This is a genomic window from Afipia broomeae ATCC 49717, from assembly GCF_000314675.2.
GTDB lineage: Bacteria > Pseudomonadota > Alphaproteobacteria > Rhizobiales > Xanthobacteraceae > Afipia > Afipia broomeae.
Genome location: NZ_KB375283.1, coordinates 885,398 through 939,867, shown reverse-complemented (window position 1 = coordinate 939,867; position 54,470 = coordinate 885,398). Strand labels below are relative to the sequence as shown.

Annotated in this window: 57 protein-coding genes (1 of these 57 cut by a window edge); 31 read left to right on the top strand and 26 right to left on the bottom strand. The window is 61.5% G+C overall.

Going from position 1 to position 54,470, the window contains the following annotated elements:
• Positions 1–2,545 carry the 5' portion of a carbamoyl-phosphate synthase large subunit gene (gene carB / locus HMPREF9695_RS16990; protein WP_006022115.1) on the bottom strand. 920 nt of this gene lie to the left of the window's left edge, so the window shows 2,545 of its 3,465 coding nt (coding positions 1–2,545); it begins with the start codon at positions 2,543–2,545; its stop codon lies beyond the left edge, outside the window.
• A 164-nt stretch (positions 2,546–2,709) separates the two neighbouring features.
• Entirely contained in the window at positions 2,710–3,432 is a 723-nt protein-coding gene (locus HMPREF9695_RS16985; protein WP_006022114.1) for a class I SAM-dependent methyltransferase, read from the bottom strand.
• A 171-nt stretch (positions 3,433–3,603) separates the two neighbouring features.
• Here HMPREF9695_RS16985 and HMPREF9695_RS16980 point away from each other — a divergent pair, with 171 nt between their 5' ends.
• Entirely contained in the window at positions 3,604–4,128 is a 525-nt protein-coding gene (locus tag HMPREF9695_RS16980) for a Dps family protein (protein WP_006022113.1), read from the top strand.
• A 125-nt stretch (positions 4,129–4,253) separates the two neighbouring features.
• Positions 4,254–5,801, top strand: a complete 1,548-nt coding sequence (locus HMPREF9695_RS16975; RefSeq protein ID WP_006022112.1) for a cation:proton antiporter — start codon at positions 4,254–4,256, stop codon at positions 5,799–5,801.
• 117 nt (positions 5,802–5,918) lie between these two features.
• On the opposite strand, the gene carA is transcribed toward HMPREF9695_RS16975, so the two are convergent.
• The gene (gene carA, locus HMPREF9695_RS16970) at positions 5,919–7,109 is read right to left on the bottom strand and encodes a glutamine-hydrolyzing carbamoyl-phosphate synthase small subunit (RefSeq protein ID WP_006022111.1); all 1,191 of its coding nucleotides are present in this window, start codon (positions 7,107–7,109) and stop codon (positions 5,919–5,921) included.
• 168 nt (positions 7,110–7,277) lie between these two features.
• On the opposite strand from carA, the gene HMPREF9695_RS16965 reads away from it, so the two are divergent.
• The 4 genes from HMPREF9695_RS16965 (at position 7,278) to HMPREF9695_RS16950 (ending at position 12,039) form a co-directional block, all read left to right on the top strand.
• Positions 7,278–8,870, top strand: a complete 1,593-nt coding sequence (locus HMPREF9695_RS16965) for an AMP-binding protein (RefSeq protein ID WP_006022110.1) — start codon at positions 7,278–7,280, stop codon at positions 8,868–8,870.
• 142 nt (positions 8,871–9,012) lie between these two features.
• A complete protein-coding gene (locus tag HMPREF9695_RS16960) occupies positions 9,013–9,714 on the top strand; it encodes an alpha/beta fold hydrolase (RefSeq protein WP_006022109.1) in 702 nt (233 codons plus the stop codon).
• Between the two features lie 72 nt (positions 9,715–9,786).
• Positions 9,787–10,242 (top strand): GatB/YqeY domain-containing protein, encoded by a 456-nt coding sequence (locus HMPREF9695_RS16955; RefSeq protein WP_006022108.1) that lies wholly within the window; start codon positions 9,787–9,789, stop codon positions 10,240–10,242.
• A gap of 186 nt (positions 10,243–10,428) precedes the next feature.
• Positions 10,429–12,039: an acyl-CoA synthetase gene (locus HMPREF9695_RS16950; RefSeq protein WP_006022107.1), complete on the top strand. Its 1,611-nt coding sequence runs from the start codon at positions 10,429–10,431 to the stop codon at positions 12,037–12,039.
• Positions 12,040–12,174: 135 nt separating this feature from the next.
• On the opposite strand, the gene HMPREF9695_RS16945 is transcribed toward HMPREF9695_RS16950, so the two are convergent.
• Genes HMPREF9695_RS16945 through HMPREF9695_RS16935 form a run of 3 tightly spaced genes read right to left on the bottom strand, consistent with a single transcriptional unit; the run spans position 12,175 to position 13,461 of the window.
• On the bottom strand, positions 12,175–12,693 hold the full coding sequence (locus HMPREF9695_RS16945; RefSeq protein WP_006022106.1) for an SRPBCC family protein: 519 nt from the start codon (positions 12,691–12,693) through the stop codon (positions 12,175–12,177).
• Positions 12,693–13,154, bottom strand: coding sequence for an SRPBCC family protein (locus tag HMPREF9695_RS16940; RefSeq protein WP_006022105.1), 462 nt, complete (start codon positions 13,152–13,154; stop codon positions 12,693–12,695). The genes HMPREF9695_RS16945 and HMPREF9695_RS16940 overlap by 1 nt, the downstream gene beginning before the upstream one ends.
• On the bottom strand, positions 13,147–13,461 hold the full coding sequence (locus HMPREF9695_RS16935; protein WP_006022104.1) for an ArsR/SmtB family transcription factor: 315 nt from the start codon (positions 13,459–13,461) through the stop codon (positions 13,147–13,149). The genes HMPREF9695_RS16940 and HMPREF9695_RS16935 overlap by 8 nt, the downstream gene beginning before the upstream one ends.
• A gap of 129 nt (positions 13,462–13,590) precedes the next feature.
• On the opposite strand from HMPREF9695_RS16935, the gene HMPREF9695_RS16930 reads away from it, so the two are divergent.
• Positions 13,591–14,205 carry a LysE family translocator gene (locus tag HMPREF9695_RS16930; protein WP_006022103.1) on the top strand — a complete coding sequence of 205 codons (615 nt, stop codon included), beginning with the start codon at positions 13,591–13,593 and terminating at the stop codon, positions 14,203–14,205.
• Between the two features lie 3 nt (positions 14,206–14,208).
• The gene (locus HMPREF9695_RS16925) at positions 14,209–15,186 is read left to right on the top strand and encodes a DUF3592 domain-containing protein (protein ID WP_006022102.1); all 978 of its coding nucleotides are present in this window, start codon (positions 14,209–14,211) and stop codon (positions 15,184–15,186) included.
• A 69-nt stretch (positions 15,187–15,255) separates the two neighbouring features.
• On the opposite strand, the gene HMPREF9695_RS16920 is transcribed toward HMPREF9695_RS16925, so the two are convergent.
• Positions 15,256–16,068: an N-formylglutamate amidohydrolase gene (locus HMPREF9695_RS16920; protein WP_006022101.1), complete on the bottom strand. Its 813-nt coding sequence runs from the start codon at positions 16,066–16,068 to the stop codon at positions 15,256–15,258.
• 68 nt (positions 16,069–16,136) lie between these two features.
• On the opposite strand from HMPREF9695_RS16920, the gene HMPREF9695_RS16915 reads away from it, so the two are divergent.
• The 3 genes from HMPREF9695_RS16915 to HMPREF9695_RS16905 are packed head-to-tail and all read left to right on the top strand — an operon-like array spanning position 16,137 to position 18,316.
• Positions 16,137–17,081, top strand: a complete 945-nt coding sequence (locus HMPREF9695_RS16915) for a transglutaminase family protein (protein ID WP_006022100.1) — start codon at positions 16,137–16,139, stop codon at positions 17,079–17,081.
• Positions 17,075–17,896: a transglutaminase-like domain-containing protein gene (locus HMPREF9695_RS16910; protein ID WP_006022099.1), complete on the top strand. Its 822-nt coding sequence runs from the start codon at positions 17,075–17,077 to the stop codon at positions 17,894–17,896. Before HMPREF9695_RS16915 ends, HMPREF9695_RS16910 begins: the two co-directional genes overlap by 7 nt.
• Before the next feature lie 21 nt (positions 17,897–17,917).
• Positions 17,918–18,316 carry a gamma-glutamylcyclotransferase family protein gene (locus tag HMPREF9695_RS16905; protein WP_006022098.1) on the top strand — a complete coding sequence of 133 codons (399 nt, stop codon included), beginning with the start codon at positions 17,918–17,920 and terminating at the stop codon, positions 18,314–18,316.
• 37 nt (positions 18,317–18,353) lie between these two features.
• Here HMPREF9695_RS16905 and HMPREF9695_RS16900 read toward each other — a convergent pair whose 3' ends face one another.
• The 3 genes from HMPREF9695_RS16900 to HMPREF9695_RS16890 all read right to left on the bottom strand — a co-directional run bounded on the left by HMPREF9695_RS16900 (position 18,354) and on the right by HMPREF9695_RS16890 (position 19,675).
• Positions 18,354–18,566: a BrnA antitoxin family protein gene (locus HMPREF9695_RS16900; protein ID WP_245258783.1), complete on the bottom strand. Its 213-nt coding sequence runs from the start codon at positions 18,564–18,566 to the stop codon at positions 18,354–18,356.
• A 46-nt stretch (positions 18,567–18,612) separates the two neighbouring features.
• A complete protein-coding gene (locus HMPREF9695_RS16895; protein WP_006022096.1) occupies positions 18,613–18,915 on the bottom strand; it encodes a BrnT family toxin in 303 nt (100 codons plus the stop codon).
• Between the two features lie 139 nt (positions 18,916–19,054).
• On the bottom strand, positions 19,055–19,675 hold the full coding sequence (locus HMPREF9695_RS16890) for a cysteine hydrolase family protein (protein ID WP_006022094.1): 621 nt from the start codon (positions 19,673–19,675) through the stop codon (positions 19,055–19,057).
• A gap of 139 nt (positions 19,676–19,814) precedes the next feature.
• On the opposite strand from HMPREF9695_RS16890, the gene dnaG reads away from it, so the two are divergent.
• From dnaG to HMPREF9695_RS16870, 4 genes are all read left to right on the top strand, one after another.
• Positions 19,815–21,848, top strand: coding sequence for a DNA primase (gene dnaG / locus HMPREF9695_RS16885; RefSeq protein ID WP_006022093.1), 2,034 nt, complete (start codon positions 19,815–19,817; stop codon positions 21,846–21,848).
• 242 nt (positions 21,849–22,090) lie between these two features.
• Positions 22,091–24,238, top strand: a complete 2,148-nt coding sequence (gene rpoD, locus HMPREF9695_RS16880) for an RNA polymerase sigma factor RpoD (RefSeq protein ID WP_006022092.1) — start codon at positions 22,091–22,093, stop codon at positions 24,236–24,238.
• A 94-nt stretch (positions 24,239–24,332) separates the two neighbouring features.
• Positions 24,333–25,382 carry an SIR2 family protein gene (locus HMPREF9695_RS16875; RefSeq protein WP_006022091.1) on the top strand — a complete coding sequence of 350 codons (1,050 nt, stop codon included), beginning with the start codon at positions 24,333–24,335 and terminating at the stop codon, positions 25,380–25,382.
• Positions 25,383–25,606: 224 nt separating this feature from the next.
• A complete protein-coding gene (locus HMPREF9695_RS16870; RefSeq protein ID WP_006022089.1) occupies positions 25,607–26,170 on the top strand; it encodes a type 1 glutamine amidotransferase domain-containing protein in 564 nt (187 codons plus the stop codon).
• 67 nt (positions 26,171–26,237) lie between these two features.
• On the opposite strand, the gene HMPREF9695_RS16865 is transcribed toward HMPREF9695_RS16870, so the two are convergent.
• Positions 26,238–26,558 carry a DUF6968 family protein gene (locus HMPREF9695_RS16865; RefSeq protein ID WP_006022088.1) on the bottom strand — a complete coding sequence of 107 codons (321 nt, stop codon included), beginning with the start codon at positions 26,556–26,558 and terminating at the stop codon, positions 26,238–26,240.
• Positions 26,559–26,762: 204 nt separating this feature from the next.
• On the opposite strand from HMPREF9695_RS16865, the gene mbfA reads away from it, so the two are divergent.
• Positions 26,763–27,740 (top strand): iron exporter MbfA, encoded by a 978-nt coding sequence (mbfA, locus tag HMPREF9695_RS16860; RefSeq protein ID WP_006022087.1) that lies wholly within the window; start codon positions 26,763–26,765, stop codon positions 27,738–27,740.
• 193 nt (positions 27,741–27,933) lie between these two features.
• Here the strand turns inward: mbfA and HMPREF9695_RS16855 are convergent, their stop codons facing one another.
• Positions 27,934–28,788, bottom strand: coding sequence for an SDR family NAD(P)-dependent oxidoreductase (locus HMPREF9695_RS16855; protein WP_006022086.1), 855 nt, complete (start codon positions 28,786–28,788; stop codon positions 27,934–27,936).
• A 181-nt stretch (positions 28,789–28,969) separates the two neighbouring features.
• On the opposite strand from HMPREF9695_RS16855, the gene HMPREF9695_RS16850 reads away from it, so the two are divergent.
• Both HMPREF9695_RS16850 and HMPREF9695_RS16845 read left to right on the top strand, forming a co-directional pair.
• Positions 28,970–29,881 carry a 5'-methylthioadenosine/S-adenosylhomocysteine nucleosidase gene (locus HMPREF9695_RS16850; protein WP_006022085.1) on the top strand — a complete coding sequence of 304 codons (912 nt, stop codon included), beginning with the start codon at positions 28,970–28,972 and terminating at the stop codon, positions 29,879–29,881.
• 115 nt (positions 29,882–29,996) lie between these two features.
• Positions 29,997–30,803: a lytic murein transglycosylase gene (locus tag HMPREF9695_RS16845; RefSeq protein WP_006022084.1), complete on the top strand. Its 807-nt coding sequence runs from the start codon at positions 29,997–29,999 to the stop codon at positions 30,801–30,803.
• Positions 30,804–30,813: 10 nt separating this feature from the next.
• Here the strand turns inward: HMPREF9695_RS16845 and HMPREF9695_RS16840 are convergent, their stop codons facing one another.
• The 4 genes from HMPREF9695_RS16840 to HMPREF9695_RS16825 all read right to left on the bottom strand — a co-directional run bounded on the left by HMPREF9695_RS16840 (position 30,814) and on the right by HMPREF9695_RS16825 (position 32,682).
• Complete coding sequence (locus HMPREF9695_RS16840) at positions 30,814–31,269, bottom strand: DUF6647 family protein (protein ID WP_006022083.1); 456 nt, start codon at positions 31,267–31,269, stop codon at positions 30,814–30,816.
• Between the two features lie 187 nt (positions 31,270–31,456).
• Positions 31,457–31,930: an SRPBCC family protein gene (locus HMPREF9695_RS16835; RefSeq protein ID WP_006022082.1), complete on the bottom strand. Its 474-nt coding sequence runs from the start codon at positions 31,928–31,930 to the stop codon at positions 31,457–31,459.
• The gene (locus HMPREF9695_RS16830; RefSeq protein WP_006022081.1) at positions 31,927–32,271 is read right to left on the bottom strand and encodes an ArsR/SmtB family transcription factor; all 345 of its coding nucleotides are present in this window, start codon (positions 32,269–32,271) and stop codon (positions 31,927–31,929) included. The genes HMPREF9695_RS16835 and HMPREF9695_RS16830 overlap by 4 nt, the downstream gene beginning before the upstream one ends.
• Before the next feature lie 141 nt (positions 32,272–32,412).
• The gene (locus tag HMPREF9695_RS16825) at positions 32,413–32,682 is read right to left on the bottom strand and encodes a DUF2798 domain-containing protein (protein ID WP_006022080.1); all 270 of its coding nucleotides are present in this window, start codon (positions 32,680–32,682) and stop codon (positions 32,413–32,415) included.
• Between the two features lie 902 nt (positions 32,683–33,584).
• Here HMPREF9695_RS16825 and HMPREF9695_RS16820 point away from each other — a divergent pair.
• Positions 33,585–34,799: a GGDEF domain-containing protein gene (locus HMPREF9695_RS16820; RefSeq protein WP_006022079.1), complete on the top strand. Its 1,215-nt coding sequence runs from the start codon at positions 33,585–33,587 to the stop codon at positions 34,797–34,799.
• 337 nt (positions 34,800–35,136) lie between these two features.
• On the opposite strand, the gene HMPREF9695_RS16815 is transcribed toward HMPREF9695_RS16820, so the two are convergent.
• On the bottom strand, positions 35,137–35,355 hold the full coding sequence (locus tag HMPREF9695_RS16815; RefSeq protein ID WP_006022077.1) for a hypothetical protein: 219 nt from the start codon (positions 35,353–35,355) through the stop codon (positions 35,137–35,139).
• A gap of 199 nt (positions 35,356–35,554) precedes the next feature.
• A complete protein-coding gene (locus HMPREF9695_RS16810; protein WP_006022076.1) occupies positions 35,555–35,893 on the bottom strand; it encodes a hypothetical protein in 339 nt (112 codons plus the stop codon).
• A 253-nt stretch (positions 35,894–36,146) separates the two neighbouring features.
• Between HMPREF9695_RS16810 and HMPREF9695_RS16805 the strand changes: the two genes are divergently transcribed.
• The gene (locus HMPREF9695_RS16805; protein WP_006022075.1) at positions 36,147–36,362 is read left to right on the top strand and encodes a DUF6894 family protein; all 216 of its coding nucleotides are present in this window, start codon (positions 36,147–36,149) and stop codon (positions 36,360–36,362) included.
• 36 nt (positions 36,363–36,398) lie between these two features.
• Here HMPREF9695_RS16805 and HMPREF9695_RS16800 read toward each other — a convergent pair whose 3' ends face one another.
• Positions 36,399–36,710 carry a hypothetical protein gene (locus tag HMPREF9695_RS16800; protein ID WP_006022074.1) on the bottom strand — a complete coding sequence of 104 codons (312 nt, stop codon included), beginning with the start codon at positions 36,708–36,710 and terminating at the stop codon, positions 36,399–36,401.
• Between the two features lie 339 nt (positions 36,711–37,049).
• Here HMPREF9695_RS16800 and HMPREF9695_RS16795 point away from each other — a divergent pair, with 339 nt between their 5' ends.
• The gene (locus tag HMPREF9695_RS16795; protein ID WP_006022073.1) at positions 37,050–37,307 is read left to right on the top strand and encodes a hypothetical protein; all 258 of its coding nucleotides are present in this window, start codon (positions 37,050–37,052) and stop codon (positions 37,305–37,307) included.
• 120 nt (positions 37,308–37,427) lie between these two features.
• Positions 37,428–38,111 carry a hypothetical protein gene (locus HMPREF9695_RS16790; protein WP_006022072.1) on the top strand — a complete coding sequence of 228 codons (684 nt, stop codon included), beginning with the start codon at positions 37,428–37,430 and terminating at the stop codon, positions 38,109–38,111.
• Between the two features lie 18 nt (positions 38,112–38,129).
• On the opposite strand, the gene HMPREF9695_RS25870 is transcribed toward HMPREF9695_RS16790, so the two are convergent.
• Together HMPREF9695_RS25870 and HMPREF9695_RS16785 are read right to left on the bottom strand one after the other, a co-directional pair.
• Positions 38,130–38,780 (bottom strand): DarT1-associated NADAR antitoxin family protein, encoded by a 651-nt coding sequence (locus HMPREF9695_RS25870; protein ID WP_006022071.1) that lies wholly within the window; start codon positions 38,778–38,780, stop codon positions 38,130–38,132.
• An 18-nt stretch (positions 38,781–38,798) separates the two neighbouring features.
• The gene (locus tag HMPREF9695_RS16785) at positions 38,799–39,329 is read right to left on the bottom strand and encodes a DarT ssDNA thymidine ADP-ribosyltransferase family protein (protein ID WP_006022070.1); all 531 of its coding nucleotides are present in this window, start codon (positions 39,327–39,329) and stop codon (positions 38,799–38,801) included.
• 577 nt (positions 39,330–39,906) lie between these two features.
• On the opposite strand from HMPREF9695_RS16785, the gene HMPREF9695_RS16775 reads away from it, so the two are divergent.
• From HMPREF9695_RS16775 to HMPREF9695_RS16760, 4 genes are all read left to right on the top strand, one after another.
• Positions 39,907–40,236 carry a hypothetical protein gene (locus tag HMPREF9695_RS16775; RefSeq protein WP_006022069.1) on the top strand — a complete coding sequence of 110 codons (330 nt, stop codon included), beginning with the start codon at positions 39,907–39,909 and terminating at the stop codon, positions 40,234–40,236.
• Between the two features lie 189 nt (positions 40,237–40,425).
• The gene (gene mddA / locus HMPREF9695_RS16770; RefSeq protein WP_006022068.1) at positions 40,426–41,205 is read left to right on the top strand and encodes a methanethiol S-methyltransferase; all 780 of its coding nucleotides are present in this window, start codon (positions 40,426–40,428) and stop codon (positions 41,203–41,205) included.
• Positions 41,206–41,298: 93 nt separating this feature from the next.
• Positions 41,299–41,502, top strand: a complete 204-nt coding sequence (locus HMPREF9695_RS16765; RefSeq protein ID WP_006022067.1) for a hypothetical protein — start codon at positions 41,299–41,301, stop codon at positions 41,500–41,502.
• A gap of 155 nt (positions 41,503–41,657) precedes the next feature.
• Entirely contained in the window at positions 41,658–42,191 is a 534-nt protein-coding gene (locus HMPREF9695_RS16760; RefSeq protein WP_006022066.1) for a DUF4112 domain-containing protein, read from the top strand.
• A gap of 111 nt (positions 42,192–42,302) precedes the next feature.
• Here the strand turns inward: HMPREF9695_RS16760 and HMPREF9695_RS16755 are convergent, their stop codons facing one another.
• From HMPREF9695_RS16755 to msrA, 4 genes are all read right to left on the bottom strand, one after another.
• The gene (locus HMPREF9695_RS16755) at positions 42,303–42,596 is read right to left on the bottom strand and encodes a hypothetical protein (RefSeq protein WP_006022065.1); all 294 of its coding nucleotides are present in this window, start codon (positions 42,594–42,596) and stop codon (positions 42,303–42,305) included.
• A 333-nt stretch (positions 42,597–42,929) separates the two neighbouring features.
• Positions 42,930–43,322 carry a hypothetical protein gene (locus HMPREF9695_RS16750; RefSeq protein WP_006022064.1) on the bottom strand — a complete coding sequence of 131 codons (393 nt, stop codon included), beginning with the start codon at positions 43,320–43,322 and terminating at the stop codon, positions 42,930–42,932.
• Between the two features lie 157 nt (positions 43,323–43,479).
• Entirely contained in the window at positions 43,480–43,899 is a 420-nt protein-coding gene (msrB, locus tag HMPREF9695_RS16745; RefSeq protein ID WP_006022063.1) for a peptide-methionine (R)-S-oxide reductase MsrB, read from the bottom strand.
• Between the two features lie 128 nt (positions 43,900–44,027).
• Positions 44,028–44,744, bottom strand: coding sequence for a peptide-methionine (S)-S-oxide reductase MsrA (gene msrA / locus HMPREF9695_RS16740; RefSeq protein WP_006022062.1), 717 nt, complete (start codon positions 44,742–44,744; stop codon positions 44,028–44,030).
• Positions 44,745–45,812: 1,068 nt separating this feature from the next.
• On the opposite strand from msrA, the gene HMPREF9695_RS16730 reads away from it, so the two are divergent.
• A complete protein-coding gene (locus HMPREF9695_RS16730; RefSeq protein WP_006022061.1) occupies positions 45,813–47,126 on the top strand; it encodes an AAA family ATPase in 1,314 nt (437 codons plus the stop codon).
• 7 nt (positions 47,127–47,133) lie between these two features.
• Entirely contained in the window at positions 47,134–47,589 is a 456-nt protein-coding gene (locus tag HMPREF9695_RS26435; protein ID WP_157223974.1) for a PIN domain-containing protein, read from the top strand.
• On the opposite strand, the gene galU is transcribed toward HMPREF9695_RS26435, so the two are convergent.
• On the bottom strand, positions 47,586–48,458 hold the full coding sequence (gene galU / locus HMPREF9695_RS16725; protein ID WP_041712580.1) for a UTP--glucose-1-phosphate uridylyltransferase GalU: 873 nt from the start codon (positions 48,456–48,458) through the stop codon (positions 47,586–47,588). The two genes, HMPREF9695_RS26435 and galU, sit on opposite strands and share 4 nt — an antisense overlap.
• Before the next feature lie 402 nt (positions 48,459–48,860).
• Between galU and HMPREF9695_RS16720 the strand changes: the two genes are divergently transcribed.
• From HMPREF9695_RS16720 to HMPREF9695_RS16710, 3 genes are all read left to right on the top strand, one after another.
• Positions 48,861–50,300 carry a lytic murein transglycosylase gene (locus HMPREF9695_RS16720; protein ID WP_006022059.1) on the top strand — a complete coding sequence of 480 codons (1,440 nt, stop codon included), beginning with the start codon at positions 48,861–48,863 and terminating at the stop codon, positions 50,298–50,300.
• 183 nt (positions 50,301–50,483) lie between these two features.
• The gene (locus tag HMPREF9695_RS16715; protein ID WP_006022058.1) at positions 50,484–52,217 is read left to right on the top strand and encodes an SGNH/GDSL hydrolase family protein; all 1,734 of its coding nucleotides are present in this window, start codon (positions 50,484–50,486) and stop codon (positions 52,215–52,217) included.
• An 86-nt stretch (positions 52,218–52,303) separates the two neighbouring features.
• Positions 52,304–54,355 carry a class I SAM-dependent methyltransferase gene (locus tag HMPREF9695_RS16710; protein ID WP_006022057.1) on the top strand — a complete coding sequence of 684 codons (2,052 nt, stop codon included), beginning with the start codon at positions 52,304–52,306 and terminating at the stop codon, positions 54,353–54,355.
• Positions 54,356–54,470: the final 115 nt, after the last annotated feature.

Sequence of the window (54,470 nt, the reverse complement as noted above, 5' to 3'; positions counted from 1 at the left end):
ACAGGCAGTCGACATCGACTTCGGTCGCGTCGGACAGATAGCGGTCGAACAGCAGCGGGTTCTTGCCGAGCACCGTGTTGATCTGGCCGGTCTTGTCGTTGGGATACCGTGCCTTGACGTCGGCGGGCACCAGCTCGGGGAGTGTGCCGAGCAGGTAATCGCCGAGCTGGAACTCTTCGCGGATGATCTGCATGGCGCGGCCGCCGAGCACATAGGACGGACGCACGACCAGCGGCAGACCGAGATCAGCGGCTACGAGGCGCGCCTGCTCGACCGAATAGGCGATGCCGTTCTTGGGCTGCTTCAGGCGCAGCTTGTCGAGCACGCGCTTGAAACGGTCGCGGTCTTCGGCAAGGTCGATGGCGTCGGGCGAGGTGCCGAGGATCGGCACCTCGGCGGCTTGCAGCGCATGCGCGAGCTTCAGCGGGGTCTGGCCGCCGAACTGCACGATGACGCCGTGAAGCTTGCCGTTGCTGCGCTCGGTGTCGATGATCTCCAGCACGTCCTCGGCGGTCAGCGGCTCGAAATAGAGCCGGTCCGCGGTGTCGTAGTCGGTCGACACGGTTTCCGGATTGCAGTTGACCATGATGGTCTCGTAGCCGGCGTCATGCAGCGCGAAGCAGGCGTGGCAGCAGCAATAGTCGAACTCGATGCCCTGGCCGATCCGGTTCGGACCGCCGCCGAGGATGATGACCTTGTTCTTGTCCGACGGTGCGCTTTCGTCCGCGGCCTTGCCGGCGAACGGGGCTTCATAGGTCGAATACATGTAGGCGGTCGGCGAGGCGAACTCGGCGGCGCAGGTGTCGATGCGCTTGAACACCGGGCGGACGTTCATGGCCCGCCGCAGTGACTTCACTTCGGCCTCGGTCTTGCCGGCCAGCACCGCCAGGCGCGCGTCGGAGAAGCCCATCGCCTTCAGCGTGCGCATGCCATGGGCATTGCCGGGCAGGCCGTGCTTCTTGACCTTGTCTTCCATCTCCACGATGCCGCGCATTTCGGCGAGGAACCACGGGTCGATCTTGCACGAGGCGAAGATCTCTTCGTTGGTCCAGCCGAGCCGCATCGCCTGCGCGACCTGCAACAGCCGGTCGGGCGTCGGCGTGCCGAGCGCAGCGCGCACCGCATTCTTGTCGTCGCTCTGGCCGAGGCCTTCGATTTCGATTTCGTCGAGGCCGGTGAGACCGGTTTCCAGTCCGCGCAGCGCCTTCTGCAGGCTCTCCTGGAAGGTACGGCCGATCGCCATCACTTCGCCGACCGACTTCATCGAGGTGGTCAGGGTGGTGGAGGCGCCGGGGAATTTCTCGAACGCGAAGCGCGGAATCTTGGTGACCACGTAATCGATGGTCGGCTCGAACGACGCCGGCGTCGCGCCGCCAGTGATGTCGTTGGCGATTTCGTCCAGCGTGTAGCCGACTGCGAGCTTGGCCGCGACTTTCGCAATCGGAAAGCCGGTGGCCTTCGATGCCAGCGCCGAGGACCGCGACACGCGCGGATTCATTTCAATGACGACCATGCGGCCGTCCGCCGGATTGACGCCGAACTGTACGTTCGATCCGCCGGTCTCGACGCCGATCTCGCGCAGCACCGCCAGCGAGGCGTCGCGCATGATCTGGTATTCCTTGTCGGTCAGCGTCAGGGCAGGGGCGACGGTGATCGAGTCGCCGGTGTGCACGCCCATCGGATCGAGATTCTCGATCGAGCAGACGATGATGCAGTTGTCCTTCTTGTCGCGGACAACTTCCATCTCGTACTCTTTCCAGCCGAGCACCGACTCCTCGATCAGCACTTCGTTGGTCGGCGAGGCATCGAGGCCGCGCTCGATGATGTCGAGAAATTCCTCGCGGTTGTAGGCGATGCCGCCGCCGGTGCCGCCCATGGTGAAGGACGGACGGATGATCGCGGGCAGGCCGATTTCGGACAGCGCCATCATGGCCTGGCCGAGCGCGTATTCCTGATAGCGCTTGCGGCGGTCGCCTTCATGCAGCACCCACTGGCGCTCATGTTCGGCCAGCGCCTCGCCGGAGAGCTTTTCCTTCTGGGCGAGATACTCGTCGCGATACTGCTTCTTCAGCGCCGAGGCATTGGCGAGCCGCGACTTCGGCGTCTCGAGGCCGATCTTGGTCATCGCCTCGCGGAACAGCTGGCGGTCTTCCGCCTTGTCGATGGCGTCGGCGGTGGCGCCGATCATCTCGACATCGAATTTCTCCAGCGTGCCCTGACGGCGCAGCGACAGCGCGCAGTTCAGCGCGGTCTGGCCGCCCATGGTCGGCAGCAGCGCGAAGCCGCCGGGAAGGACATGGCGTTCCTTCTCGATGATCTTGGCGACGATTTCCGGCGTGATCGGCTCTATATAGGTCGCATCCGCCAGTTCCGGGTCCGTCATGATGGTGGCCGGATTGGAATTGACCAGGACGATCCGGTAGCCCTCTTCGCGGAGCGTCTTGACCGCCTGGGTGCCGGAATAATCGAATTCGCAGGCCTGGCCGATCACGATGGGGCCAGCGCCGATGATGAGGATCGTCGAGATGTCGGTTCTTTTAGGCATTAAGTCTCACGGGCAGGAAGCCGAGCAGGAATTTGGGCATAAAAAAAGGGCGCGCGTTCGCGCGTCCTTTGAACCCGGCGCTTGGGGGGCCATGCGCGCGGGGTGTCTTTAGACCAGATTCCCGAGCGGTGAAAGGCTTTTAAGGCCGCAATTAACCGGCATTTTTATGCAGTTTCGGGCTTTTTGCTCGCCATGTCCGGCGCCGTCGCCACGAAGGTCATGCGGGCCGGGTTGTAGCCGACATTGGTTTTGGCCCGCGAAGGCGAAAAACCCGCGGCCTTCAGCTTCGCCATCATGTCGGTTTCGCCGTAGCGTTGCAGCCCGATGCTCTGGCGCAACTGCCAGTAATCCGACAACGCCGTGCGCGCGAGGCCCCACAGCGCGTCGGTCAGGAAGCCATTTTTGGCGGCAAGTTTAAGCAGCGCGATCACGTCGGTGGCGGCGCCGACCTCCGGCCGCAGGATGTCGCCGAGCACGAGCTTGCCGCCCGGCTTCAGGATGCGGCGCATCAGGCCGAAGGCGCGGTCGAGTTCGGCCGGCGTCATGTACTGCGCGACCGAAATCATCACCGCGAGATCGACAGAACCGTTCGGCAATTGCGGGAGGTCGTCGAGGGAGCGGACCTCGATTTTCGGGTTCGGGCCGAAGCGGGCGGTGAGCCGCCCGCGCACACCGGGCGCGGGCTCGGCAAGAATGAGTTTCTGACAGGCGGCGGCGACCTGGGCGGCGGACAGCGCCTCGCCGCAGGAATAATCGAGCACGACGGCGTCGGGCGAGGGCACATACGCGAGAATGTCACTGGCGATGACGCGAAAATGCACGTCGCGATGCAGCTTGCTGACATAAATCGTATGCGTTGAATCGTAATAGTCGATCCAGTCGTCCATCGGCCTGTCCGGATTGGCATTTATCCTGAAAGCGGGAAGCCGGTTTTCAGGAAATCATGCATCAAAATGAGATGTTCCCATGCGGGAACTGGCGGGTACAGGGAGGCGTTAGAAGGTCTGGCGATCCCTGTCCATCGCCCGATCTGTATCTCCTAGCAGGAAGGCCCCGCCGTGAGCAAAACCAGGACCAGCGTTTCCCCCGACCTCGATACGCCCACCGACCTCGACACCGCAGACGTGGCCAAGGTGTCTGCCGCCCTCAACGCGCTTCTGGCCGATGCCTTCGCGCTTTATCTGAAGACCAAGAACTTCCACTGGCACATCAGCGGGCGGCATTTCCGCGACTATCACCTGCTGCTGGACGAACAGTCCGATCAGATTTTCGCGACCACCGATGTGCTGGCGGAGCGTGTCCGCAAGATCGGCGGCAGTACCATCCGCTCCATCGGCAACATCGCCAAGCTGCAGACCATCAAGGACAATGACGAGAAGTTCGTGCCGCCGCGCGAGATGCTGCGCGAACTCATGAACGACAACAAGAAGGTCGCCGCCGCGATGCGCAAGGCGCACAAGATCTGCGACGATGCCGAGGATGTGGCCTCCGCCAGCATTCTTGAGAACTTCATCGACGAAACCGAGCGGCGGACCTGGTTCCTGTTCGAGGCGACGCGGCAGGAAGGCGGCAACGAAGCCTGATTTCCAAAAACGTCGCGCTCTGGAAAAACGCCCGCCTCGCAGCGGGCGTTTTGTTTCATTCCGATCTGTCTTCGGCCCATGCTAATAAGGTGTCCCGCTTTCGCGGGGCGGGGTGGAGACGTTTCTTGCACGCATTCGAATGGCTGATCGGCCTGTTGATGGGCGCCATGCTGCTGTCGGGCTTGGCGCGGCGTCTTGGGGTGCCTTACCCGACCTTTCTGGCGCTCGGCGGCATCGCGATTGCGTTCCTGCCCAGTTCACCCAACTGGACGCTTGAGCCGGATCTGGCGCTGGCGCTGTTCGTCGCGCCGGTGCTGCTCGATGCGGCGTTCGACACGTCCACCCGCGATCTGCGGGACAACTGGCTTCCGGTCGCCATGCTGGTGGTGGCTGCGGTCGGTGTCACCACCGTGGCTGTCGCCGTCGTGGTGCGCTGGTTCGTGCCGGAGATGCCGTGGGCCGCGGCGGTCGCGCTCGGCGCCATCGTTGCGCCGCCGGACGCCGCCGCCGCGACGGCGATCCTGCGCAGTGTCCGGCTGCCTTACCGCATCCAGAAGATTCTGGAGGGCGAAAGCCTGCTCAACGATGCCAGCGCGCTGCTGATCTATCGTATCGCCGTCGGCGCAGCGATGGCGTCATCATTGAGTCTGGAGAGCATCGCCCCGGCGCTCACGCTGTCGCTGATCGGCAGTGTCGTCGCCGGCTATGTGCTGGCGCGGGTGGTGATGCCGCTGCTGACGCGGATCTCCGACGTGCCAACCGCGATCATCATGCAGTTCGCGACAACGTTTGTCGTCTGGATCATCGCCGAGAAGCTGCAACTGTCGGCCATCCTGACCATCGTGGTCTATGCGATCGTCATCTCACGCAGCGTGCCGATGCTCACCTCGGCGCGAATGCGCGTGCCGTCCTATGCGGTGTGGGAAACGGTCGTCTTTCTTCTCAATGTGATGGCGTTCGTGTTGATCGGAATGCAGTTGCGGCCGATCTGGAGCGGGCTGGGCGACGGGTCGGTCCGCCAGCAGTACTGCATCGTCGCCGGCATCGTGCTGGTGACCGTGATCGTGGTGCGGATTGTCTGGATGATGTGTTACATCACCGTCGTGCGCGCGAAGCTCCTGCGCTACGGCTACAACCCGAAGCGGAAATCCGACGTTCCATCGGTCAAGAGCAGCCTGCTGATCTCGTGGTGCGGGATGCGCGGTATCGTCACGCTCGCGGCTGCCTTCGCCCTGCCGGTGGGCTTTCCCTATCGCGATCTGATCCTGCTCACCGCCTTCGGGGTGGTGCTGGGCACGCTCATCATTCAGGGGCTGACGCTGCGGCCGCTGATCGACTGGTTTGCGCTGGATGATGGCGATCCGGTCGGTCAGGAGATCGGCTGGGCGCGCCGCGCGGCGTTGCATGCAGCGCTGGAAGCGATCGACGGCAACACCTCGCCCGAGGCGGACCTGCTGCGGCTTGAATACCGCCAGTTGCTCGATCAGGCCGAAAGCAATCCGGATGGTCTGATGTCGAGCGAACTGCCTGCCGATCCTTTGCGGTTGCAGGCGATCGATGCCGCGCGCCGTGTCCTGTTCGAGATGCGCGACTCCGGTGAAATCGGCGATGACGCGTTTCACCGGCTGGAAGAGGAGTTCGACTGGGCCGAACTCAGCGCGGCAAAGCCGTGAGATCAGTCGGCTCGTGAGATGTCATGGCCGGGTTATCCCGGCCATCCTGATAATCATTGCACGCGCCGGACTGGTCTGGATCACCGGGACAAGCCCGGTGATGACATGTGGCTTAGATTAAGCCCGCTTCTTCTCGCGCATCAGGTCGGCGAACCGCTTGAACAGATAGTGCGAGTCGCGCGGGCCGGGTGACGCCTCGGGGTGGTACTGCACCGAGAACACCGGCTTGTCGTCCAGAGCGATGCCGCAGTTCGAGTCGTCGAACAGCGAGATATGCGTCTGCGTGACGTTCGTTGGCAGCGTGGTCTTGTCCACCGCGAAGCCGTGGTTCATCGACGTGATCTCGACCTTGCCGGTGGTGAGGTCCTTCACCGGATGATTGGCGCCGTGATGGCCCTGATGCATCTTCATGGTCTTGCCGCCGACGGCGAGGCCGAGCATCTGGTGGCCGAGGCAAATGCCGAAGGTCGGCGTTCCGGACTCGATCACCTTCTTGATGACAGGCACGGCGTATTCGCCGGTCGCCGCCGGATCGCCGGGGCCGTTCGACAGGAACACGCCGTCCGGCTTCATCGCCAGAATGTCTTCGGCGGAGGTCTTCGCGGTGACGACCGTGACCTTGCAGCCTTCGCCCGCCAGCAGACGCAGGATGTTGCGCTTGATGCCGTAGTCGATGGCGACGACATTGAATTCCGGCTTGTCCTGCTTGCCGAAACCATTGTTCCACTCCCACGGCGTTTCGTCCCAGTTGAAGCGCTGGGTGCTGGTCACCATCGGCACGAGGTCCATGCCCTCGAGGCCGGGCCATTCGCGCGCTTCTTCCTTGAGGCCGTGCAGATCGAACTTGCCGTCCTTGTTGTGGGCGATCACGGCGTTGGGCATGCCCTTGCTGCGGATCAGCGCGGTCAGCGCGCGCGTGTCGATGCCCGACAGGCCGATGATGCCGCGCGCCTTCAGCCATGCATCGAGATGCTTGGCGGCGCGATAGTTCGACGGATCGGTGATGCCCGCGCGCAGGATCACGCCGCGTGCGCCCGGCGTTGCCGCCATGTTCACCGTTTCGATGTCTTCATCGTTGGTGCCGACATTCCCGATATGCGGAAATGTGAAGGTGATGAGCTGCCCGGCATAGGACGGATCGGTGAGGATTTCCTCATAACCGGTCATCGCCGTATTGAAGCAGACTTCGCCAACGGCCTGGCCTTCCGCACCGAGGCCGAAGCCTTCCAGCACGGTGCCATCGGCGAGCACGAGGAGCGCGGTCGGTTTGAGGTCCGGCCAGGCTGAGGAGTTATCTGATGTGGTCATAAGCCCATCACATAACCCCTGTGCCGCGGCGCGTCAAAGGCGGAGCAGGTATATTTCATCAGGTTTTTTGGCGTTTTCTGGAAAAATTGACAGGTGTCAAGAGAACCCTAATCTGCGCCCCCGCGGCCTGACCGGAAACAAGAGCCGCGAGCTGCAGGAGACATATCCATGAGTTCAGCGGGCGTTGCGCCGGAATTGCATCACCTTCATTCGGGCGGAACGATCGGGAATCTGATCGTCAATGCGGTGGCCCGGTATGCCGACCAGCCTGCCATTGCCGACGGCAAGGTGCGGTGGACCTACCGCGAACTCGGCGACACCATCGGCCGATTCATCAGCCTGTTTCGCTCGCTCGGCCTCAAGAAGGGCAGCGCGCTCTCCATTCTGGCCAGCAACCGCGCCGAATCCTGGGCTGCGATCTGCGCAGCGCTGGTGATGGGCGTGCGCTACACGCCGCTGCACCCGATGGCGGCGGAGGACGACCACGCCTTCATCATCGAGGATGCCGAAATCGATCTTCTGATCGTGGAGGGTGCGAAGTTCGGCCCGCGCGGCATGGCGATCAAGAGCCGGGTGCCGTCGCTCAAGAATCTCTACTCGATCGGGCCGATGGACGGCGTGCGCGACATCATGCCGGACCTCGCCACCGTGAAAGCCGCGCCGCTGGTCGATGAAAGCTCGTCTCACGAGATCGCGTTTCTGGCCTACACCGGCGGCACCACCGGCCGCTCCAAGGGCGTGATGCTGCCGCACCGCGCGCTGGTGACCATGACGCTGCTGCTCTATTCGGACTGGGACTGGCCCGAGCAGATCCGCTTCCTCGCCGCGACCCCGATCAGCCACGCCGCTGGTGTCACGCTGTTTCCGGTGATGATGCGCGGCGGCCTGATGCGCCTCGTGCAGGGCTTCGAGCCCGAAATCTATGCGAGCGTGGTCGCGGCGGAGAAGATCAACTCGACCTTCCTGGTGCCGACGCTGATCTATGCGCTGATCGACAACGAAGACCTGCGCAAGCGTCACGATATGTCGTCGCTGGAAATGATCGTCTATGGCGCCGCGCCGATGTCGCCGGATCGCCTGCTGGAGGGCATGAAGATTTTCGGCAAGGTGTTCGTGCAGCTTTACGGCCAGACCGAAGCGCCGCAATGCATCACCTCGATGCGCAAGATCGACCATGACGAGACCAAGCCGCAGCGGCTCGGCTCCTGCGGCCGGGCCAGCCCGTTCGTTGATGTGAAGCTGTTCGATGCGGAGATGCGCGAGGTCGGGATCAACGAGCCGGGCGAAATCTGCGTGCGCGGTCCGCTGGTGATGGACGGTTACTGGAAACGTCCCGATGCGAATGCCGAAACCCTGAAAGGCGGCTGGCTGCACACCGGCGACGTCGCGGTGAAGGACGAGGAGGGCTACTTCTATATCGTCGACCGCACCAAGGACATGATCATCTCCGGCGGCTTCAATATCTATCCGCGCGAGGTCGAGGATGCGCTGATGTCGCACCCCTCTGTCGCCTCCGCCGCCGTGATCGGCATTCCCGACGACAAGTGGGGCGAGGCGGTGAAGGGCTTTGTGGTGCTGAAAGCCGGCGCCAACAGCGGCGTCGCCGAGTTGCAAGCCCATGTGAAAGACAAGCGCGGCGCGCCATGGTCGCCGAAGACCATTGATTTCGTCGAGGTCATTCCCGTGACCGGTCTTGGCAAGATCGACCGCAAGGCGCTGCGTGCGCCGTACTGGGAAGGCCGCAAGCGCGGCGTGGCGTAGTGGAGAGGATTCGGCCTCGCGATATGTGAGACATACTCAGGCTGTCATGCGCGGGCTTGACCCGCGCATCCATCCTAAGAAAAGCTCTTCAAGTGATGGATTGCCGGGTCAAGCCCGGCAATGACGGAACAGGAAGGTTCGCATGCTCAATTCGCTTCCCGTCGTGCTGGTGCCCGGTCTTGGATGTTCGCCGCGGATTTACGATCCGCAGATTCCGTCGCTGTGGCGGCAAGGTCCGGTGGTCATCGCCAACCATGCCCGTGGCGGCGACATGGCGACAATCGCGCGACGCATCCTTGCCGAAGCGCCGCTGCGCTTTTCGCTCGCGGGCCATTCGATGGGCGGCTACATCATCTTTGAAATGTTCCGGCAGGCTCCGGAGCGCATTTCTCGGCTGGCCTTCCTGAACACATCGGCGCGGCCCGAAATGCCGGAGCTCACCGAGAAGCGGCGGGCGATGATCAACGAAGTGAAGCAGGGCGGCTATCGTGCCGTGATGGATCGCCTGTTTGCGAACTTCGTGCATCCCGCGCTGGCGCGCGACGAGCACCTGCACCGCATCGTCCTCGACATGGCGGACGATGTCGGTCCCGATGCCTTCGTCTGGCAGCTCGAGGCGATCTCGGGGCGCATCGACTCCCGTCCGACGCTGGCGACGATCAAGTGCCCGACGCTGGTGCTGACCAGCGACACCGACAACATGATGCCGCCCGATGCGTCGAGCGAGATCGCGAACGGCATTCCGGGTGCGAAGCTGGTCACCATCCAGGATTGCGGTCATCTGACGCAACTCGAGAAGCCGCAGGCGGTGACGGATGCGCTGCTCGACTGGCTGGAGATGTGACGGCGTTGGTTGTGCGGGCTGGCAAAACGCCCTAAATGAACGGCAATCCGATTTGCCGCGAGGGAGAGACCGATGCTGCGCGATGCCATCAACAACGCCGTCAAGGACGCCATGAAGGCGAAGGACGAGCGCAAGCTCTCGACGCTGCGCATGATCAACTCGACGCTGAAGAACTCGGACATCGAGGCGCGCGGGCAGGGCAAGCCGCCGCTCAGCGACGAGGACATTCTCGGCGTGCTGCAAAAGATGATCAAGCAGCGTCAGGAATCGGTCGAGCTTTACGACAAGGGCGGCCGCGCCGAACTCGCGGCGCAGGAGCGCGAGGAGATCGCGGTGATCTCCGCCTATCTGCCCAAGCAGATGTCGGACGACGAGGTGAAGGCCGCGATTGCCGCCATCGTGACCGAGACCGGCGCCGCCAGCATGAAGGACATGGGCAAGGTGATCGCCGCGCTCAAGGCGAAGTACGCCGGCCAGATGGATTTCGGCAAGGCCAGCGGCCTCGTGAAGGCCGCGCTGGCGGGTTGATTGCTTTTCTTCACCTCTCCCCGTTTGCGGGGAGAGGTCGCGAGCCTTCAGGCGAGCGGGTGAGGGGCTGGCTCAGCGATTGCCCCTCACCCGAAGACATCGCTACGCTCGTTCTTCGACCTCTCCCCGTAAACGGGGAGAGGTAAAAAAGACGGCGGACCATCCGCCGCGGAGGAAATGCCCGCCATGCTCCCTCAAGCTGACACCTACGACGATCTCTACAAGAACTTCCGCTGGGACATTCCCGCGTCGTTCAACATCGCGACCGCGTGTTGCGACCGCTATGCGGATGGCTCCGGCAGGCTCGCGCTGATCTATGTGGATGAAGACGGCGGCACGCAGAAGCTGTCGTTCGACGAGATCAGTGCGCTATCGAAGAGCTTCGCCAATGTGCTGAAGGCCGACGGGCTCAAGCGCGGCGACCGCGTCGCGGTGTTCCTGTCGCAGTCGGTGGAATTGCCCATTGCGCATCTCGCCGCGTTCCGCTCCGGCATGATCTCCGTTCCGCTGTTCACCCTGTTCGGCGAGGACGCACTGGAATATCGCCTGTCCAACAGCGGGGCGCGGGCGGTCATCACCGACGAGGGCGGCTGGGACAAGCTGTCGAAGATCCGCGATCGCCTGCCTCACCTGCAGGACATCTATGTCACCAGCGGCGCGGTCCATGCCGGCGCGAAATCGTTCTGGCAGTCGATCGAGGATGCGTCCGAGGATTTCCAGACCGTTGATACCAGCCCCGACGATCCGGCGATCATCATTTATACGTCAGGCACGACCGGAAATCCGAAGGGCGCGCTGCACGCCCATCGCGTGCTGCTCGGCCATCTGCCGAATGTCGAGATGGCGCACGACTTCTTTCCCAAGCCCGGCGACCTGATGTGGACGCCGGCGGACTGGGCCTGGATTGGCGGATTGTTCGATGCGCTGTTCCCGGCCTGGTATCACGGCGTGCCGATGCTCGGCTATCGCGCGAAAAAATTTGAGCCGCAGGCAGCGATGCAACTGATGGCCGATCACGGCGTGCGCAATGTGTTCCTGCCGCCCACCGCACTGAAGCTGATGCGTCAGGCCGACGTCAAACATAGTGGCGTGAAGCTGCGCAGCATTTTCTCCGGCGGCGAGTCGCTCGGCGCCGAACTGATCGAGTGGGTGCGCGCCACCTTCGGCGTCGATGTGCACGAGATCTACGGCCAGACCGAATGCAATCTGGTCCTTGCCAACAATTCCCATCTGTTTCCGATCAAGCCAGGCTCGATGGGCAAGCCGACGCCGGGATTCGATGTGCGCATTGTCAATGAGCATGGCGAGGAATTGCCGCGCAATCAACGCGGCATTGTCGGGGTGCGCGCGCCCAATCCGGTGACCATGATCGAATACTGGAAGAACCCGGAAGCCACTGCGAAGAAATATGCCGGCGGCTTCCTGCTCACCGGCGATCTCGGCGTGCAGGATGATGACGGTTACTTCTGGTACGTCAGCCGCGAGGACGACGTCATCACCAGCGCGGGCTATCGCATCGGTCCCGCCGAGATCGAGCATACCCTGATGAAGCATCCGGCGGTGGCGATGTCCGCGGTGGTCGGGATTCCCGATCCGATCCGCACCGAAGCGATCAAGGCGTGGATCGTACTGCGTCCGGGATTCACCGCGAGCGACGCGCTGGCGAAGGAAATTCAGGATTTCGTCAAGGTGCAGCTCGCCGCCCATGAGTATCCGCGTCACATCCAGTTCGCGGACACCTTGCCGATGACGGCCACCGGCAAGGTGCTACGGCGGGAATTGCGGACGCTGGGGTAGACGCTTTTTCACCTCTCCCCGTTCTACGGGGAGAGGTCGGATTGCGGAGCAATCCGGGTGAGGGGCTTTTTATTTGTTCGGTGCGGGATTTGCCCCTCACCCCAACCCTCTCCCCGCAAGAGCGGGGCGAGGGAGTTACATCCCCGGCACTTTCACGCCGAGCCGCTTCAGCGCCTCCAGCATTCGTTTCGGCGGCTCCATCTTGATCGACAGCGGCTTGCCGGTTTCCAGCACGCTCTTGAGGCTGGAGAGAATGGCAGGCCAGCCCGCGCGTCCGCCGGACAGAATGTCCTCGTCGATCTCGCGCTCGTTCGCCTCGGTCATGGTCAACCGTACTGACTCTCCCGATTGTTCGATCTCATAAGTCACCAGCGTCTCGCCGAGCGCCTCGATCAGGCCGGGCCAGTTGACGTTGAAGGTGATGACCAGCTTGCGCGGCGGGTCGTAGGCGACCACTTCGCCGCTGATGTGAACCGATCCGTCCGGCGCGCGAAGCACGAACGCGCCGCCCACCCGGTCCTCGACCTCGACGCCGAAGCCCGAGAAATACTCGCGGCTGTATTCGGCCGACGTCAGCGCGTCCCACACCTTCTCGGGCGTCGAGGCGATGTAGATCGTGTAAACCAGCGAGGGTTTGAATTTGCCGATGTCCATCACGCGCTCTCCGCGCTGCGCGGCATTTCGAAATCCAGCGGCTTGCCGGTCTCAAGAATGCTCTTGAGGCTGCAGAGGACCAGCGGCCAGCCTTCGGAAATGCTGGGCAATGTCTTGCTGTCGTCGGCGAAATCCTCGTGGGTCACGGTCAGCTTGACCGCGCCGTTGCTTGGCTCAAGCACGAACGTCACGCGGGAAGGGTGCTCCTTGATCATCTCCGCGTCGAAAACCGACAGCCAGCTATAGGACAGCCGGCGCGGCGGATCGGATTCGAGCACGAAGCCCTCGTTCACCACCTTGCCGAACCTGTCCATGTGCATGCGGGAGCCGACCTTCCAGTCGGAATGCAGGCTGCAGCCGAACCAGTAGCTCTCGGTGAATGCCGTGTTGGTCAGGGCATGCCAGAGTTTCTCCGGCGTGGTCTTGATGAAGGTCACATAGACGAATTCGGGTTTACGCATCACGCTTCTCCAGTTGACGTTTGAGTTCGCTGAGCGCGGCGAGTTTGCTGCGCTCGAATTTCCTGATCCATCGTTCTCCGATCTCGTGGATCGGAACGGGATTGAGGTAGTGCAGTTTCTCGCGGCCGTGCTTGAGCGTGGTCACGAGATTGGCGTCTTCGAGAATCCCGAGATGCTTGGTCACGGCCTGCCGTGTCATGGCGAGACCATCGCAAAGCTCCAGCAATGTCTGCCCGTTGCGGGCGTGAAGCCGGTCCAGCAATGAGCGCCGCGATGCATCCGCCAGTGCCTTGAAGACCTCGTCCATGGTCAGAATAATAGGAAACCAAATGGTTGCCTGTCAAGCGTCGCCCGAAATCATTTGCGGTGGAATTGAACCGCTTGCATTTGCGCAGCGTCTGATCCTTTGATGCGGTCTCTCGCATCGGGGAATTTCATGTCGCTTCAGGTCTATCTCGCCTATGTCGCTGCCTGTGTCGCGCTCGCGATCCTGCCGGGCCCGATCGTCACGCTCGTCATTGCCAACGGTCTTCGCTACGGCACGCGCGCGGCACTCACCAACATTGCCGGGGCGCAGGTGGGGCTTGTGATCATCATCGGCATCATCGCCGTGGGCCTGACATCGCTGATGGCGACAATGGGCTACTGGTTCGAATGGGTGCGGTTCGCCGGCGCGGCCTATCTCGTCTGGCTCGGCATCAAGCTGTTCCGGTCGACCGGCGCGCTGTCGTCGACCGACGCGCCGCCGCCGCCGCGCGGCGGATTTTTCCTTCAGGGATTCCTGGTGCTGCTCAGCAATCCGAAGGTGCTGGTGTTCTTCGGCGCGTTCATTCCGCAATTCGTCGATATGAATCAGGATCACCTGCCGCAGGTGGCGTTGCTCGGCGTCACCTTCACGGTGATCGCGGCGCTGTCTGACGGCGCATACGCCCTGCTGGCGGGCCGCGCAGGCAAGCTGCTGTCGGCGCGGCGGGTGCGGCTGGTGTCGCGCATCTCGGGCGGCTTCATGATCGGCGGCGGCATCTGGCTTGCCCTGACGCGGGCGAGGTAACCGATGCTGCCGGATATTCCGTGGTTCGTTTATGCGATGCTGCTGGCGCCGGTCGGCCTCATCGTATTCGCGGCGATCTACAAATATCTGGAAGTCCGCGCCGCCAGCGACTGGCCGAGCACGCCGGGCAAGGTCGTCATCTCGAAATCCGAGGTGCGACAGGTGAAGGTGATCGACAGCGAGCGCGAGGCGGGGCACCGTTTCGAGGATCGCAACTTCGCCAACGTTACCTACGAATACTCCGTCGCCGGGCAGACCTACCGCAACAACCGCATCACCATCGGTGAGGACCGCGGAAATTTCGAGGTCGCGGAAACACTCGCGCGCTATCCTGTCGGCAACGCCGTGACCGTCTATTACAATCCCAACAAGCGCGGCGAGGCCGTGCTTGAGCGCGACATGCCGAAGGGAGTGTGGGGCTGCATCGGCTGGATGGTGGCGATAACGGTCGTGCTGGTGTTCGGCTCAGCGATCGGTCTTCACAAGATTACGGATTTCGTCTCGGCCAGACTAGCCAGCCCCGAAATGTCGGGCATGACCGTGGCGCTGGGCGCATTCGGCGCAGCGATCGCGCTATTCGCGCTGATGTTTCAGCGTCAGGCGTCGCTTGCGAAAAAATGGCCGGTGGTGCAGGGCAGGATCAGGACCTCCGGTCTTGAGGAATTTCGCGCGGCGCCCGAAGAAGGCCGCTCGCACGGCACGACCAAATTCCAGTCAAAGGTGCTGTATTCGTATCGCTACAACGGCATCGATTACACCAGTTCGCAGGCGTCCTACGACGGGCAGGTCTCATCCACATCGCGCTGGATGATGGAGCGTGTCGCGAAGAAATATCCCAACGGCAAGAGTGTCGAGGTTCACGTCAATCCGGAAAATCCGTCGCAGGCGGTGCTGGAGACGCGCACGCCCGGCATCTGGATTCTCTGGCTGTCTGCGATCGCGATCTGGAGCATCGCGTATTTCGTCGCGATCAAGGGCTAGACGGGGGACGATGAGGGTCGATTGTATCGTGGCCGCAAAGCGATGACGCTTGAGTTGCTGATCTGCGCCTCATTCGGCGGGCATCAGTTTCCTGGCGTGCAGGCCTTCCTCGATCTCGCGCAGGAGGCGCGACAGCCGCTCCGCCCATTGATGCTGGCCGGACTGGTCGCTGATCAAATCCTGACGGATCTCGATGCCGGTATGCATCAGCCCGCGCTTTTCGGCATGCACAGGAATGGTGTAGTCGGTCGCATCGCTCACCGCATAAGGTTCGTTATCACCGACCACGAGATCTCCCTCAAGGCGCAGCTTGTCGCGCAACAGATGCGGCAGCCGGTCGTCGCGGTTATAGAGCGTGCCGATGTGCCAGGGCCGGGCGATGCCGGCATAGACCGGCGTGAACGAATGCAGCGACACCAGAATGGTCGGCAGGCCGCTGGCCTTGCGCGCGTCGAGCGCCTGCGCGATGCGTGAGTGATAGGGCAGAAACACCGCGCGCCGCCGCTCCGCGACCTGCTCGCGGGTGAGCCCGCCATTGCCGGGAATTTCCGTCGCCTCGCTGATCAGCGGGATCGAGCCCGGGCTGTCGAACGGCCGGTTGCAGTCGATCACGAGGCGCGAATAGCGCTGCGCGATCAGGTGCACGTCCATTTCCTTCGCAAGCCAGGTCGCGACCTCGGCGATGCCGATGTCCCATGCGATGTGCCGCTCCAGTTCGCCGGCGTGGACGCCGAGATCGCCGAGCGCCCGCGGAATCAGGCGGCCGTAGTGATCGCAGGTGAAAAAGAACGGCGAGCGGCTGCCGGGATTTTCCTCAAGCACAGGCGGAACTTCGTCGTCCTCAAGGAGTCGTAAGGTGTCGGCTGGAGCGGGCAGGGCCATTTTGCTTTCGTTGCCTATCACAGCGGCATTCAAGCCCAACAATTAGCCGGAAATGCAGCAAAAACAGCATGTACGATTCGCAGACGAATTCAATCGGCCTGAACAAGACGATGCCCCTGCTGACGATTCATCACAAGACCGAGTATCGCTACGACCGGCCGGTGGCGTTCGGCGAACATCGGATCATGCTGCGCCCGCGCGACGGTCATGACATCCGTGTGCTGTCGGAGCGGCTGGACATCTGGCCACAGCCGTCTTCGCTGCGCCGCATTCACGATGTCTTCGGCAACAGCGTCGCCATCGCCGATTTCGACACCGTGTCGGACCGGCTGGTGTTCGACTCGACCGTCACGGTTGATCACTATCCGCTCGAGAACATCGTCCTGACCCCGGACGACCAGGCCTATTACTACCCGTTCTTCTACGATCATGACGAACTGACCGACCTCGCACCGTCGATGACCCCGCAATACAGCGATCCCGACGGCGCGCTGGCGGCGTGGGCGCGGCAGTTTCTGAGCGCCGGAAGCCGCACCAAAACGATCGACCTGCTGGTCGGCATGACCCATGGCGTCCGGGAGTCGTTCAGCTATCGCAAGCGCCACGAGCACGGCACCCAGCATCCGCTGGATACCCTGAGTATCGGTTCGGGCACCTGCCGCGATTTCGCGCTGTTTATGATCGAGGCGCTGCGGCGGCTCGGTATCGCGTCGCGCTTCGTCAGCGGCTACATCTTCATTCCGGGCGACGAGGCCCATGGCTATGTCGGCGGCGGCAACACCCATGCCTGGGTGCGGGCCTATCTGCCGGGGGCGGGCTGGATCGAGTTCGACCCGACCAACGGCATTGTCGGCAGCCGCGATCTCATTCGCGTGGCGGTGGCGCGCGATCCGCAACAGGCTGTCCCGTTGCACGGCACTTATATGGGGCCGGCCGACGCCCACCTTGGCATGGACGTCACCATTCACGTCCTCTCGGTCGGGGAAGATCTGGAGGAAACCGCTGCATGCTGATCAGAGTTGGATTCGAGATTTCCTACGGCGCCGTCGCTGAAACGCCGATGGTGATCATGATGCGGATTCATCCCTCGCGCGCCAGGGACATTGTCGGCGAGGAGACGATCATCACAGAGCCGAACGTGCGGATCCGCTATTATCACGACAGCTTCGGCAACATCTGCGGCCGGCTCACGGCCCCGCCGGGCGGCATCACGTTTCGCGGCGACGCGCTGGTGCGCGACACCGGCCTGCCGGATGCGGTCGTCCCCGAAGCGCAGCAGATGCCGGTCGAGCAACTGCCCGACGAAGTGCTGCTTTATCTGATGGCGAGCCGCTACTGCGAGACGGATCGCCTCACCGATTTCGCGTGGTCGCAGTTCGGCAACACGCCGCCCGGGTGGGAGCGCGTGCAGGCGATCAATACATGGGTGCACAACCATGTGCGGTTTGACTACCAGCAGGCGCGGCCGACCAAGTCCGCCTTCGACGTCTTTGAAGAACAGCAGGGCGTCTGCCGGGATTTTGCGCATCTGGCGCTGACGCTGTGCCGCTGCATGAATATCCCGGCGCGTTATGTCACCGGCTACATGGGCGACATCGGCATTCCGCCCGATCCCGCGCCGATGGATCTGTCCGGCTGGTACGAGGTCTATCTTTCCGGCAAGTGGTACACCTTCGATGCGCGGCACAACAAGCCGCGGATCGGCCGCATCCTGATGGCCACCGGCCGCGATGCGGCAGACGTTGCAATCTCGACGACCTTCGGGCAGATGGTGCTGAACAAGTTCGTCATCGTGAGTGACGAGGTTCCCGAATCCAAGGCCGGCTAAGAAGCCCGGACAACAGTTGCAATGACCGAGCGTTTGTTTGTCTACGGCACCCTGAGGCGTGGTTCGCGGCATCCATGGGCGGCGAAGCTGGCGGCCAGTGCCACATGTCTCGGCGAGGCGCGCTACAACGGCCGCCTTTATCGCATAACGCACTATCCCGGCGTCGTTCCGTCCACCCAGCCGGATGAGTGGGCGTATGGAGATGTCTTCGAACTGCGCGATCCGGAGATTCTGACGGCGCTCGACGCTTACGAGGGTTGCGGCCCGGACGATGCCGAGCCGACCCAGTATCTGCGCAAGCTTCAGAAAATGACGCTGGCCGATGGTACCGTCGTCGAGGCGTGGATGTATGTCTACAACTGGTCCCTCGAGAACCGGGAGCGGATCAAGTCCGGCCGGTTCGACGAGGTGGAGTCGTAAGCTTCGCGAGTCGGAGTGTTCCTACCCGACTGCTGCTTCAAGCTCGTTTTTTGGATTTGGCCTTCTGCTGCATGTAAGAGCGCAGAACGGCATTCATGCGGCCCTGATAGCCGTCACCCTGGCCCTTGAAATAATCAAGCACGTCTTCATCGATCCGGATGGAAATAGCTTTTTTCTTCGCTGGAATGACAAGTTCGGCCTTTGACCAGTCGATATTCTTGAATTCAGCCCAGTCGGGATCGTTCGCCATAGCGGCGTCGATCTGACGATCGGTGAGTTTGCCAACGCGGGACCAGTCAGTCTTTCCCTTTCGCCGGTCGCCCGATTGACGCGTGACGATATGATTCTTTTTCATTCTTTCTCGCGGAGCGCGCTGAGATGATCCGGATGATGTCATTTCGCCATGTGAAGATCACGGCAATGACATGATTGTTGGACTTCCCAATCGCGATCCAGCGCTCCTCGTTGTTGCGGTCCGATCGATATAGGAGCAAGGGACCATCGAAGATGTCGACCGCATCTTCAAAGTCGATGCCATGCTTTTCTATGTTCCGACGGTTTTTATCGCCATCCCATTCGAATCCCTTCGGCGATTCCATAGACGAGCACTCCAGTATCATTCTGCCGCAAAGCGGTGAGTTCATTGATGATCATGAAACGGTCCTTTGGATAAAGCTTGAGGTAATGTATATATGATATGTATATACATTCCTCTGCGGGATGTCAATTCTTTTGGGTTCACGCCTTCGGCGCCGCCGTCAGTGCCGCGGTGTCCTTCACGACAATCGCAAAACGATCCGCCAGTTCGGTCAGCGCCACGCGGTGGACGACGCTGGCGGGAATCGTGCCGCCGAGCGGATCGGGCAGGTCGCGCGTCGCGGCGGCGTTGGCGACAACGGTGGTGCGGTATTTCAGGTCGAGCGCGGCGCGGGCGGTCGCGCTGACGCACATATGGGTCATGAAGCCCGCGAGGATCAGTTCGGTGCGGCCGGTGCTCTTCACCAGTGCGTCGAGATCAGTGCCCGCGAACGAATTCGGCAGCGTCTTGCGCACCACGACTTCTCCCGCTGCCGGTGTGAGCAGCGGCACGATCGCGGCGGTGGGCCCGTCCTCTGCGAACAGCGGGCGGCCCGACGGCGCGTGCTGCACGATATGGAACACCGGCACGCCGCGCTCGCGCGCCAGCTTCAGCAGTTTGGCGGCTTCGACAATGGCGGCATCGACACCGTCCAGCGGCAGGTTGCCCTTGCCCGTGTATTCAAGCTGGGCGTCGATGATGACGAGGGCGGATGTGTCGAGCGCGCTCGGATGCAGCGGCGCACCGGCGATCTGGAGCAGGGATTTCGGGGCGGGAGCCATATTTTCTTGCTTTCGTTGAGTAGTCCGGAACCGCGCCCGGACCATAAGGGCTGTGAATAGCCGGGACAATCCGGCTTTCATTGGGGGATGGACCCAGGAAGCCTATATTGATGGTCGGTTGCAGAGGCTGCCCGATTCCATGCGATTCACGCCCCAATTTCTCGAAGAACTGCGCGCCCGGCTTCCGGTTTCGGAAGTCGTGGGCAAGCGCGTGAAGCTGAAGCGGGCGGGCAAGGAGTACAAGGGACTCTCGCCCTTCAAGCAGGAGAAGACCCCCTCGTTCACGGTGAATGACCAGAAGGGATTCTACCACTGCTTCGCCTCCGGCAAGCACGGCAACATCTTCGACTTCATCATGGAGACCGAAGGCCTCGGCTTCATCGAGGCGGTGGAGGTCGCAGCCTCGCAGGCCGGCATGCCGCTTCCGGCGGTGACGCCTGACGCCGCGCGTCACGAGCAGCGCCGCAAGACGCTGTACGATGTGATGGACCTCGCCGCGAAATTCTTCGCCGACACGCTGGCCTCGCGCAATGGCGCGAAAGCCCGTGGCTATCTCGGCGACCGCGCGATCTCGCCCGCGACGCAATTGCAGTTTCGTCTCGGTTACGCGCCGGGCGAACGCTTTGCGCTGAAGGAGCATCTCGGCAAGCTCGGCATTCCGGTCGAGGACATGGTCGAGGCGGGGCTTCTGATCGCAGGCGACGACATCCCGGTGCCGTACGATCGTTTCCGCGATCGCGTGATGTTTCCGATCACCGACGCGCGGGGCCGCGTCATCGCCTTCGGCGGCCGCGCGCTCGAAAAGGACGTGCCCGCGAAGTATCTGAACTCGCCGGAGACGCCGCTGTTTCACAAGGGCGACAATCTCTACAACCTCGCCACGGCGCGGCAGGCCGCCCATGATGGTGCGCAGCTCATCGTCGCTGAAGGCTATGTCGATGTCATCGCGCTGGTCACCACCGGCTTTCCCGGAGCGGTCGCCCCGCTCGGCACCGCGCTGACCGAGAACCAGCTCGCGCTGCTCTGGAAGATGGCGGATGAACCGATCCTGTGTTTCGACGGCGACGGCGCCGGACAGCGCGCGGCATTCCGCGCGGCGGATCTGGCGCTGCCGCATCTCAAGCCGGGAAAAAGCCTGCGTGTCGCGCTGCTACCGGAAGGACAGGACCCTGACGATCTCGCGCGCTCCGGCGGGCGCGGTGCGATCGAGGAAGTGATCGCGCAGGCCAAGCCGCTGGCGGACATCGTGTGGTCGCGCGAGATCGAAGGCGGCAGCTTCGCCACGCCAGAGCGCCGCGCGGCGCTGGAAGCGCGTATCAACGAACTGACCAACGGCATCCGCGACGAGGTGGTGCGGCGTTATTACAAGCAGGATTTTTCCGAGCGGCTGCGCAACGCGTTCGCCCCGCAAGGAAACTATCAGGGCGGGTATCAAGGCGGCGCGCGCGGCGGTTTCCGGGGCCCCAATCAGGGCGGCTTCGGCGGCGAATCAGGGCGGCGTTTTCAGCAGCGCCCGCCGTTTGCGCCCGGCGGGGCCGGACGGAGCGACGCGCGGGGCGGGCTATCCACAGGCCCGCGCACCATCAACCGGTCGCCCTATCAGGTCGCGAGCCCCCAACTGGCGGGTTCCTCAATCATGCGCGGCCAGCGCAGTTCCATCTCCCGGCGGGAGGCCCTGATCCTGCAATCGCTGCTCAACCACCCCTGGCTGCTGCACGACCATCTGGAGGAAATCACCGCCCTGGAGCTGGCCCATCCTGAGGCCCACAAGCTGCGCGCCGGGATCGTGACGGCCTTTGCGAATTATGGGCCGACCAACGATCTGGAGACCGAACGGACCCGAATCCGGACCTGGCTCACGGCGAACGGATATGATGAGCAGATTCAAAGGGTTGAGCGGGCACTGACCACCAAGAGCGTCTGGGGGACGCAGGCCGGCGCTGCGGCAGAGGATGTTCTTTCGACCTGGCATCAACTTGTTGTCTTGCATCGCCAATCCCACTCCTTACTTAGAGAACTCAAGGATGCCGAGCAGGCACTGGGGCAGGACAGCAGCGAGTCCAATGAGGCTTGGCTGCGCGATGTGAAAGCCCGGCTTGCTGACGTGGACGGCCTTGACGCGCTGATTGAGGGTTTCGGCGAATCTTCCGGCCGGTTCCAGCGCAGCGTGTGACGAAAATGATGCGGCAAGGCCTCCGCCGGGGTTTTATGTCGGCGCCAAGGCCTTAAAAAGACTCGCCAAACCGGGTTTTTACCCGCAAAAACAGGGTTAATCGTAGCTTAACGGCCTTCGGCCATACCTACATCTTCGGCCCGGGTGGTGCCCTCAAAAGCGCCGCCCTTTCCGCATCAATGCGGTGTGAAATTCAACGCAGGCCGTGGGCCTACGTCGTGAGCGCGTTTCAGGAGCAGTGAATGGCCATCAAGGCAAAGACAGCAGCGATCAAGGACAAAGACAAGGATCAGAAGGCCGCTGACACTCCTGAGAAAGATGGCGCGGACGCTCCGTCGCCGTTGCTCGATCTGTCCGATGCCGCCGTCAAGAAGATGATCAAGCAGGCCAAGAAGCGCGGCTTCGTGACCTTCGATCAGCTCAACGAAGTGCTCCCGTCCGACACCACCTCGCCCGAACAGATCGAAGACATCATGGCGATGCTCTCCGACATGGGCATCAACGTATCCGAGTCCGACGACGCCGCCGACGAGGACGAGGAGAAGCAGGAAGAGGCCGACGACGAGACCGATAACGAACTCGTCGAGGTCACCTCCAAGGCCGTCACCGAAACCAAGAAGTCCGAGCCGGGCGAGCGCACCGACGATCCCGTGCGCATGTACCTGCGCGAAATGGGCACCGTCGAGCTGCTGTCGCGCGAGGGCGAAATCGCCATCGCCAAGCGCATCGAGGCCGGCCGCGAGGCGATGATCGCGGGGCTCTGCGAAAGCCCGCTGACCTTTCAGGCCATCATCATCTGGCGCGACGAACTCAACGAAGGAAAGATCTTCCTTCGCGACATCATCGATCTCGAAGCGACCTACGCCGGTCCCGACGCCAAGAACAACATGAACCCGGCGATGATCGCGGGCCCCACGGGTCCTGACGGTCAGCCGACCAACGCCATCATCAATGCCGACGGCACCGTGCAGGTGATTGCCGCCGCGCAGGCTGCCGCCGCGCCGGCCGCGCCGCCGTCGCCGACGCCGTTCCGTCCCGCGCCCGCTGGCGACGCCGCCGCGAAGGACCCCAGCGAAGCCGCCGCCGAAGCGGACATGGACGAGGACGACGAGTTCGAGAACCAGATGTCGCTCGCGGCCATCGAGGCCGAGCTGAAGCCGAAGGTGGTCGAGACCTTCGACAAGATCGCCTCCGAGTACAAGAAGCTGCGGCGTCTTCAGGAGCAGGACATCCAGAACCAGCTTCAGAACGAGACGCTCTCGCCGGCGCAGGAGCGCAAGTACAAGAAGCTGAAGGACGAGATCGTCGTCGAGGTGAAGTCGCTGCGGCTCAACCAGGCGCGCATCGATTCGCTGGTCGAGCAGCTTTACGACATCAACAAGAAGCTGGTGTCGTTCGAGGGCCGCCTGTTCCGCCTCGGCGACAGCCATGGCGTCGGCCGCGAGGACTTCCTGCGCAACTATCAGGGCTCGGAGCTCGATCCGCGCTGGCTCAACCGCGTCTCGAAACTGGCCGCCAAGGGCTGGAAGAATTTCGTCGCGGTGGAGAAGGACCGCATCAAGGAACTGCGCCACGAGATCCAGCAGCTTGCGGGCCTCACCGGCCTCGAGATCGGCGAATTCCGCAAGATCGTGCACGGCGTGCAGAAGGGCGAGCGCGAAGCCCGTCAGGCCAAGAAGGAAATGGTCGAGGCGAACCTCCGCCTCGTGATTTCCATCGCCAAGAAATACACCAACCGCGGCCTGCAGTTCCTCGATCTCATTCAGGAAGGCAACATCGGCCTGATGAAGGCGGTCGACAAATTCGAATACCGCCGCGGCTACAAGTTCTCGACCTACGCGACGTGGTGGATCCGTCAGGCCATCACCCGCTCGATCGCCGACCAGGCGCGCACCATCCGCATTCCGGTGCACATGATCGAGACGATCAACAAGATCGTGCGCACCTCGCGCCAGATGCTGAACGAGATCGGCCGCGAGCCGACCCCGGAAGAACTCGCCGAAAAGCTCGGCATGCCGCTGGAGAAGGTGCGCAAGGTTCTCAAGATCGCCAAGGAGCCGCTGTCACTCGAAACCCCGGTGGGCGACGAGGAGGATTCACATCTCGGCGATTTCATCGAGGACAAGAACGCGGTGCTGCCGATCGACGCGGCGATCCAGAGCAATCTGCGCGAGACCACGACGCGCGTGCTGGCGTCGCTGACGCCGCGCGAGGAACGCGTGCTGCGCATGCGCTTCGGCATCGGCATGAACACCGACCACACGCTGGAAGAAGTCGGCCAGCAGTTCTCGGTCACCCGCGAACGCATCCGTCAGATCGAAGCGAAGGCGCTGCGCAAGCTGAAGCATCCGAGCCGGTCAAGGAAGCTGCGGAGCTTCTTGGATAACTGAGCGAAATTTGATTTGTTGAAATGAAAACGGCGGCCGAAAGGCCGCCGTTTGTTTATGTTTAAATTCTCCATTCCTTTTCATTGGATGATTCTCAATGATCCGCTCAAAAACATTATTTATCATAGGTGCTGGCGCTGGCTTCGATATCGGAATGCCACTAGGCGAAAAACTTAGCCGCGAGATTGGCGAAAAAATAAACATTAAATTCAAACTAGGTGGCTACGAACAAGAGTCTGGCGATTACGAAATCATGGAAGCACTCAGAGCAATTGCCAGCCATGAGAAAATAAACGTCAATGAGTATCTCCAAGCAGGATGGAAGGTCGCTGATGGTGTTGTTTTTAGCAGATCAATAGACAGCTACCTAAATGCGCATTCCGGCAACGATAAAATAAAAGTTTGCGCCAAGCTCGGCATTGTAAAAGCAATTCTCGAAGCAGAGCGCGATAGTGCTGTTTTTATTGATCACAGGAATTCGATACTCGAGTTCAAAGATAAAGCGAAAGTTCTAAATTCTTGGCTTCAACCTTTTATGTTCGTTTTGCAGAACGGAGTGCGCCGTGACAGCGGACTCGATGACATTTTTCAAAATACAAAAATAATTAACTTCAACTATGATCGGTGTGTGGAACAATTTTTGTGGCTGGCTCTTCAGAAATTATTCGCGATCAGTACTGACGATGCAGCTTATTTATTGAACAAGCTGCCAATAATACATCCATACGGAACCGTTGGCTCTCTGTCTTGGCAAGCCGGACTGCGTGTTGGTTTTGGCGAAAAGATACAAACTCGCACGTTGATTGAAGCGTCAAATCAGATACGCACCTTCAATGAACAGATTGAAGACGAACAAATTCTTTCCCAAATGTCCGAGTGGGTTTCCGAGGCAAAACGAATCGTATTTCTAGGTTTTCATTTTCACGATCAGAATATGGCTCTGCTCCAATCGACTGAGCCGGCACGCGGAGGTGTGGTTGAAGTGTATGCGACCGGTTTTGAGCGATCTGTTTCTGAATTAACAATTATAGATAGCGAAATAAGAAAGCTGCTGGCGTCCCGCGGTGGCGGCTGGAACGTAAACATAGATCGGCGTTGGGATTGTTCTGGTCTATTCAAAGAGTTTGGCACGGCAATCGGGCGCTAGCTTAATTCACCACCCACTCTTTAAATCTTCCCTCCCAATCCTTAGCCACCGCGATAACCGAGCCCGATTCTCCACGGTGTCGTCGGTGGCCCCGAGGATGCGCGTTTCGTCCAGCGCGCGGGGCACATCGTTGTCAGGGCACACGCCCGGCGCGACGCGCACGCACGCAACCATCTTCGCCTTTCCCCGTTGTCTCCGATCCACACACTTCAAAGGAGACAGGCATGGCCGGAGAGCTCAACGGCAAGAAAATCCTCATTCTCGCCACCAATGGTTTCGAGCAATCGGAACTCGAAGTTCCGCGCGACAGGCTGAAAGCCGCGGGCGCGCAGGTCGATATCGTCTCGCCGGAAAGCGGCGAGATCAAAGGCTGGGACAAGAAGGACTGGGGCCGCCCGGTGAAGGTCGACAAGCCGCTCTCGGGCGCGAAGGCCGACGATTACGACGCCATCGTGCTGCCCGGCGGGCAGATCAATCCCGATCTGTTGCGCGTCAACAAGGACGCGCTGGCGCTGATCAAGGCGTTTTACGATTCCGGCAAGACGGTCGCCGCCGTGTGCCATGCGCCGTGGCTGCTGATCGAGACCGGCATCGCCAAGGGCCGCAAGATGACGTCTTATAATTCAATCAAGACCGACGTGATCAATGCCGGCGCAAAGTGGGAAGACAGCGAAGTCGTGACCGATCAGGGCGTCATCACCTCGCGCAATCCGGGCGATCTCGAAGCGTTCTCGAAAAAGATCATCGAGGAAATTCGCGAAGGCAAGCACGAGCGCAAGGCGGCCTGACGGCCGCGCCGCCGGAGCGCGTGCGCTTCGAAACAAAACGGCGGACCGAAAGGTTCGCCGTTTTGGTTTACAAGTAATCCCGATCTTCCCCAATCAACGTGTCACGTATGATGTTGGGTACGGGAAAGCCATAGCCCGCGCCGGGCCTGAGCCATATCAGCCGTCCGGCCTTGTGATACTCACTCGCATATAACTCGGTGCCGATCATGCGCAGCGCCAGCTCCAGGGACTGGATGGCGTCGATGCCGAATATTTTGCGCTTTAATGTTTGCTCGGGCCAGCCGATCGAGAAGGCGCATGACCAATCGCCATCTTCCTGCACCGGCATGAAAACGCGCACCGTAATGGCGGTTGCGGCTTCGTCCGAGAGCCGCAATGTTCGAGTCATCGTCAGCACGGAAAACCTTCAAAAGCTGAGGGAGGAGCGGGACGATCGGTTCGGCACTCAGCATAGCGCTCCATCGCGTGAGAATGTCAGACTGCGCGTATAGACGCGCGAATTTTGCTTGGCAGCCAATCGCCACGACCATTGCCTCCCACGTCAAACCCCGCTAAAACTCACTTTAGAATTATTCTAAAGTGAGTTTACCCCATGTTTCAGGGCTTTGCCGCGCGGCGGCAGTTCAGCGATCTCTCCGAGGCCGAAGTGCTGGCGCTCGCCATCTCGTCGGAAGAGGACGATGCGCGGATCTACGCGACCTATGCCGAACAGTTGCGGTCGCAGTATCCGGCGACGGCGGCGATGTTCGACGAGATGGCGGCGGAGGAAGACGGCCATCGCCAGCTTCTGATCGACCGTTTCAAGAAGCGTTTCGGCAAGGTGATCCCGCTGATCAGGCGCGAGCATGTGGCCGGTTACTATTCGCGCCGGCCGACCTGGCTGGTGGAAAATCTTGGCCTCGAGCGCATCCGCGCCGAGGCCGAGCGGATGGAGGACGATGCCGCGAACTTCTATGTCCGCGCGGCGCAGGCCTCGACCGATCCCGACACGCGCAAGCTGCTCGGCGATCTCGCCGCCGCCGAGCGTCAGCACGAGCATCGCGCAGAAGAGCTTCAGGTCACCACGCTGACGGGCGGCGCGCGCGGCGAGGAAGACGCCAAGGCGCGTCGCCAGTTCGTGCTGACATGGGTGCAGCCGGGCCTCGCGGGCCTGATGGACGGTTCGGTGTCGACGCTGGCGCCGATCTTCGCCACAGCGTTCGCGACGCAATCGACATCGACGACATTCACCGTCGGCCTCGCGGCGTCGGTGGGCGCCGGCATCTCGATGGGATTCACCGAAGCCGCGCATGATGATGGCGTCATCTCCGGGCGCGGATCGCCGCTGAAACGGGGCCTCGCGTCGGGGCTGATGACCACGGTGGGCGGTCTCGGCCACGCCCTGCCGTATCTCATTCCGCAATTCTGGACCGCGACGGCGATCGCGGGGATCGTCGTGTTCTGCGAGTTGTGGGCGATCGCGTGGATTCAGAACCGCTATATGGAAACGCCGTTCCTGCGCGCGGCGTTTCAGGTGGTGCTCGGCGGCGCGCTGGTGCTCGCGGCCGGCATTTTCATCGGCAACGCTTAAGCGCTGACCTGGAGCACAACGCGCCGTCACCCTGAGGTGCCGAAGCGAAGCGGAGGCCTCGAAGGGCGACGGCATGTCATGATCCGTCATCCTTCGAGGCTCGCGCAGCCAAGTTTACGCAGGCTGCATAAATTTGCCTGCGGTGCTCGCACCTCTGGATGACGGGTAGCCGCATGCTGAGCGCATGCGTTTTTTACTTCCCGCCGTCCACGAAACGCTTGAACGCCTCCGCATAATCCGGATGCCAGCGCGACAGCGGCGGCCGGTTCTCGGTGATATCGCCGGCGGCCCAGAGAATCCGTTTCTCGTCGAGCGCGCGCGGCACGTCGTTGTCGGGGCAGAGAATGTAGAAATCGCCGCGCGCGAGACTCTCGATCATGAAGTCCACCGTCTGCTCTGCGGTCCAAGCGCCCGCGGGCTTCTCGGTGCGCCCGCGCGCGGTCAGCCCGGTGAAGACGAAGCCGGGGATCAGCAGATGCGCGCTGATCCGGCAATCGGGCGTGTTGCGCAGTTCGTGCTGCAACGCCTCGGTGAACGCCTTCACGCCGGCTTTCGCGACATTGTAGGCCGGATCGCCCGGCGGCGTGGTGATGCCCTGTTTCGAGCCGGTGTTGATGATCAGGCCCGGCCGCCTGCGCGCGATCATGCCGGGCGCGAACACCTGCGTGCCGTTGACGATGCCCCACAGGTTCACGCCGAGCACGCGCTGCCATGCATCGAGCGGTCCGAACATCGCGCTGCCCGGCTGGATGCCGGCATTGTTCATCAGCACATCGGTGCCGCCGAACCGCCCGAGCACGGCGGCTTCCAGCTTCTCGATGTCCGCGCGATGGCTGACATCGACCGCCAGCGACATGATGCTGTCGCTGCCGCCGGGCGCGACATAGGTCAGCAGCTCCGCTGCGCGCGCCAGCTTCTCGTCGTCGTGATCGGCGATGCAGACCTTCAGGCCAAGTTTTGCGAAATGACTGGCGGCGGCAAGGCCGATGCCGGAGGCGCCGCCGGTGATCACGGCGACAGCATTCGGAACGAGAGCGGGATGGGACACGTGGCTTCTCCGGGATTTTTCAAGCACGGGCGAGATGAAACAGCGCGGCTTTTAATTTAGATTCGTTTGTGAGCGCGATTGTGTCGCGCGCCGCATATCGGCGCAGCAAATCTGTGTGAAGCGTAGCAGAGCGCGCGCATCTTGGATAATGTCGGATCGTTGTCATCAATGCGGTAGCCCGATGCCTGTCCTGCGCCTGCTTCTGATCTCGCTTCTCGCCCTCATGCCTGTTTCTGCCCGCGCGGCCAGCCAGCCGATCGACACCGCGCCGCGCATTGCGCTGTTCTCGGCCTTCGAGCCGGAATGGCAGGCGCTGCTTGCCGTGGTGGAGCAGCCGGTCTCGCACAAGGAAAAGGGCGTCGATTTCGTCACCGGCCGCGTCGAGGGGCACGATGTGGTGCTCGTGTTGTCCGGCGTCTCGATGGTGAATGCCGCGATGACGGCGCAGATGGCGATCGACCGGTTCAATCTGCGCGCCATCCTGTTTTCCGGCATCGCCGGAGGCGTCGATCCCTCGCTCAACATCGGCGACGTCGTGGTGTCGCAGCAGTGGGGCCAGTATCTCGAAACCATTCTGGCGCGCGAGACGCCGCAGGGCTTTCAACTGCCGTCGTGGTCGAAGCAGGAGTTTCCCAATTACGGGATGATTTTCGCGCGCGGCGTCAAGGTGCCGCGCGACGGGGTGGACAAGCCCGAGCGGCAGTTCTGGATTCCGGTGGACGCCAAACTGTTCGAGATCGCGCGCACGGCCACCTCTCACGTCGAACTCAAGCGCTGCATCGAGGCCGCCTGTCTCGTTCATCCGCCGAAAGTGGTGGTCGGCGGCAACGGCGTGTCGGGCTCAGCCTTTGTCGACAATGCCGCGTTTCGCACCTGGGCGTTCGACACCTTCAAGGCGCAGGTGCTGGACATGGAAAGCGCCGCCGTCGCCCATGTGGCGGCGACCAATGCCGTGCCGTTTCTGGCGTTCCGCTCGCTGTCGGATCTCGCCGGCGGGGGCGCAGGCGAGAACGAGATGCAGACCTTCGAGAAGCTGGCGTCGGAGAATTCCGTCGCGGTGCTGCGGGCGTTTTTGAAGGCGGTGCCGAAGTAGGCGGGCGTCCGCGTCCCGCGTGTCGTTCAAAAGCAGTGAAAGTTAAGGCGTGGAGAGCCGGGACAAGCCCGGCCTTGATGTGTAGACTCGCGCTCATACTGAAACGGAGTTCATGATGCTCAGACTTCGCCTCGCCGTGATTGCCGCCGCACTCTCCCTCTCAGCTCCTGCACACGCCGCCCGCTGTGGCGGCGACTTCAATACTTTTGTCTCGGCGATGTCGCAGGAGGCAGCGGCGGCGGGGATTTCGCAGAGCGTCATCTCCCAGGCGTTCGCGGGCGTGACGCAGGACCCGGCGGTGCTGTCGTTCGATCGCCGCCAGCGCGGCACCTTTAACAAGACCTTCGAGCAATATGTCTCGACCCGCGTCGGACCGGGGCGCATCAACACCGGCAAGGCGATGCTGCAGCGTCATGCCGCGCTGCTGTCGCGCATCGAGCAGCGGTTCGGCGTGCCGCCGGAAATCGTGGTCGCGATCTGGGGACTGGAATCCGATTTCGGCAAGGGCGACATCGGCAAGATGCCGGTGATCCGCACACTGACCACCTTGGCGCATGACTGCCGCCGCACCGAGCTGTTTCAGGGCGAACTTCTGGCGGCGCTGAAGATCGTCCAGCGCGGCGATCTGCCGCTGCGCGATCTGATCGGCGCCTATGCCGGCGAACTCGGCCAGACCCAGTTCCTGCCGTCGTCCTACATCAAGTACGGCGTCGACTTCGACGGCAACGGCCATGTCGATCTGCGTCACAGCGTTCCGGATGTGCTGGCTTCAACGGCGAACCTGCTCAAGACCGCGGGCTTCCGCGGAGGCGCCGATTATCACGAAGGCTCGGCGAATTTCGAGGCGATGCGCGAGTGGAACAGGGCGACGATCTATCGCAAGACCATCGCCTATTTCGCCGACCGCCTCGCGGGGCGGTGACCGCTGCTGTCTAGAACCCACAGGACGTGCTGACCTTCAGCGTGAACTGGTCGATATCGAACGTATGCTCGAGATCCTGCCCGAACAGGCCGAGCCATTTGTCCTGCGCGCGGTAGGCAAGCTGCTCCCGCGCCGCCGGACATTCGTACTTGATGCCGCCGATGTTCTGAAGGTGATGCACCATCTCGTGCACCAGCACCGACAGGTCGGCCGCCGTGCCGCCGGTCCATGACAGCGGAAGATAGATGGTGCGGCTGCTGTCGTCGTAGATGGCGACAGTGTCGCGCGGGTCTGACACAGGCGGCATGGCATTGATGTCACGGCGCCGCTCCACGCTGAAAGCCTGGTAGCGGATGGCCATGATTTTCGCCTGGGAGACGAGTTCGACTTTCGGCGGCTCGCTCAATGCAGGCAGGCTGAAGTTGGCGGAAAGCCAAAGCGCGATTGCGGTCAACAGGGCTGTCATATCCGGCGCTCCTGTCAGGTGTGGCGACGGGCGGAGACTACGTCCTGTTTCGGTTCTTGAATGTGACGCGGTTCACGCGCGCGCGTCATCCTTACGAGGGACTTGCAGTCCTGGATGCAAGAGCAGGAAAGAGAAAGGGCAGCACGCATGCTGCCCTTTCTTGACGCGCGGCGTTCCTGCGCGGTGTTCAGATCGTCTTGGCGTAAGCGACAAGCTGATCGAGCGCGGTGTTCCAGCCGCTGTGGAAGCCCATGTCCTCGTGGGTCTTGCGGCCGGCTTCATCCTTGTGCATGGCGATGGCGGTGTATTTCGTGCCGCCCTTCACCGGCTCCATGGTCACGAAGGCGGTGAAGAATCCGCCGTCGCGCGGGCGGTAGCCGGGCAACAGGGCATCGGTGAACACCAGCTTGCGGTTCTGCACGACCTCGAGATAGCAGCCGGCGTTGTCCATGTCCTTGCCTTCGGGCGAACGCATCACGGTGCGGAAGATGCCGCCCGGGCGCAGGTCGATTTCGCAGTCCACGGTTTGCCACGGCTTGGGGGTGAACCATGGCATCAAATGCTTCGGCTCGGTCCAGACCTTCCAGACCAGTTCGGGCGGCACGTCGATCACCCGTTCGAGGACGAGATCGAGTTTTGGGTCGATTTTGTACGCAGTCACTTTCGGTTCTCCGTGGCGTTGAGGTGTCTCAGGTAGTCGTCGAGCTGGTCGAGCCGTCTGGTCCAGAGCGTGCGCTGCGCGCCGAGCCAGTCCTGCGCCTCTTCGAGCGGCCTTGGTTTGAGCTGGCAGGTCCGTACCCGTCCGACCTTTTTCGACCGGACCAGGCCGCATTCCTCCAGCACCTTGAGATGCTGGAGGAATGTCGGCAGCGCCATGCTGAACGGCTGCGCGAGATCGCTGACAGTGGCGGGGCCGGATGTCAGCTTTGCCAGCACCGCACGCCGGGTCGGATCGGCGAGCGCGTGAAACGTATCGTTGAGGCGGTTCTGTTGGTTAGTCATGTGGCTAACTATAGCGATGTCGAAAGTTAGGTCAATGCCTAAGTGTTGCGGCGCATGACCGCGGCCGGCATGGCGGCCTCGTTTGCGGAAACGGTTTGAATGACGGAAAAGGCGGCGCGAGGGCCGCCTTTTATTGGCAGGTTAGTTCGATGGCGGCGGTGCCACCACCAGTGCCACGATCCGCCGCACCAGCGGCAGCACCACGAGCAGGGTCGGGAACGCGACCACCCACGAGATCGCCCAGGCGGCGGGCCATGTGTCGAGGAAGGCGGGCGTCGGACCGAGGCTTTTCAGCGTCGAAATCGCCGAGACCACGAAGGTCATCAGCACCGACAGCACCAGCGGCATGACAATCGATGCATAGCGCGCGGGCAATTTGCCGCGCGTTGGCGGTTGGGAAAGCGTTGTCATCAGATCACTCTTTGGAAACAGCCGGCCGATCGCGAAAGTCGGGCGATGACGGTGATGCAGGCGTCCTGCGGGTCATGGCATTCCTCCGGACCGGTCGGCCTCAGTTGAATGCGTTGCCTGACGTGAGACGCTTACGGCGCGATGAGCGCGGGGCTGTCTTATCGGGATCGGGTGGGGGATTCAAGCGCCGCCGGAGAAGCGGGGGATCTCTGGAAAGAGAGAGATCTGGAAGAGAGGGAGAGGTGCCGGGCGCTGATGGCGCGGCTTCAGTGGGACGGATGATTTGCGAGCCGCCCGGACATCAGAAGCTCGGGCGAAGCGACTCCGCCCGAGCCACTTCAAATAAATAAAACTACTTCTTCTTGGCCTTCTTGGCCTTCTTAACTGTCTTCTTCGCTGCCTTCTTCGCCTTCTTGGCTTTCTTCGCCATGGCATCCTCATGGGTTCGAGTTGACGTCAACGTCACGAGGCATGCTCGGCGATAGGCCAGTGCGCAGCCTCGATTCCAATCCGAACCGATTCGCTGAAATTTGTCGCCTGTTTTTCAGCATTGTGCCGACTTGGTGACATCGCGCCCGCTTTTTTCCTGTGGATGACGGCCGCATGCGCAGGGTTAACAGCAAGCAAAAGTCTTTCGTTTTGCTTTCGCAAACGGCTGCGCGCGTGCGGGATTGGCTTTCATTTTGGGCGCGCGGCCGCATTGTTCATCAATTCACAACCACGGCGCGGTTTATCCGGCACAGGTCAGACTCCGTTAAGGCCGCCCCTGCAAGGATGCATCCGGCTTCGGGGGAGGCGGATCCTGCATTTGCGGGATTGAGGAGCGGGTTCATGCATCGGGCAGTGATCGATCAGAGGGACAGGGCACAAGACGCGGGTCACCGCGCACCCTGGACCCGTTCATGCTGAGTGTCCCGACCCTCTGGATCGTTTTCGTCGTCAACTTCGTCGCGATCGGGACGGTGTGGGTCTACGTCGTCCGCAGCTATCCCAATCACGATGCCGCGCGGTTCTGGACCGCGGGCGCGCTGGTCGCCGCACTCGGCGCCGCGGTGGCGATGACGCGCGGTTTTATCGATCCGGAATCCAGGCTGCTTCTGCTGATTCCGCTGCTGATCGGCGGCTCCATTCTGGTTCTGGCGGTCTGCCTCGCCTCGATGGGCATCCGGCGCTTCTACGGCGTGCCGGTGTCGTGGCGCTTCACGTTTGCGATCGTCGCGTTCAATTTCTTCGGCCTGGCGTACTTCGTCTGGCAGGACAACATGGTGATGCGCATCCTGATCTACTCGGCAAGCCAGGCCGTGCCGATCATGATGACGCTGCCGCTGCTGTTTTCCCGCAAGAACGGCACCGCTTATCCCGGTGCGCGGATGTCGGGCTATATCGCGATCCTGATGTTCGGGGTGTATGTCGTGCGCTCCATCGCGGCGCTGCTGCATGTCGGCGGCCCGGTGTCGCTGATCGATTTCAACCAGTTTCAGGCGATGCTCATCCTCGGGCTGGTGTTCCTGTCGATGATGTGGAATTTCGGCTTCCTGCTGATGACCATCGACCGGCTGCGCGCCGAGGTCGCGGATCTCGCGCTGTTCGACGATCTCACCGGCGCGGCGAACCGCCGCCAGTTGCTGGCGCGGCTCGACGAGGAATGCGTGCGCTCCGGCCGCAGCGGCGAGGTGTTCGCGCTGCTGATGATCGATCTCGACGGCTTCAAGGATATCAACGACGGCCATGGCCATGCCGCCGGCGACGAATGCCTGCGGCTGTTCACCCGCGCGGCATGCAGCCGGCTGCGCACCGGCGATCTGCTGGCCCGGATGGGCGGCGACGAATTCTGCGTGGTGCTGCCTGCAACCACGCTGCGCGAGGGGGCGATGGTCGCCCGCCATGTGCTGGAAGCCTGCCAGGGCGAGACGGTGCAGTGGAACGGCGCGCCGCTGGCGCTGTCGGCGTCGATCGGCGTCGCGCAGTGGCGGCCCGAGATCGGATTGCAGGCCGAGCGTCTCCTGGCCGCGGCCGACCGGGCGCTCTACACCGCCAAGAAGGACGGCAAGAACGGCTACGCGGTGTTCGACGCGACGCCGCTCGAGGCCGAGCCTGCGCTGCGCAAGTCGGCCTGATCCGCTCCCGGCCTCTCAAGCATCGTTGATGCTCCCGCGGCATCTTTTCCGGCGCGCCTCATCAACAACCTGCTAGGCTGATCGCGTCGCCCGCGACGTGGATCGCCACTTTGCGGCGGACGGCAACAGGAGGACGCGATGGCCAAAGGCAAGGACAAGGGCAACAAGGAAAAGAAAAAGCCGAAGGCGGACAAGAACACGCCGAAGGGCGGCGGCTCGAGCTATCAGCAGAGCAAGGGCGGCAAGAAGTAGCGCATGCCTGCGCATGACCGTTGAGACCAGCGGGCAGCATTGATCGCGCCGGGCCGGAAGGTCCGGCGCTCGTCTACCGGCGTCGTCAATCGAACCAGTCGGCGCGGTCGCCGGAAAACTTCCCGGGTCCGTTGGTCACCGCCTTGAACATCTCGCAGAGCTCGTACTCCAGAAACTCGTTGGCCAGGATCAGCGCGCGGATCGTCGAGCGCATGTCGCCGCCGCAGGCTGCGATGGCTTGATCGGCGGCAGCATCCAGCCGCTCGGATTCCGGCGGCGGGCCGGAGGCGAGGCGATCCAACATAGCGATGTTCCGTATTGATGAGTGGCGCGCATGTTCTCTTTTTGTTCCTGCGCAGTCAAGAGAACAATTCGCGGGTCCAATGCTTGCGTCCAACACACTTAATGCGTCGTGCGCATAACGGCGCGGCGGTATGAGAGAAACCCGCACAACAAAAAGCCCGGAGCATGCTCCGGGCTTTTCGTCTCAACGCAACGCGCCGTTACCAGGGATTGTAGGGATTCATATCCACCGGATTCGGGTTGTTGCTGTTGTTTCGCTGATAGGCGCGCTGGCGATAGTAAGCCGGGCCGTACACCGGCTCGACATAAACCGGACCGCCGTAAGCATACGAGTCGTAATAGGCCGGTCCGCCGCCGTAGTAGCCATAACCACCGCCGTAGTAACCGGAATTGGCGGCTGCGGCGCCGGCAACAAGCGCGCCGGCGGCAAGGCCGAATCCGATCGCGGCAGCGTTACGTCCGCCGCGGGCTTCGGCAGCGGGAGCCGACATCACGGCAACGGTCGCGACCGCCGCCAGTGCAACTGCAATCTTTTTCATGATCTCAATCCTTATCTGACCGCATCACCAACCGGCCAGCCTTGAGATAGTTCCCGGGCCGTGCGGCGGAAGGCACGTTGCCGCAAGTAAAATGAACGGGAACGGAACGGACTCGCGCCCGCGCGTTTAACCCTGCAAGTGCAGGCACCTCGAAAGGGATGCAGGCACGAAGAGCCCCGTCAAAGGCGTTGGCCGATGGCGGGGCTTTTTCGTTCGGCGCAAGGCGGACAACTCACAGCAGCGAGACAGTCTGATGCGATTTCATTTCAATCTGGCGGATGGCAAGAGCGTTGCCGACAAGGGCAACCAGGATCTGGACGACGCGGTGCAGGCCAGCGAGGTCGCCGAAGAAATGGCGGGCCGACTGCTGCGCGAGCGGCCGTCGCTGGCGCAAAAAGGTTATGCCATCGTCGTGAACGACGAGGAGGGCGCAGAGGTCTATCGCGCCAAACTGTCTGGGCGCGCCTGACAGCGAAAGCCCGGAGGTTCGCTCCGGGCTTTTGCATTAATAGTAACGATAGTAGCGGGACCGGTAGTAGCGCGGCCCGCCGTAATAGTAGCGCGGTCCATAATACGCATATGGCCCCGGCCCATAGACATAACGCGGACCGTAATAGTCATAGTATCCCGGTCCGTAGCCATACGGTCCGTAGGCGCCATAGGCCCCGGCGGCAAGTACGCCGGCAGCGAGGCCGAGGCCAATGCCCGGACCCCAGCCCCAGCCGCCGCGATGATAGTAGCGGGCCTCGGCGGGCGCAGCCGCCAGCGTAACGCCAAGCGTGGCGACCGCAGCCGCGATCAATACTGCTTTCCTCATGATACCGACTCCTTGTCTTCGACAGGAACGATAACGCGACCATAGCCGGATGGTTGCTCAAATCGTGTCACGAGTGCGGGAACAATTTCGCTGCCTCGGTTTTGTCTTTTTTTCCGACGGGGCCTGAAACATGAAATTGATCGAGAAGATCGCGGAAGACCGTCCGCTTCGCTATGCCTTCGCCGGGCTGGCGATCCTGTTCATGTTCGCGATGGTGCTGAACTGAACAGGCGCACTTCGGATGCAGGAACCCTGCGCGCGGCTTCCGCGTTGATTGTCCTGTGACGTGACGGCCGTTGTGGACCCGGTTCTCAGGGCGGCGCGTCGAAGGAGCAACCCATGTCCTATGCGCTGTTTGTGGATGACGTTCAGGTCAGCCGCGCGCTGCCGACGCAGAACGATGTCTGGCACTATGCCGACGATGCCGGGCTCGTGGTCGATGCGCTGATTCAGGACGAGACCGGCAAGCCCGAGCGCGTGCTCGAGCAGGGCTACAGCATCCGCCAGGCTGACCCGGATCACGCTGACCCGGATCAGGCCGAGGCGGAAGAAGCCAAGCCGCTGCCGGGACTGGAAAAGCCGAAACGCGTGGCGTGACGCGCCAGTTATCCGCACGAATTCCGCATATCGCCATTTGACGCGAGGATCGCCGCGTGGCGGAAAGTCCCGCGCGTGGTGTAGTCTGCTCCGGCTTGAAAGTCCCGGGGCGGGTGAGGCATGACGTTTCTGATCGTCGCTTTGTGGAGCATCATCGGCATGGTCGCCGGATCGGTGATCCTCGCCGAACTCGGCCCGCTGTTCGGCGTCCGCCATATGGAAGGCTCGTCGGCGATCTTCGGCGCCATTGTCGGCGCGCCGCTCGGGCTGATCGGCGGCGGGGTCTTCGGCTATCGGATGTCGAAGGGCTACGGCGAGGACATCGCGAAGCGCAAACGCTTCTTTCTCATCACGCTCGGCGGCATCGCGGCGCTGATCGCGGGCTGCGTCATCTTCGAGATGGTCCGCACCAGCGACTATATCGACACCAGCAATCAGAGCGCGATGTCGCTCAGCGCGCAGATCCGCCTGCCGCCGGGCGTCGCCGCACCCGGCAAGGACAAGGCGATCGTGATGGAGCTGCGCAGCGACAAGGAAACGCGCAGGTCGTCGCCCTACGATGTGCCGGACTGGACGCTCACGAACGGCCGCATGCAGGCCACGTCCAGCGTAGAGATTTATCGCGCGACGGACAACCGCACGCTGGCGGTGACCATCGGCGACGGCCCGACCTATGTGTTCAAGCTGAAAGCGCCCGCGCGCCCGAAAAGATATTCATTCGAGGGCGACTGGCAGAAGCCCGATGCTGTCGAAGGCGCAGCGAGCGGGGTCGGAGAGGGGATCGAGATCAAGGTGGCGATGTGAGGAGGCGGACTTGGCGCTTTAAATCATGGACGCTTGCATCAATGATCTGAATTTTTGAAAAGATGACATCGCATCATCGAGTAGTTCTCTCTTTTGAAGAGATATGAATGCTGCACACGATCGCGCTTGGCAATTTAGTGATCTTGCAGGATTAAATTCTATGTCTGTAAATCCAGCACATTGCTGCAATCTTCTCAACCAGTCTCTATGAGGATAAAGCGCTTTGAAATAAAGCCAGTCATAGAAGACCGTTGTTGGAGAAATGGGGTACTTATCACCTTCAAATTCGAATCCAATCAGTTTGCCAGAAGTTTTTAACCGCTCGTCTCTCTTTGCTTCGCGGCTTTCAACCCAATAGAGATCGGTATATGGGCCCCCATGCTCAAATACTTTGCTGCCTTGATAAGCGCATTCGACTGTTGTCTGTCTACCTTCGATCCGAATTTTAAGGTAAAAGGCGCTCAGTTTCTGTCCAGCTTCTAACTCTGATCTACTTGATATCTCCAGTAGGGGCGTAAGTCCTTGCTCCATTGCAGCATGATGCAATTCAATCACATTCTTCTTTTTTTGCGACGGAGCCAGGCCGGGATGCCAATCGAAACGAATTGGTACTTCTTCCACCAAAATAGAGCCAGAGGTTGAAGGTACAAATACTGGACGTTGGGCCATTTTTCGCTCTGAATAAAGTTATAAGCCAGCAACAATGTAACCAACCGCTACGTTTTTTGGGACTAGCACTTCGTACTTTTCTGCCAAAATCCTGTGATCGCGTGCTTCGGGATGGTGTGTCCAATCGATCCAACTATAGATGGGATCCAAATGAAGTTCGTCCAAAGCTATTTCCGCAGCTTGTTTGACAACGCCACCCTGATTTGAAGCGGCGTTGGTAATCATCACCCCCGGCAACTTGATGATCTCGGGATTTATCGAAAGATAGACCGGATCGATGCCTCGTTCGGATGCTCTGAAAGACATGGGGTGATTATTTGTAAAACAAAGACAGACATATTTGTCCGTCCCTGTTTGAATGTCGCTCTGGAGGCTATTTGCGTCGCCGCCTGTTCGGACTTTATCGAAAATTCCTAGTCGCCTTAGTTCACTCGTAGATAGGATTCCCCGTTCCCGTATCGAAGCTAAATTTGCTTTATCCGTAAAATGATAGAAGTAGTTGAATTGCTTGCTTGCGCGTACCTTTGCGAGAAACACATCCAAGTTCATTGCAGTCCCCTGATCTACCCGGTTCCAACATAAAGCCCGGCATTTGCTATGCAACCGGGGCGTGTGGCTTGACTATACAAATTAATTGGATTATATTCCTATCAATCCCGCCTCACTTGAGGGGCGTTGCCAGGGACGCTTGATAGCGCGGGGCGGGATGCGGCGCCTGCGCGCGCGAGAAGGGACGTCCTTCTCCGCTCCCGGGAGGCCTCGGGTCACCGTCCGGGCTCACTATGGGGCTCTGCCGTTCGCCGGCTGGACGCGGTGAGGACGAAGGCGGCGAAAGCCGGCCGGATCAGGGGTCGAGTTTCTCCCCCATCCTCACCCGGAAGTGCGGTCCCGAGGACAGAAATCGCCGCGGCGGAGCGTCGAAAGGCGTTTCGCGGTCAGCCTCTCGTGGCGACACGATGCCGGCCGCGCACTTGAATTGAAGGCGCGTCTTTCGGCGCTCCTCCTCCCTCTCTTTCCAGGAGAGGTTCACGGTCTGACGACATCGCTGATCGGACATCCGCGTTTTCGCGCGGGAAAACGCTCACGCGTGCCCGCAAGCACATCTGCTCACACGAAAGGGATCCACATGCAAAAGACGAGACCACAGGCGGCGAAAGAGACGAAGGAGGGCGGCGATGCGCAGGAGGCGTTTCCCGAATTCTCCGAGGAGACGCGCGCCTATCTTCTGTCCGACGCAGGCATCGAAAACATGATGCGCAAGCTGTCGGATGCTTGCGAGAACTGGCTCGACTGTCCCGTGAAGCGTTGCCGCCGCGCGCGGCGCTGCCAGGGACCCGACATGGTGTGCCAGCTCAAGGAGCCGAGCCGCACCGCGCCGCGCGAGGAGCTTGATCGCGTCAACGCCCGGATGCGGCAGATCGTTTTGCAGCGGCTGGAGCGGATCGGTGTCTGGTGAACGCGGCGGCACGATGCGCGCGGCTCGCATCGCTCGCGCGAAACGCTCACGGCGCAGTGATGAAGGCCGGGCCGGGAACTGTGAGCTACCTCACACACGCTCACGGGCGGCCATGGGTAAATGCGAGGTGCGGGCTGAGCGAGACAGGGGCCGATTTCAGGACTGGACATTTTCAGGAGGAGCAACACCATGTCGACGGCCATCGAACGGGAGCAGGGCTCCCACAAGGCATTCGCCAATTTCGTCGGAAGGACACTGGCGCTGTGTTACGGCGGCCTGTCCTACCTGATTTTCTTCGGCACGTTTCTCTATGCCATCGGTTTCGTCTCGGGCCTCATGGTGCCGAAGACGATCGACACCGGCGCCGAGACCTCTGCGCTGACTGCCGTCTGCATCAATCTCGCATTGCTGACGCTGTTCGCCGTCCAGCACAGCGGCATGGCGCGGCAGGGCTTCAAGCGGCTGTTCGCGCGGTTCGCCTCGCCGGTGATCGAGCGCAGCACCTATGTGTTGCTGGCGAGCCTCGCGCTGGCGCTGCTGTTCTGGCAGTGGCGGCCGATCCCGGCCATCGTCTGGGACATCGAGACCCCGCTGCTGGCCAACCTCGCCATCGGCGGCATGATGCTCGGCTGGCTGATCGTTCTCTACAGCTCGTTCCTGATCAGCCATTTCGAGCTGTTCGGCCTGACGCAGGTGGTCAGCCACTTCGCCGGACGCGTGGTCGCGCCGATGAAGTTCAAGACGCCGGGACTCTACCGCCTGATCCGGCATCCGATCTATCTCGGCTTCATCATTGCGTTCTGGTCGACGCCGACCATGACCGCGGGACATCTGCTGTTCGCAGCCGTCACCACGGCCTACATCTTCGTCGGCATCTATCTCGAAGAGCGCGATCTGGTCGCCCTGTTCGGCGACGAATACCGCCGCTATCGCGCGCGCGTGGCGATGCTGATTCCCGGCATCAGATAATGACCCCTGTTTACGAGGAGGTCGCAATACCGTCGCGTGACGTGCCGTACGATCCGCTTCTGATGCCTGCGCAAACACCATCCGGAGGATTCAATGTCATCCAAAGATCCCGACGCCCTGCCGCAGGGACTGGCCAACACCCTGCGCGCCGGACAGGACGCGCAACGGCGGCGTGCTCAGGCCCATTTAAGCCTTGAAATCTATCGCGCCGCGAACGGCCGCGCCGGCAGCGGCGATCGTCGGCGGCCCGGCCCGTCCGTTCAGGCGAAAAGCCCCCGCGCGCCCGGCGATTCATAGTTGGTGGCGCGCTCCGGCGCACAGTTCCTTTCAGGCCGCGCTATCTTGCCGCAACTTGCGCCGCAATCGCGCGTTCCTATGTAGGGCTGCTGCCTGTGCGAACGCCGCGCAGGCCTGTGCTAAACGGGGTGCCACCAACAATGACGAGCGCCAGAATGACCGACGACATCTTCGACCGCACGGCCTCCCGCCGCAGTGGCCCCCGGACGCGTCCGCCGATCATCGATCAGGATGGCAATGAAGTTCATCCCGGCGGCTTCGGCGCATCGGGGCCGTTCGGCCCCGGCGTCGATTTTCAGAACCTGAGCGGCGCGCTCGGCGGCATCTCGTTCGGCCCGCTCACGCGCGAGCAGCGTTTCGCGCGGATCGATGCATTGTCGAAGCTGCTCGATGTCGCCTTCGTGCTGCCGGGCACCAACATCCGCTACGGCATCGACGGCCTGATCGGTCTGGTTCCGGTGGTCGGCGATCTTCTCACCACCGCGATCTCATTGTGGATCGTGCGCGAGGCGAGGGCGCTCGGTGCGCCGAAGCATGTGGTGGCGCGGATGCTCGGCAATGTCGCGCTGGACGGTGTGGTGGGCCTGGTGCCGTTCGCCGGCGACGCGTTCGACGTCATGTTCCGCGCCAATATGCGCAACATGCGGATCCTCAAGCGCTGGATGGACAGGCAGCCGAGAGGCGCATGACCCCGAAAAGCGGGAACCGGTTTTCGGATCGGATCATGCGCGCAAAGGTAAGCCTGAATGCGCCGATGTCGTCACGTTGTAACGATGGAGCGTTAAAGCGGCGGCGCGGGATCAGCCCGTTGCGGACTGCTTCTCGTCCTCAGGCGCGGCCACCGGCTCCGGCCGGTTGCGCTCGAGCGGAAACAATTCGCTCTCGTACAGCGTGCGGATGCCGCTCTGGTCGAAGCGGGCCTCGTCCACCTGGAGGTACGCCCCGTTCAGGCTGTCTGCGGGAAGCTGTTCGATCGCGAACTGCACGGCCTCGGCTGCGGTCGGAAACCGGCGGTAAGCAAAGCCGGCGCGCTTTTTCTTGCGGATCGCCGCAGGAAAGAGTTCGGCTTCGGTGTTGTAATTGAACGCAGCCATGATCTCGGCCTTCTCGATTGGGATTCGATGGAAACGGATGGCCGGAGGCGGGTCCATCGGGAGAGCCGCGCGGCCTAGAGTCATTCATTCCAGAAGAAACTCTAATATAGGCCTTTTTTCGCCAATTGCGACCCGTCATGCGGCCTATGATGAATGGCATGGCGGGCCCGCGGGCGGGGCCGAATAATCTCTTGAATTTCAATGAATTACTGGATGATGAAATCCGCGCCGCAGGGGGCGCGGGTTCGCATGGCGGCTTGAACATTTTGCAGAGCGCGCTTTTGCCGGATTTTCACCAGCAAAAGCCGGATCATGAGGGGCCGGCAGACGGCGCTACTGGATCGCTTCCGTCATGATTTCATCGGTGATCGACACAACCTTGAGCGACGAGGTGTAGTGCTCGATGTGGGTGGCGGGATCGGCGGAAATCTCGATCTTGCGAACCGGCGCGTGCTCCGGCACGCCGCTGACGCCGCGGCGGACGCCATATTGCCAGACCTGAAGCGTGCCCGCGCCGCGCAGCGCTGTTTCAACGACCTCGGGCGTCCTGCCTTTCATTTGCGCGAGTTCTGCCTTGGTGAGGCCGATCACGATTTCGTTCTGCGGCGAGACGACCTTGAACAGCGTGACCTTGTTGATGGCGAAGGCGGGATGGGACGCGACAGCGTCGACGAGAAGGCCTGCAAGGCCGAGTGCCAGCACGGTCTGGCGCGATCTGGTGGACATGGGCATTCCTTGAATACAGAAGTTCTTTGGACGCGTTTCTTGTTGGCGTTTTTACCGTTCGCAACGCGAACGGACCGCAGAGATAGGAGCCGCGCGGCCTGAGACAAGCCGCGCGGATTTATTTTTTCTCTGAGGAAGGGGCGCGTTAACGCGAGGTTTATTTGGGCTCGAGCTTCAATGCCGCGGAGTTGATGCAATAGCGCAATCCCGTCGGTCCCGGTCCGTCGGGGAAGACGTGGCCGAGATGGCCGTCGCACTTCGCGCACAGCACTTCGGTGCGGACCATGCCGTGCGAGACATCGCGCTCTTCCGCGATGCTGCTCTCGGCGGCGGGCGCCGAGAACGCCGGCCAGCCGCAGCCGGAATCGAACTTGTCATCGGACTCGAACAGCGGCTGTCCGCAACCGGCGCACACATACGTGCCCGGATCGAACGAATGGTCGTATTCGCCGGTGAACGGGCGCTCCGTCGCCTTCTCGCGCAGCACGGCGTACTGCATCGGCGTCAGCTCCTTGCGCCACTCGCTCTCGGACTTCTGCACAGTGCCGGAGCCGGTTGTCGTCTTGATGTCGGTCACTTCGCTAGCTCCTTTCGTCGGTGTTGATCACATCAAAGCGGCGAACCGGTCCGGTCCGCCGCTTCGGTCTTTATTCTCAAATGCCGCTCGCCCGAACGATGGCGTGCCGCGGCTTTGGTTCGTCGCGTTTAGTTCGTCGCCTTGGCCTCGCGCACCAGCGCCGGCTTCTCGCGATAGTTCTCGGCGAAGATCTTTTTCAGGTTCTCGATCTTCGGCAAATCGTTGAACACAATATAGGGCTGGTTGGGGTGCAGCGTCAGGTAGTCCTGATGATAATCTTCCGCCGGATAGAAACCCTGCAATGGCTCGAGTGTGGTCGCGATCGGTTTCTTGTAGACCTTCGCGCCGTTGAGCTGCGCGATGTAATCCTGCACCAGCTTGCGCTCGGCCGGGTCCGAGGTGAACACGGTGGAGCGATACTGCGTGCCGGTGTCGGGGCCCTGGCGGTTGAGCTGGGTCGGATCGTGCACCACCGAGAAATAGATCTGCAGCAGCTTGCCGAGCGACACCTCTTTCGGATTGTAGGTGATCTGCACGGCCTCGGCGTGGCCGGTGTTGCCGCGCGTGGTCGCCTCGTAATTCGCGGTCGAGGCCTTGCCGCCCGCATAGCCCGACACCGCGTTGGTGACGCCCCTGGTGTGCTGATACACGCCCTGCACGCCCCAGAAGCAGCCGCCCGCGAGCACGAACGTCTTCAGGCCCTCGGCGGGCGCGATGTCGGCGCTCGGCGGCGGAATGATGAAGGCTTCCTCGGCGGCGCGCGAGGGCACGGTGAACCAGCCGAGCGCCAGCACGCCGGCGGCGGTGAGGGCGAGGGCGGTGCGGCGGAACTGGATGCGATCCATGGTGACCTCATGAGAACTGGCGGCGTTTTGCGCCTGTGCGGTAGATACGCGGATAAGACCCCGTCGTTACGGCAAAATTCCACACAAAAACGTGAACCGTCCGCAGGCCTGCGCGTTGCCCCCTGCATGCGCCGGGTGACAACCGGCCGCAACGGGGATGATGGACGCAGCCTCTTTTGCCGGTTTCTGGCTGCGGCACCAACGCATCGGTACGCGTTTTGTCTAACCCGTTCCCGGCGTGTGCGCTTCCTGTTCTCTCTCGGGGACGACAACTGAGTGTGAAGCGACATCTCGCGCCGTTCACAGTTTGTCATCACCGGGCTTGTCGCGGTGATCTCGATGGATTGGGCACTGTGCCTCGGCAATCGGGCCCGGCTATGACATTGGATATGCGGGTGCGCTCAGCGACCAATGACGTGCTTCCGATTCGATTTTCAAATAGCCACCTCAAAAATTCCCGCGCCCACGCCAATCGTTCCCGCGCAAAAAGCGCGAGGTGAGCTTTGAGTTTGCCCCTCGGTAGAATGAGAGGAGATGGAGCGCCGCCAGGCGCAACATGGTTGTCGTCGCCCGATCGTTCGCCGCTTGCGAAGGCCGCGAACAAAAGAGCGCATCGCCTTGCGGCGCTCCATCGACGTTGCGCGTGAGCGAGACCTGCGCCTGCGCAATACGCAACGCGCGGATTCTCGCCGCAGCAAGGGCTGCGGCAAACATCCGCTGCGGCGTCTTTGGGCGAGGGGACCGTACTTCCGGGTGAGGATGGGGGAGGTTACTCGACCCCTGATCCGGCCGGCTTTCGCCGCCTTCGTCCTCGCCGCGTCCAGCCGGCGAACGGCAGAGCCACGTAGTTGGCCCGGACGGTGACCCCAGCCTCCCGGACGTGTGGCTGCGAACCACGCGCGCGGGCGCCGCGCTTCATTCCACTTCAGGATCGCCTCTAGAAGCGCCCCTCATTGAATGAAGTGATGGGAATATATGCCTAGAGAAGAAAATTGTCAAGCTGCTTATTGCCGAGTATTAAAACAATACTATTGCAACATTTCGATCTACCAATTTTTGGAAAATTTGATGTCAGCTCAGAAATCAGACTTTGAACTGAATTTCGTGGCCAAAAATTTTAGAGGATTTCGTCGGCTGGATTTCTCACTTAGCGATGTGACTTTTGTTGTCGGCGACAATAGTTCGGGTAAAACGAGCATTATGTATTTAGTGCAACATTTGTTGGAAAACGATTTTTCTAACAACTTTAGTTTGCTTAGAGGGAAATCACGGTTTTCATCGACGCGCGATATTCTGTCTCCGTACATAAAAGACACGCAGGTGACGATTGGTTATTTTTATAGGAAGCAACATAAAAAGGGCACCGTCGATTTCGGAATTCGCTTGGCGACTTTTACCGCGCAACCAAAAAACACGTTTCGACTTGAGCGAATTGTAGCTGCGAGCCAAGGCAAGGCTCGCTTTATCCAGCGACTAGATGAATCAATTCTCCGGAAGGATCAAGAAATAATCAAACGTCAGAAATTGGCAGCTTTAAAAGACAAGGTGTTGAGAGAGCACGTCAACCCGAGCTCAAGTTATGTAAAATTTAAAGAAATCGACGGTCTCCCAGCTCAGTACACGAAGCTGATTACATCGGCACTCGTTGATATAGACGAAAAGAAAAAGAACATCAGCCTCAAATTTTTTTCTATGCCTATTTTGCGCGTGTCCACCTATGGGCCGGTAAGATTAGATCCTGCACACGCCTATAGCGTTAGAGGGGCGCAGTTTGACGAGAAGGGTGGTCATGCGCCTGAGAAGCTTCGCTATTTAATGACAGCAACAGGTTCGCCAAGTGGTGAAATTATCAAGAACATAAATCAATTTGGTCGCGAAAGCGGAATGTTTGATAGGCTGTTCGTTGGACTTTACAATAAGTCCGATCCGAAAGCTCCGTTCAAAATTGAAATTGAAAAAGCTGGAAAGAAGTTTTCGATTGATGAAGTTGGTTATGGCGTTTCTCAAATACTTCCGATCTTAGTAGACTCCATTACAACCAAACGATCCGACGGAGCTCTAATTTCTGTCCAGCAACCAGAACTGCATTTACACCCGCGTGCCCAAGCCGCTTTTGGTGAGTTGCTTTTCAAGTTGGCAAAATCGGGTGTTAAATTTTTGATAGAGACCCATAGCGATTATATATTAGACCGCTTCCGATACGCCATGTTCAAGAGCTCAGATAAATCGGTGAGCGCAGGAATATTGTTCGCTGAAAACACGAAAACTGGAAACTCGCTGCACACTATTGATATTGATTCAAGCGGTCGCATAAAAAATGCACCGCTGAACTACAGAAATTTTTTCTTTCGCGAACAAGATAAAAATTTTGAAATGATTTGAGGGTGGAATGTCTTCGCTTTGTTTGGACGTAGTTCCGTTAGGAAAGCTTGCTGATAAAATTGGGTGGTATGAAAATTTATGGCAAGATATTCAAAAGAAAAATATCATAATTTTAATCGGGCATGGGAAATTTCGAAAAGAAATCCAAAGATCGACAAAGGCTAAGAACCTTTTGCTTCGGCTAGAGCAGGTAGGTAAGGCGCGAAGTGTGGATGAGAAAAAGTTTCAAAAAGTGATCGGAGAGTTTGCGCGAGAGAAATCAGCAAAATGCAAAGAGTGCGATGACCATCACTTATTTGCTATTTGTAGCGCAGGTCCGTCGCAATATTTAGTTACCGACGATAAGCGCCTAAGCAAGTGTCGCTCAAAAATTAAAAAAACCTCTTTGAGTAAACATTGTTCTTTTTCGGTTATTCGAGACGGCGCTCAATATCGAGTTCATCGCGCTAAGATCATTCGTTAAAGCCATTTCTTCATTTCTTCCCGCAATCCATCCCGCAGATCCTCGCGGTCCATCGCATAGGCGATGTTCGCGGCAAGGAATCCCGACTTCGAGCCGCAGTCGTAGCTCTTGCCCTTGAACTTGAACCCGTAGAACGGCTGTGATTTGGCGAGGCCCAGCATCGCGTCGGTGAGCTGGATTTCGCCGCCCGCGCCGCGCTCCTGCGTCTCCAGCACCTTGAAGATTTCCGGCTGCAGGATGTAGCGCCCGGTGATCGAGAGGTTCGACGGCGCGACCTCTTTCTTCGGTTTCTCGACCATGCCGTCGAGTTCGAACAGGTCGCCCTTGCTCTTGCCGACGCCGACCACGCCGTACATGTGGACCTGGTCCATCGGCACTTCTTCCACCGCGATGATGTTGGCCTTGTCCGCGCCCGCGGCGTTGGCCGCGTCGATCATCTGCTTCAGGCCGCTGGGTTTGTTTTTGACCAGCACGTCCGGCAGCAGCACGGCGAACGGCTCGTTGCCGATGATGTCGCGCGCGCACCACACCGCATGGCCGAGGCCAAGCGGCGCCTGCTGGCGGGTGAACGAGGTCGCGCCGGCTTCCGGCTGGTCGCGCTCGAGGATGTCCATTTCCTTCAGCTTGTTGCGCTCGCGCAGCGTGTCCTCAAGCTCATAGGGCCGGTCGAAGTGATCCTCGATCACGCCCTTGTTGCGGCCTGTGACGAACACGAGGTGTTCGATGCCCGCTTCCAGCGCCTCGTCCACCACATGCTGGATCAGCGGGCGGTCCACCACGGTCAGCATTTCCTTGGGCATGGCCTTGGTGGCCGGGAGGAAGCGGGTGCCAAGACCGGCGACGGGAAACACGGCTTTGCGGATTTTCATGAGGCTCTTCGAGGCAGGAGAAGCGTTGGAGGCGGGGCTGGGAAGGACTTGAAGGGTGGTAGCAGGTTTTGAAGGCTTGAAAAACTGCTGGATGGCTAAGGAGTTCCCTAAAGGTGAACGGATGAACGCTGCGTGAGTGAGTTGGGGATTTTTTGTGGCGGGCATTCGCAGGCGCCCCTCACCCGCTCGCTCTCGCTCGCGACCTCTCCCCGTAAAACGGGGAGAGGTAAGGACGCACGAAGCTCCCCGCGAGCGGGGAGAGGGTTGGGGTGAGGGGCGAATTTGCCCGCTGGTTAGATGCCCGCGTCATCTCGCCGCCAAAAAATGCTGCGTTGTTAATCGGGTGGAAACCCTGTCCGGGCCTCCTGTATCCGGGATAGTCTTGAGCGGGTGTGGAATACGATGGCACGGATCGAGCCTGAAGAGAGCGCGTGGCGGATGGCCGCAGGCGCAGTCCTGACCATGTCGGTGATCGGCGCGGCGTCAATGCTGGCGGGTCCGGCCCATGGGCAGAGCGCGTCGGGGCGCGGCGGGTTCACCTTCCCGTGGAGCAGCGATGTCACCGGCTCGATCCAGCAGCAGCAACCATCGCAGGCGCCGCGTCAGACGCAGCCCGCGCCGCGCCGCATGGCGCAGGCCTCAGCCCCGAAGGAGTGGAGCGGCGAAGACGGCGCGTCGGGTCACCCGCTGATGACCGCGGACGCGATCCGCCGTTCGGCTGCGAACTTCGACCGCTGCATCGCCGGGATGTGGCCCGATGCCGCGCGCCGCGGCGTCTCGCAGGCAAGCTTCGAGCGCTTCACGGCGGACCTGTCGCCGGACCTGCGCATCATGGACCTGATGGACTCGCAGCCCGAGTTCACCAAGTCGGTGTGGGATTATCTCGACATTCTCGTTACCGATGCGCGGATTGCGAAGGGGCGCGAAGTTCTGGCGAAGAACGCGGCGACCTTCGCGGCGGTCGAGAAAGCCTACGGCGTCGACCGCTACATCATCGCGGCGATCTGGGGCATCGAGTCCAACTACGGCACGCAGGGCGGCGACCGCAGCGTGCTGAACTCGACCGCGACGCTGGCCTGCGTCGGCCGCCGTCAGGGTTATTTCAAGGACGAGTTTCTCGCGGCGCTTGAGATTTTGCATCACGGCGATCTGACGCCGCAGCAGATGCGCGGCTCGTGGGCCGGCGCGTTCGGCGCGACCCAGTTCATGCCGACCGCGTTCAAGAAGTTCGCGGTGGATTTCGACGGCGACGGCAAGCGCAACACCGTGGACGATATTCCGGACATCATCGCCTCGACGGCGGCGAAGTTCAAAAAGGACGGCTGGGTGCCGGGCCAGACCTGGGGCTATGAGGTCGAGGTGCCGCAGGGCTTCAACTATCTGCATGCCGACCGCGCGAAGAATTATTCCATCGCGCAGTGGGAGCATCTCGGCGTGAAGCGCGCCGGCGGCAAGCCGTTCCCGCGCACCACCGACAAGGCGTTTCTGCTCGCGCCGGCCGGTGCGGATGGTCCGGGATTCCTGATGCTCGGCAATTTCCGCTCCATCATGCGCTACAATCCGTCGGAGGCTTACGCGCTGGCCATCGGCCACTTCGCCGACCGGCTGCGCGGCGGCACCCCGTTCGTGCAGGAATGGCCGCGGCAGGAGCGGGTGCTGTCCCGCGACGAGCGGTTTGAGTTGCAGCAGTTGCTCGCCCAGCGCGGTTTCTATCGCGGCGAGCCTGACGGCAATCTCGGCGGCGAAACCAAAAAGGCGCTGCGCAGCTTCCAGGCCTCGATCGGGGCGCCTGCCGACGGGTTCGCCTCGTCCGGCGTGCTGGAGCGGCTGCGCGGGCGGTAACCTGCTGGTTTTGGACAGGTTTCCCGGCCCCCGAGTGCCGGGCGGTAACCTTCAAGTTGACATTTTCCGGGCCCACTTGACGGATGCGGCCTGACCCCGGTTTATGGACCCATTGCCGGAGTTTTGGGGCGTATTATTTGCCCGGATATGCAACCGCGGCGACTGCGCGAGCGACCAAGATCCATGTCGACACCGAACAGGCCGAAACCGACGTCTTTCCTGCGCGTGTTCACCGAGCGCGGACCGCTGACCGTTCTCGCGGTCGCGGGCGCCATGCTGTTCGGCATTGTTGCGCCGGCCTCGGCGCAGTTTTTCGATTTCGGCTTCGGCCGCCCGCAGCGGCCAGCTCCCCCTCCGCAGCGCGGCGGCGGCGGTTTCTTCTCGCCTTTCGGTGACAGTTTCGGCCCCGCGCCACAGGCGCCGCGCCCGGCGGATTCGTCACGTGCGCCCGCGGCCGCCAAGCGCGATGCTCCCGCAGAGCGTAACGTGCTGGTGCTCGGCGACGCCATGGCGGACTGGCTTGCCTACGGCCTTGAAGATGCGCTGTCGGAAACGCCGGACCTCGGCGTGATCCGCAAGCACAAGACCGTCTCGGGTCTGATCAAGTATCAGCCGAAGGGCGACCCGGTGGACTGGGCCGCGGCGGCGAAGGGAATTCTCGCCACCGAGAAACCCGACGTCATCGTGGTGATGCTCGGCCTGCACGATCGCATCCCCATTCGTGAGCCGGTCGTCGAGAAGAAGACCGACGCCAAGCCGGGCGAGAAGCCGGGCGACAAGGACAAGAAGAACGCGAAGAAGGATTCCCGCGCCAAGCCTAACGAAGCCAAGCCTAACGAAGCCAAGCCGAACGAAGCCAAGCCAAACGAGGCCGAGGCGGCGAAGCCGGCCGACAAGCCCGCCAGCGATAAACCCGCTGCCGACACCGAGAACAAGACCGCGGACAACAAGCCGTCTGATACGGAGGTCGCTCCCGACGACGATGACGCGCCCCAGGTCATGGCGCCGGAGAAGTCACGCTCGGCTGGCGGCATGTACGACTTCCGCGAAGAGCGCTGGGTCGAACTCTACGCCAAGAAGATCGAGGAGATGATCGCGGTCCTGAAGTCCAAGGGCGTGCCGGTGCTGTGGGTCGGTCTGCCCGCCGTTCGCGGCCCCAAGGCCACATCGGACATGCTGTTCCTCGATGCGCTCTATCGCGACGGCGCAGGCAAGGCCGGCATCACCTATGTCGATGTCTGGGACGGCTTCGTCGATGATGCCGGGCGCTTCGCGCAACAGGGCCCGGACTTCGAGGGCCAGATCCGCCGCCTGCGTTCGGCCGACGGCGTTTTCTTCACCAAGGCCGGTGCGCGCAAACTGGCGCATTATACCGAACGCGAAATCCGCCGTGTGCTTGCCGCCCACACCGATGGTCCGCTGGCCGTGCCGAGCGAAACCTTCGCGCCGGATTCCAATATTCGTCCCGGTGAAGCGGGCCCGCGTCCATTGATGGGACCGGTGATGCCGCTGGTGGCCTCGCAGGTCGGCACCGACGAACTGCTTGGCGGCGTCGGCACGCGGCCGGCGTCGGTCGATGCGCTTGCCGCGCGCACGCTAGTGAAGGGCGAGCCGCTTGCCGCACCTGCCGGACGTGCGGACGATTTCTCGTGGCCGCGCCGCGAAGTCGGTGCGCTCAGCGCGCCGCCGAGCGATCCGGTGGTGGCCAGCGCGCCGTCCGACGGGACCGCGGCACCGTCGAAGCCGAAGCCCAAGAAGCAGGTCGTCGTCCAGGGACTGTTCAATCCCTCAGCACCGCCGCAGCAGCGTCAACGTTCGGGGCCGCCGCGTGACGGATTCCGTGATGGTTTCCTTCGGCCTCCGGGCAATATCGGCTCACAGGGCTTCGGCTTCGGCGGCCTGTTCGGACGCTGGTAATCCCAACATCACCGCATCTGGATCGCATCCGGTCGATGCAGTAGGGTCCGCGCGGCTGCTCCAGAACACTCCGTCAGGTCGAGATCGTGAACAGAAAACAACGCCGGGCTGAAGGAAAATCCGGCAAGGGCGTCACGCGCTCATCCAGCCTGCTCGAAGAAACCCTGTTCCACCAGGCCATGGCGCATCATCAGTCCGGACGGCTGCGCGAGGCCGAGGCGGACTATCGCGATGTGCTTGCTTCCAACCCTCGTCACACCGGTGCGCTCGGCTATCTCGGTCTGCTTGCGCATCAATTGGGTCACAGCGACACCGGCATCGATCTGTTGCGAAAAGCGATCGCATCGGACAAGCGTAGCGCCGAGCCGCATTACAATCTGGCGCGCGTCCTGTCCGATTGCGGACGCGACGATGAAGCGATCGTGCACAATCGCAAGGTGCTGGAGATCAGTCCGGATTTCCCCGGTGCGCACAACAACCTCGCCGCGTTGCTGCTGCTTCACGGACGTTCCAGCGAAGCTTTGACAATCGCCGCCGACGGGTTGCGGACGGACGACACCGCAGGGCTCAGGTCGACATTCGTGATGGCGCTTCGCTCGCTCGATCCTGCGGTGGTCAAACTTGATCCGAACATCATCCAGCTTCTGGTGCGCGCCTTGCGCGAGCCATGGTGCCGCCCGCGCGATCTGTCGGCTGCGGCGGGAGTGATCCTGCTTCGCAGTCCGGCGATGGCGCACTGTGTCGAGCGGCTATCGCATGAGGGCTCCGCCCGGTTGGCCGAGCTATTTACGCGTGACGATCTCACACTGTTGCATGGCGACGGCCTGCTGGAAGCGTTGCTCGGCACCTCGCCTGTTACGATAGTTGAAATCGAGCGGGTTCTGGCAGCCGTCCGCGGCGCATTGCTGAGCGAGATTGCGTCAGGCGCGTTCGAGGCCTTTGAGGCGTGGCTGCCGCTGGCGTCGGCGCTCGGCCAACAGGGCTTAATCAACGAGTACGTCTTCGACGTCACCGAAGACGAGACGGTTCAGCTCGGCCGGCTTCGCGATGAGGTTACCGGGGCGATCACGCGCAATGAAGCGGTTGCGCCGATCAGGCTCGCGGTTCTTGCAAGCTATCTGCCGCTGCATTCGATTCCCGGCGCCGAACGGCTTGCCGAGCGATCCTGGCCCGCTTCAGTGACCCCGCTGATTGCCCAGCAGATTATCGATCCGCGCGACGAACAGGCGGTCCGTTCCGGGATCGAGCGGCTGACCGCGATCGAGGACGATGTCTCGGAAAAGGTTCGCGCGCAGTACGAGGAAAATCCCTATCCGCGATGGAGCAGCATCTCCGCGGAAGTCCAGCCATTGCCGGTCGATCATTATATCGGGATGCGGTTTCCCGGTGTGCCGTACAAGCCGCTCGGACATCGTGCGCTCGATGTCCTGGTCGCGGGTTGCGGCACCGGGCAACATGCGATCCAGCGCGCGCTGCAATTCAAATCCGCCGACATCCTCGCCATCGATCTCAGTCTCAGTAGCCTTAGCTACGCGATCCGGAAGACCAAAGAATTGGGACTGGCCAATCTGCGTTATGCGCAGGCGGATATTCTGGCGCTGGGAAACGAGAAGACGTTCGACGTCGTCGATTCGAGCGGCGTGCTGCATCATCTGAAAGATCCACTGGCGGGCTGGCGCAGGCTTGCCGGTCTGGTGCGTCCTGGCGGGCTGATGCATATCGGTCTCTATAGTGCGACGGCGCGCGCCGACATCAATGCCGCGCGCGCGTATCTGGCGCAGCAGGGCAGGGACTATTCGGTCGGTGAAGTCCGCCGCCTGCGGGCGGAATTCGCCGGCCGCGCGCCGGGTGATCCGCTCCACAACATTACAGGCTTCAGCGATTTCTTCAGCATGAGCGAGTGCCGCGACCTGCTGTTCCATGTGCAGGAGCACCAGTTTTCCATTCCGCAGATCGCGGATTTTCTGCGCGAGATCGGCTTTACATTTCTCGGCTTCGAGACGCCGGCGCGGACCAGTTATCTCCGGCGCTTTCCGGACGACAGGACGGCAACCGATCTCGCCAACTGGGCGGCATTCGAAGCCGAGAACCCTTCGACCTTCGCGACGATGTATCAGTTCTGGATTCAGAAAAACTGAGCCTCTCAATACACGCCGGGTTCCTGCTTACGTTTTCACCGGTTCCCCGGATCATTTTTCGGAACACCCCGAGCCGTGGGTCGTTGGTCAGCCTCTCAACGTGAAGAGGAGGATG

Excerpts from the sequence above, each read along its gene's own strand:
- galU (WP_041712580.1), bottom strand. The coding sequence starts at position 48,458 with ATGAAAATCCGCAAAGCCGTGTTTCCCGTCGCCGGTCTTGGCACCCGC.
- HMPREF9695_RS16830 (WP_006022081.1), bottom strand. The coding sequence starts at position 32,271 with ATGACTAACCAACAGAACCGCCTCAACGATACGTTTCACGCGCTCGCC.
- HMPREF9695_RS16825 (WP_006022080.1), bottom strand. The coding sequence starts at position 32,682 with ATGACAACGCTTTCCCAACCGCCAACGCGCGGCAAATTGCCCGCGCGC.
- HMPREF9695_RS16900 (WP_245258783.1), bottom strand. The coding sequence starts at position 18,566 with ATGGCGAACGATCCCGACTGGGCTGAATTCAAGAATATCGACTGGTCA.
- HMPREF9695_RS16960 (WP_006022109.1), top strand. The coding sequence starts at position 9,013 with ATGCTCAATTCGCTTCCCGTCGTGCTGGTGCCCGGTCTTGGATGTTCG.
- HMPREF9695_RS16715 (WP_006022058.1), top strand. The coding sequence starts at position 50,484 with ATGTCGACACCGAACAGGCCGAAACCGACGTCTTTCCTGCGCGTGTTC.
- HMPREF9695_RS16730 (WP_006022061.1), top strand. The coding sequence starts at position 45,813 with ATGTCAGCTCAGAAATCAGACTTTGAACTGAATTTCGTGGCCAAAAAT.
- HMPREF9695_RS16820 (WP_006022079.1), top strand. The coding sequence starts at position 33,585 with ATGCTGAGTGTCCCGACCCTCTGGATCGTTTTCGTCGTCAACTTCGTC.
- HMPREF9695_RS16845 (WP_006022084.1), top strand. The coding sequence starts at position 29,997 with ATGCTCAGACTTCGCCTCGCCGTGATTGCCGCCGCACTCTCCCTCTCA.
- HMPREF9695_RS16985 (WP_006022114.1), bottom strand. The coding sequence starts at position 3,432 with ATGGACGACTGGATCGACTATTACGATTCAACGCATACGATTTATGTC.
- HMPREF9695_RS16755 (WP_006022065.1), bottom strand. The coding sequence starts at position 42,596 with ATGGCTGCGTTCAATTACAACACCGAAGCCGAACTCTTTCCTGCGGCG.
- HMPREF9695_RS16945 (WP_006022106.1), bottom strand. The coding sequence starts at position 12,693 with ATGGACATCGGCAAATTCAAACCCTCGCTGGTTTACACGATCTACATC.
- mbfA (WP_006022087.1), top strand. The coding sequence starts at position 26,763 with ATGTTTCAGGGCTTTGCCGCGCGGCGGCAGTTCAGCGATCTCTCCGAG.
- HMPREF9695_RS16950 (WP_006022107.1), top strand. The coding sequence starts at position 10,429 with ATGCTCCCTCAAGCTGACACCTACGACGATCTCTACAAGAACTTCCGC.
- msrA (WP_006022062.1), bottom strand. The coding sequence starts at position 44,744 with ATGGATCGCATCCAGTTCCGCCGCACCGCCCTCGCCCTCACCGCCGCC.
- HMPREF9695_RS16895 (WP_006022096.1), bottom strand. The coding sequence starts at position 18,915 with ATGGAATCGCCGAAGGGATTCGAATGGGATGGCGATAAAAACCGTCGG.
- HMPREF9695_RS16790 (WP_006022072.1), top strand. The coding sequence starts at position 37,428 with ATGACGTTTCTGATCGTCGCTTTGTGGAGCATCATCGGCATGGTCGCC.
- HMPREF9695_RS16955 (WP_006022108.1), top strand. The coding sequence starts at position 9,787 with ATGCTGCGCGATGCCATCAACAACGCCGTCAAGGACGCCATGAAGGCG.
- carA (WP_006022111.1), bottom strand. The coding sequence starts at position 7,109 with ATGACCACATCAGATAACTCCTCAGCCTGGCCGGACCTCAAACCGACC.
- HMPREF9695_RS16765 (WP_006022067.1), top strand. The coding sequence starts at position 41,299 with ATGTCATCCAAAGATCCCGACGCCCTGCCGCAGGGACTGGCCAACACC.
- HMPREF9695_RS16875 (WP_006022091.1), top strand. The coding sequence starts at position 24,333 with ATGATCCGCTCAAAAACATTATTTATCATAGGTGCTGGCGCTGGCTTC.
- HMPREF9695_RS16870 (WP_006022089.1), top strand. The coding sequence starts at position 25,607 with ATGGCCGGAGAGCTCAACGGCAAGAAAATCCTCATTCTCGCCACCAAT.
- HMPREF9695_RS16850 (WP_006022085.1), top strand. The coding sequence starts at position 28,970 with ATGCCTGTCCTGCGCCTGCTTCTGATCTCGCTTCTCGCCCTCATGCCT.
- HMPREF9695_RS16925 (WP_006022102.1), top strand. The coding sequence starts at position 14,209 with ATGCTGCCGGATATTCCGTGGTTCGTTTATGCGATGCTGCTGGCGCCG.
- HMPREF9695_RS16865 (WP_006022088.1), bottom strand. The coding sequence starts at position 26,558 with ATGACTCGAACATTGCGGCTCTCGGACGAAGCCGCAACCGCCATTACG.
- HMPREF9695_RS16935 (WP_006022104.1), bottom strand. The coding sequence starts at position 13,461 with ATGGACGAGGTCTTCAAGGCACTGGCGGATGCATCGCGGCGCTCATTG.
- HMPREF9695_RS16805 (WP_006022075.1), top strand. The coding sequence starts at position 36,147 with ATGCGATTTCATTTCAATCTGGCGGATGGCAAGAGCGTTGCCGACAAG.
- HMPREF9695_RS16905 (WP_006022098.1), top strand. The coding sequence starts at position 17,918 with ATGACCGAGCGTTTGTTTGTCTACGGCACCCTGAGGCGTGGTTCGCGG.
- HMPREF9695_RS16795 (WP_006022073.1), top strand. The coding sequence starts at position 37,050 with ATGTCCTATGCGCTGTTTGTGGATGACGTTCAGGTCAGCCGCGCGCTG.
- dnaG (WP_006022093.1), top strand. The coding sequence starts at position 19,815 with ATGCGATTCACGCCCCAATTTCTCGAAGAACTGCGCGCCCGGCTTCCG.
- HMPREF9695_RS26435 (WP_157223974.1), top strand. The coding sequence starts at position 47,134 with ATGTCTTCGCTTTGTTTGGACGTAGTTCCGTTAGGAAAGCTTGCTGAT.
- HMPREF9695_RS16930 (WP_006022103.1), top strand. The coding sequence starts at position 13,591 with ATGTCGCTTCAGGTCTATCTCGCCTATGTCGCTGCCTGTGTCGCGCTC.
- rpoD (WP_006022092.1), top strand. The coding sequence starts at position 22,091 with ATGGCCATCAAGGCAAAGACAGCAGCGATCAAGGACAAAGACAAGGAT.
- HMPREF9695_RS16800 (WP_006022074.1), bottom strand. The coding sequence starts at position 36,710 with ATGAGGAAAGCAGTATTGATCGCGGCTGCGGTCGCCACGCTTGGCGTT.
- HMPREF9695_RS16750 (WP_006022064.1), bottom strand. The coding sequence starts at position 43,322 with ATGTCCACCAGATCGCGCCAGACCGTGCTGGCACTCGGCCTTGCAGGC.
- HMPREF9695_RS16775 (WP_006022069.1), top strand. The coding sequence starts at position 39,907 with ATGCAAAAGACGAGACCACAGGCGGCGAAAGAGACGAAGGAGGGCGGC.
- HMPREF9695_RS16760 (WP_006022066.1), top strand. The coding sequence starts at position 41,658 with ATGACCGACGACATCTTCGACCGCACGGCCTCCCGCCGCAGTGGCCCC.
- HMPREF9695_RS16810 (WP_006022076.1), bottom strand. The coding sequence starts at position 35,893 with ATGAAAAAGATTGCAGTTGCACTGGCGGCGGTCGCGACCGTTGCCGTG.
- HMPREF9695_RS16965 (WP_006022110.1), top strand. The coding sequence starts at position 7,278 with ATGAGTTCAGCGGGCGTTGCGCCGGAATTGCATCACCTTCATTCGGGC.
- HMPREF9695_RS16815 (WP_006022077.1), bottom strand. The coding sequence starts at position 35,355 with ATGTTGGATCGCCTCGCCTCCGGCCCGCCGCCGGAATCCGAGCGGCTG.
- HMPREF9695_RS16720 (WP_006022059.1), top strand. The coding sequence starts at position 48,861 with ATGGCACGGATCGAGCCTGAAGAGAGCGCGTGGCGGATGGCCGCAGGC.
- HMPREF9695_RS16840 (WP_006022083.1), bottom strand. The coding sequence starts at position 31,269 with ATGACAGCCCTGTTGACCGCAATCGCGCTTTGGCTTTCCGCCAACTTC.
- HMPREF9695_RS16940 (WP_006022105.1), bottom strand. The coding sequence starts at position 13,154 with ATGCGTAAACCCGAATTCGTCTATGTGACCTTCATCAAGACCACGCCG.
- HMPREF9695_RS16920 (WP_006022101.1), bottom strand. The coding sequence starts at position 16,068 with ATGGCCCTGCCCGCTCCAGCCGACACCTTACGACTCCTTGAGGACGAC.
- HMPREF9695_RS16890 (WP_006022094.1), bottom strand. The coding sequence starts at position 19,675 with ATGGCTCCCGCCCCGAAATCCCTGCTCCAGATCGCCGGTGCGCCGCTG.
- HMPREF9695_RS16910 (WP_006022099.1), top strand. The coding sequence starts at position 17,075 with ATGCTGATCAGAGTTGGATTCGAGATTTCCTACGGCGCCGTCGCTGAA.
- HMPREF9695_RS25870 (WP_006022071.1), bottom strand. The coding sequence starts at position 38,780 with ATGGCCCAACGTCCAGTATTTGTACCTTCAACCTCTGGCTCTATTTTG.
- mddA (WP_006022068.1), top strand. The coding sequence starts at position 40,426 with ATGTCGACGGCCATCGAACGGGAGCAGGGCTCCCACAAGGCATTCGCC.
- HMPREF9695_RS16785 (WP_006022070.1), bottom strand. The coding sequence starts at position 39,329 with ATGAACTTGGATGTGTTTCTCGCAAAGGTACGCGCAAGCAAGCAATTC.
- HMPREF9695_RS16915 (WP_006022100.1), top strand. The coding sequence starts at position 16,137 with ATGTACGATTCGCAGACGAATTCAATCGGCCTGAACAAGACGATGCCC.